The organism is Halalkalibacter sp. HAAS-P014 (assembly GCF_056619965.1).
Window position 1 is genome coordinate 1 of record NZ_JBWQTV010000021.1, and the last position, 57,671, is coordinate 57,671.

The following is a 57,671-nucleotide window of genomic DNA, read 5'->3' on the forward strand; positions in this document are numbered from 1 at the left end:
TCTGGTGGCGATAGCGAAGAGGTCACACCCGTTCCCATGCCGAACACGGTCGTTAAGCTCTTTTGCGCCGATGGTAGTTGGGGGCTTCCCCCTGTGAGAGTAGGACGTTGCCAGGCAGTAAAACACAATCCAATAGGGTTGTGTTTTTTTATGTGCATAAATTTTACGCTCAAAAGGTTGAAGACCTGCAGACTGAAGGAGCAGCATCTTCTTTGAATGAGTGGATGGATAAATCGTGAGAAAGCATCTTGAAATGCGTCAGATCCAAGAAGCAACTGACTCAATACAAATATGTTCGATAAAATGTATAAACAATTACCTAAAGTAAACTCTAACTAAATAATAAACTCAATGTTTACTGGAGGGAAAATGATGCCATATGAACTGAAAAATATGATTATCGATGACGGATTTGATCTAGAAGAAGTGGTGACGGTTGATTTTACTTACGGTAATCAAGATTACAGCATTACTTTTAACAAAGCTGACCTTGAAATTTTAAATATGTGGGTTTTCCAAGGAAGTACGTCGTTGCCGGCAAAAGTACCGGAAGATATCATCGAATCATTAAGAGACGTTATTAAAACAAAGATCTAGTCTTAGTAAAGGACTAGATCTTTTTTACGTTATTAATTCTATACAATGGCAACCTTAATTTGCATTACGAGGAGGCTTGTTCGTAGGATGAATGGCTTTCTCTACATCCTCTGCTGCAATCACACGGTCTACTGTGTTACTAGTTGGCTTTCCCTTTTGACTATACCCTTTTTCGCGTTTTTGGCTCATTTTTACACCCCCTTCAACTTTTCCTTCTTTGTTAAGATGAGTTATTGGGTAGCATGTTATTCAAGCTTAAGATATAGATGATTTCTTGAACCGATAATAGAACCGGAACAAACCCTTTATAACTGTGCATGATTAACCAATAAGTGGTGAACCTAACAGTATATTACTAAGTAAGGTGGGTGCATCTGATGCCTTCAATTATTTCTATTAGTACATATAATCTTCCTTATACACTAAAGCAAGAGGAAACAACAGATTTTGCCAGAGAACTGTTTAATGAAAGTTTTCAAGATATTGAACGCTTATTAAAAGTATTTGCCAATGGTCAAATCGATGAGCGCCAGTTTGCTGTTCCGATGAAATGGTTTGAAACAGACCATTCTCTACAAGAAAAAAATGATTTATACATTGAGCTTGCAACGACTTTTTCAGTTGAGGTTATAAAGAGTTGTCTTACTAATCCATTGTTTATGAAGGATCATGTTGCAGCAAATGAAATTGATGCGATCATTCTTGTATCGAGTTCGGGAATGTCCACGCCGAGTTTAGATGCTAGGATCATGAATGTTCTTCCTTTTTCAGCTCATACAAAAAGAATTCCAATATGGGGGCTTGGATGTGCTGGTGGGGCTGCTGGAGTAAGTCGTGCTTTTGAGTTTTGCAAAGCTTTCCCAAAACAAAATGTATTAGTAGTCTGTGTAGAGCTATGCAGTTTAACGTTTCAGAGAAATGATCATTCAAAAAGTAATCTTGTAGGAACCTCATTATTTGCTGATGGAGTTGCATGTGCACTCGTAGCTGGAGATCAATCCGAGCTTTTAGCCCAAGTTAGCCGGGATCACTGTCCAACGATTATCTCAACACAATCCACATTAATGCCAAACTCTGAAGATGTAATGGGGTGGGATGTGAAAGATTCTGGTCTTCATGTCGTTTTTTCAAGAGATATTCCTTCAATTATTGATGAATGGTTAGGGCCGAACGTCGGTAGTTTCCTTGAGGAAAATGAGCTCCAAATGGATCGAATTTCTTCCTTTATTGCTCACCCCGGTGGAAAAAAGGTGTTAGATGCTTACACTAAGGCGTTAGGGCTTGATGATCAAATGATCAATGTTTCCAAAGAGATATTAAGAAAACATGGGAATATGTCATCACCAACAATCTTATATGTGCTTGAAAACTTCATGCTGCAAAAGCACGATCACGATGACCTTGGTTTAATGGCGGCATTAGGTCCAGGCTTTTGTTCTGAGTTAGTACTACTACAATGGAAGGAGATAAAGTGATGGTATTGGTTTACTTTTTTATTGGAATTGTGATTGTACAGAGACTTGTTGAAGTGTTAATTGCTAATCGCAATGCTAAGTGGATCATCAATCGAGGAGGATATGAAGTTGGGAAGGAACATTATAAGTACATTGTTGGATTGCACGTTTTCTTTTTCATATCATTACTATTTGAAATAGCTATTAGTAATAGAAGTTTTGTTATATGGGCAATTATTCCTTTGTTCATATTTCTAATAGCTCAAGCAGGAAGAATTTGGGCATTGACATCGTTAGGGAAGTTTTGGAATACCAAAATTATGATTCTACCTGGCGCTAAAGTTGTTGCAAAGGGCCCTTACCGCTTTCTTCGTCACCCGAATTATACAATTGTCGTAACTGAAATTGCGTGTCTTCCATTGATCTTTCAAGCATATTGGACAGCGATTATTTTTACAGTAGCCAATGCGATTGTCCTCTCTACAAGAATTCGAATGGAAGAAAGAGCACTAGAAGACGCTACTAATTACCAGGACATATTCGAGAAACGTCGTCGATTCATCCCAACTTACGAAGATTAGTTACTACTCCTTGTGAACTTATCCTTGATTATAGTTAAAATAGAACGATATGATAATAGAACGAATAATTACAAAAATGGAGGGGTAAATTTGTCCAAAAAAAGAAAAGAACGGTTTGAAGTACAAGAATCAGAAACAATCGAAGCTTGTTTGGAGCGTATGAAAAGAGAAGGATATCAACCAATAAGACGTATGGAAAAGCCGATATTTAAAGAAGAAACGGTAAATTCAAATAAGGAATATGTCCCGATTCGACAGAAAATTATCTTTGAAGGAGTTTTAGTAGAAAGCGAACGATAGAAACTAATGGAATTTTATTGTTCGACATTTTGTTGACAGTAGCGTGTGTTACTTGTAAGATATAGCTATAAGATTGAACGAAAAACGAAATAAGCCTCATATAATCTTGGAAATATGGTCCATAAGTTTCTACCCGACTGCCGTAAAAAGTCGGACTATGAGGGAAAGTGGGAGGTACTGAGAAGTTAATCTCAGTATCGATTAACAAGCGTAGAAATGCTTCCTTTCTCTCAAGTAAATGAGTAGATCAAGAAAGTTGTTCTGCGCTTTTTTGTGCAGTTGAATAGAGATAGAGATAAACAGTATGGAGGAGAGAAACAATGAATCCAAAAATTGGTGTAATAATGGGGAGTACTTCTGATTGGGACACGATGAAAGCAGCTTGTGATGTGCTTGATGAATTGGAAATTGCTTATGAAAAGAAAGTAGTTTCTGCTCACCGAACTCCTGATTTAATGTTTCAATATGCCGAAGAGGCTAGAGAAAAAGGGTTAAAAGCTATTATTGCTGGAGCAGGTGGAGCAGCTCATCTTCCAGGGATGGTTGCAGCAAAAACAACTTTACCTGTTATAGGAGTTCCTGTTCAATCAAAGGCATTACAAGGTCTTGATTCTCTCCTTTCTATTGTACAAATGCCAGGAGGAGTTCCAGTAGCAACGGTTGCTATTGGGAAAGCAGGAGCGACAAATGCTGGCTTACTTGCTGCACAAGTACTAGGAGCTTATGAATCTGAAGTGGCTGATAGATTAGAAGCTAGAAGAGAAAAAACGAAACAAGCTGTATTAGAAAGTAGTGATCAACTATGAATCAAGTGCTGAAACCGGGAGCGACAATTGGGATCATTGGTGGTGGACAGCTTGGAAGAATGATGGCAACGGCAGCAAAGCAAATGGGCTATCGAATTGCTGTCCTCGAACCAATGGAAGATTCTCCGTGTGGTCAAGTTGCCGATATTGTTATTGAAGCGAAATACGACGATGAAACAGGTGCTAAAAGGCTCGCTGAAGTATCGGATGTAATCACCTATGAATTTGAAAATATTGATGAAACAACAGCAAAGTGGCTTACGGAACAAGCTGATTTTCCTCAAGGGGCTAAGGTATTAGGAATTACTCAACATCGGTTAAAGGAAAAGAAAGCAATTCAAGCACTTGGTATTCCGGTTGCTCCATTTCATGCGATTCGTTCATTAGATGATATAAATGAGGCTGCCGAACAATTGGGGTTCCCAGCAGTGTTGAAAACGTGTCAAGGTGGCTATGACGGTAAAGGCCAAAAGGTTGTTCATGATCTTGAGCAACTTAAAGAGGGTGCCAAAGACTTACTTGTAAGTGGGGAATGTGTGCTTGAAGCGTGGATTCCTTTTGCTTTAGAACTTTCTGTTATTGTTACAAGATCTAGAAATGGCGAAACAGCAGTGTTTCCTGTGTCAGAGAATGAACATAAAGAAAACATCCTTTTTCGTTCTCATGTCCCAGCAAGAATTAATGAAGAAGTATGTGAACAAGCAAAACAAATTGCGCTCAAAATTGTAACAGGCTTAGATGTTGTTGGAACACTAGCTGTTGAACTTTTCATGCTTGAGGACGGTACGTTATATGCCAATGAGTTGGCTCCGAGACCTCACAATTCAGGGCATTATACAATTGAAGCTTGTAAGACTTCTCAATTTGAACAGCATATTCGAGCTGTGTGTGGTTTGCCACTAGGGTCAACAGAATTGTGGTCACCAGTTGTAATGGAAAATATTTTAGGTGAAGATCTCGAATGTGTTCTAAATACAGTCTCTGAGTTAGCTGATGTGAAACTTCATCTCTATGGGAAAAAAGAGGCAAAGGTGAAAAGGAAGATGGGTCATCTCACGGCAACTGCAAAGACAGTGGAAGAGGCTTGTCAAAAGGTTGAGCGACTAAAACAAGTAAAGGTACTTTAATAGCAGGAAAAGTCAGAGAAACAAGTGGAGGTTGTTTATAGATGATCGAACGTTATACACGCCCTGAAATGGGAGCAATTTGGACAGAAGAAAACAAATATCAGGCATGGTTGGAAGTGGAGATTGTCGCTTGCGAAGCGTGGGCAGAACTTGGAGATATTCCGAAAGAAGATGTTGAAAAGATTCGTGAAAAGGCAAGCTTTGATATTAACCGTATTCTTGAGATTGAACAAGAAACACGCCATGATGTAGTTGCTTTTACACGTGCTGTATCTGAAACACTTGGTGAGGAAAGAAAATGGGTTCATTACGGATTAACGTCTACAGATGTCGTTGACACAGCATTATCTTACTTATTAAAGCAAGCGAATGAAATTTTGCTAGCAGACATTGAGCGCTTTATTAAAATTTTAGAAGAGAAAGCGAAAGAACATAAGAACACAGTAATGATGGGGCGTACACATGGTGTACATGCTGAACCGACTACTTTCGGTTTGAAGTTAGCTTTATGGTATGAAGAAATGAAGCGAAACTTAGAGCGTTTCAAACAAGCAGCTGAAGGAGTGCGAGTTGGAAAACTATCAGGAGCAGTTGGAACGTTTGCAAACATTGATCCTTCTATTGAAAAATATGTGTGTGAGAAGCTAGGACTTGAAGCAGCACCAATCTCAACACAAACGTTGCAACGTGATCGCCATGCAGATTACTTAGCTGCATTAGCATTAATTGCTACGTCAATTGAAAAGTTCGCTGTTGAAATTCGTGGTTTGCAAAAAAGTGAAACAAGAGAAGTGGAAGAGTTCTTTGCAAAAGGTCAAAAAGGATCATCAGCAATGCCTCATAAGCGTAATCCAATTGGGTCTGAAAACATGACAGGTTTAGCACGTGTTGTTCGTGGATATATGATGACAGCCTATGAAAATGTTCCATTATGGCATGAACGCGACATTTCTCATTCATCAGCTGAGCGAATTATCCTGCCTGATGCAACAATTGCATTGAACTATATGTTAAATCGCTTTGGTAACATCGTTAAAAACTTAACGGTCTTCCCAGAAAACATGAAGCGTAATATGACTCGCACATACGGATTAATCTACTCACAACGCGTTCTTCTATCGCTAATTAACAAAGGAATGGTTCGTGAAGAAGCTTATGATCTTGTTCAACCGAAGACAATGGAAGCATGGGAGAAAGGCGTCCAATTCCGTGAGTTAGTTGAAGCAGAAGACAAAATTACAAATGTTCTAACTCCCAATGAGATTGAAGAATGCTTCAACTATGAGCACCATCTTAAGCACGTAGATACAATTTTTACAAGAGTAGGACTTGAAAGATAAAAGAAAAACATAAAAGAGGGTTCATCCCTCCTTTAAATAGAATATTCCAATATTTCAGTATGTGGAGGGCTGTCCATGAAAAAAGGCGTCTTGCTATATGAGGGTAAAGCCAAGCAAATCTATCAAACGATGAATGAAGATGAGCTTTGGGTAAAATATAAAGATGATGCAACGGCATTTAACGGTGAGAAAAAAGAGACTCTTGAAGGGAAAGCAAGATTAAACAATGAGATTACGACGTTAATCTTTTCTTACTTGCAAGAAAATGGAATCGAAAGCCATTTCATTAAGCGGCTTTCGGAAACCGAACAACTTGTAAAAAAAGTTGAGATTGTCCCTCTTGAAGTGGTCGTGCGAAACGTAATAGCCGGTAGTATGGCAAAGCGTCTCGGTATTGAGGAAGGCACAGAACTTGAGCAACCATTTGTTGAATTTTATTACAAAGATGATGCGCTCGGGGATCCTCTTGTTACGGAAGATCATATTGAAGTTCTTCAGGCAGCATCAACTAGTGATATATCAGTTTTAAAAGAGAAAGCATTAGAAGTAAATAAACATCTGATTCACTTATTTGACAATATGAATATTCGTTTAGTTGATTTCAAACTAGAGTTTGGCCGAACAAATGAAGGTGAACTTTTACTAGCAGATGAAATCTCTCCAGATACTTGTCGTCTATGGGATAAGGAAACGAATCAACGTTTTGATAAAGATATATTTAGAAGAAATTTAGGAAACTTACAAGAAGGTTACCAAGAAATTTTATCACGCTTAGGAGGCGCATCATGTACAAAGTAAAAGTTTATGTTACGTTACGAGAAAGTGTATTAGATCCACAAGGAGGAGCTGTAAAACGTGCACTTCATACAATGGACTACAAAGAAGTAGAAGAAGTTCGTATCGGAAAATATATGGAGTTAACGTTGAACAATACAGATAATGTTGAACAACGTATTGATGAGATGTGTTCAAAATTATTAGCTAATACAGTGATTGAAGATTATCGTTATGAAATTGAGGAGGTTGTTCCTTCATGAAGTTTGCGGTAATTGTATTTCCTGGCTCAAACTGTGATTCAGATATGTACTTTGCGATTCAGGATGCCCTACAAGAAGAGGTAGAGTACGTTCGTTATGATGAGACATCTCTAGATGGTTTCGATGGAGTTCTCTTACCTGGAGGCTTCTCATATGGTGACTATCTACGTACCGGTGCGATTGCATGTTTCTCTCCTATCATGGATGCAGTGAAAAAGTTCGCAGAAGAGGGAAAGCCTGTACTTGGAGTTTGTAATGGATTTCAGATGTTACTAGAATTAGGTTTGCTTCCTGGTGCTATGAAGCGAAATGATGGATTGAAGTTCATTTGTCGCCCAGTTGATCTTGTTGTTGCGAACAATGAAACGATGTTTACTGGTGCTTACAGCAAAGGTGAAGTGATTTCAGTCCCGGTTGCTCATGGTGAAGGGAACTATGAATGTGATGAACAAACATTAAAAACGTTAGAAGAAAACAACCAAGTTGTGTTTAGATATGCTGAACCGATCAATGGTTCAAAAGGTGATATTGCTGGGATTATTAATGAAGAAGGAAATGTACTAGGAATGATGCCACATCCTGAACGCGCAGTAGAATCGTTACTAGGCAGTGCAGATGGCTTATGTTTATTTCAATCGATCGTACGAAATTGGAGGGAATCTCATGTCACTACTTCTTGAACCAACAGCTGAGCGTGTGAAAGAGGAGAAGCTTTATAAGGAAATGGGTTTAACTGATGAAGAGTTTGCAATGGTTGAAGACATTCTAGGTCGCACACCAAATTATACGGAAACAGGTCTTTTCTCCGTAATGTGGTCTGAACATTGTAGCTATAAAAATTCAAAAGTTCTTTTGAAAAAGTTCCCTACAGAAGGAGAGCGTGTCTTGCAAGGACCTGGAGAAGGAGCGGGGATTATTGATATCGGTGATGAACAAGCAGTAGTGTTTAAAGTTGAAAGTCATAACCACCCTTCTGCTATCGAGCCGTACCAAGGTGCTGCAACTGGTGTTGGAGGTATTCTCCGTGATGTGTTCTCAATGGGAGCCCGTCCAATTTCGTTACTAAACTCCTTACGTTTTGGGGAGTTAACATCTCCTCGTGTACGTTATTTATTTGAAGAGGTTGTAGCAGGAATTGCTGGGTACGGTAACTGCATGGGAGTTCCAACAGTAGGAGGAGAAATCCAATTTGATCCTTGTTATGAAGGAAATCCACTTGTAAATGCAATGTGTGTTGGCTTAATCGATCATAAAGATATTCAAAAAGGTCAAGCAAAAGGTGTTGGCAACACGGTTATGTATGTTGGAGCAAGTACGGGACGTGACGGAATCCACGGAGCAACATTTGCATCTGAGGAGCTTGGTGAAGATTCGGATGAAAAACGTCCAGCTGTTCAAGTTGGAGATCCTTTTATGGAGAAGCTTTTGCTTGAAGCTTGTTTAGAACTTATTCAAAATGATGCTCTTGTTGGAATTCAAGATATGGGTGCTGCTGGTCTTACATCTTCTTCAGCTGAGATGGCAAGTAAGGCTGGGTCTGGGATTGAAATGAATCTAGATTTAGTTCCACAGCGTGAGCAAGGCATGACGCCGTATGAGATGATGTTGTCTGAATCCCAAGAGCGTATGTTAATCGTCGTGAAAAAAGGTCGTGAACAAGAAATTAAAGAGATTTTTGATCGCTGGGGATTGCTATCTGCTGAGGTTGGTCATGTAACGGATGATAAGCGCTTGCGTCTTCTTCATAAAGGAGAAGTTGTGGCAGACCTTCCAGTTGATGCACTAGCAGAGGAGGCTCCTGTTTATCATAAGCCATCAAGCGTTCCAGCTTATTATGAGAAGTTCCAACAGCTAGAAGAGAAAACTCCAGTTGTTGAAGATTATAAAGAAACACTACTTAAATTATTAGCCCAGCCTACGATTGCTAGTAAGGAATGGGTTTACGATCAATATGATTACATGGTGCAAACTAACACAGTAGTTGAGCCAGGTTCTGATGCAGCTGTTGTCCGAATTCGTGGTACAAGAAAAGCACTTGCAATGACAACGGATTGTAACTCCCGCTACCTATACTTAGACCCAGAAGTCGGTGGTCAAATTGCGATTGCAGAAGCTGCTAGAAACGTTGTTTGTTCTGGTGGGGTTCCACTTGGATTAACAGATGGATTGAACTATGGAAGTCCGGATAAGCCTGAAATCTTCTGGCAACTTGAGAAATCAACTGATGGAATGAGTGAGGCTTGCCGTGTTCTTGAAACTCCAGTTATCGGTGGTAACGTATCGCTTTATAATGAGACAGCAGGAGAAGCAATTTATCCAACTCCGGTCATAGGGATGGTTGGTCTTGTTGAAGACATTGACCATATTACGACTCAAAGCTTTAAGCAAGCAGGAGATGTGATCTACCTTGTTGGCGAGACGAAGCCAGAGTTTGGTGGAAGTGAATTACAGAAGCTAGTCGAGGGCGAAATTTCAGGGAAAGCTCCGACGCTAGATTTAGAATTAGAAAAGAGATTGCAAAAGCAACTCTTAACAGCGATTCGTTCTGGTTTAGTTGCATCAGCACATGATGTTGCAGAAGGTGGCGTTGCAGTCGGATTAGCTGAATGTATGACATCTGGAGAAATTGGCGCGAGTGTTACGCTATCTGGTGATAAGACAGCAGCATTGTTTGCTGAATCTCAAACTCGTTTTATCGTAACAGTTTCTAGTGAAAAAGCAGCGCAATTTGAACAGCTAGTTTCTGCTACAAAAATCGGTGAGGTAACGGACACAAAAGCTCTTCAAATAAAAACAAGTGAAGAAGAGATCATCCTCGAAGTATCTCAGGATGAAATTGTTAAGGCTTGGAAAGGAGCCATTCCATGTTTGCTGAAATCAAAGGCCTAAATGAAGAATGTGGTGTGTTTGCAATCTGGGGACATAAGGATGCTGCTCATCTTACTTATTACGGTCTTCACAGCTTACAACATCGTGGCCAAGAGGGGGCTGGGGTTGTTGTATCCGATGGAGCGCAATTAAAGGTTCATAAAGGATTAGGACTTGTGAATGATGTTTTTAGTCCTGATGATTTTGCCGAGCTATCTGGTCATGCTGCGATTGGCCATGTTCGTTATGCAACGGCAGGTGGAGGGGGATTTGCCAATGTGCAACCCCTTCTCTTCCGTTCGCAGCTAGGGAGCTTAGCTATTGCTCATAATGGTAATTTAGTGAATGCTAATAGTGTAAAGCATCAACTAGAAAGTCAGGGGAGTATATTTCAATCGACTTCTGATACAGAAGTGATCGCTCATCTGATTAAACGTAGTGGATACAATACACTTGAAGGACAGCTAAGGAATGCACTAGAAATGTTAAAAGGTGCCTATGCTTTAGCTGTTTTAAATGAAAAGCAATTATTGGTTGCGCTAGATCCAAATGGATTACGTCCCCTTTCAATTGGTAGACTTGGTGATGCTTATGTCGTTGCCTCGGAAACATGTGCATTTGATTTGATTGGTGCTACGTATGAGCGAGAAGTGGAGCCTGGTGAACTTATCATTATAGATGATAATGGATTACGTTCAACAAGATTTTCTGGTTCTGCAACAAGAGCGATCTGTAGTATGGAATATGTATACTTTGCCCGCCCTGACAGTAATGTCGATGAAATTAATGTTCATACATCTAGAAAGAATTTAGGGAAGCAATTAGCAATTGAATCTCCTGTAGAAGCTGACGTCGTAACTGGTGTACCTGATTCAAGTATTTCTGCAGCAATCGGTTATGCAGAACAAACAGGCATTCCTTATGAGTTAGGGATGATCAAGAATCGTTATGTAGGACGTACATTTATCCAGCCTTCTCAAGAATTACGTGAGCAAGGTGTGAAGATGAAGCTTTCTGCTGTACGTGGGGTCGTTGAAGGAAAGCGTGTTGTCATGATAGATGATTCGATCGTGCGAGGGACAACAAGTAGAAGAATTGTCAAAATGTTACGAGAAGCAGGAGCAAAAGAGGTGCATGTTCGTATTAGCTCACCTCCAATCAAGAATCCTTGTTTTTATGGAATTGATACATCTAATTCAGGAGAACTAATTGCTGCTAACCATTCGTTAGAAGAAATGCGTGAAATTATGGGAGCCGATTCGCTAGCATTTTTATCTGTAGACGGGTTAAAGACAGGGATCGGCAGGTCTGAGGAAACGTCAAACTGCGGTCAATGTTTAGCATGTTTTACTGGTGAATACCCAACAGAAATTTATCCAGATACATTACATCCATACGCAAAGGTTTAGAGGAGAAGGGAGCAAGAAGAATGTCAGAAGCTTATAAAAAAGCAGGAGTCAGTCTTGAAGCAGGGTATGAAGCAGTAGAGCGAATGAAGAGTCATGTAAATAGAACGCAGCGTTCTGGCGTTATGGGGTCTCTCGGTGGCTTTGGTGGAATGTTTGACCTATCTACATTGGGCCTAAAGGAGCCTGTGCTTGTTTCAGGAACTGATGGAGTGGGGACAAAGCTTATGCTTGCCTTTATGCTAGATCGCCATGATACGATTGGTATTGATGCTGTTGCGATGTGTGTCAATGATATTGTGGTACAAGGAGCAGAGCCTTTATACTTTCTAGATTATATCGCTTGTGGAAAGGCAGTGCCTGAACGCTTAGAAGCAATTGTAAAAGGCGTTGCTGATGGTTGTGAGCAAGCTGGTTGTGCCCTTGTCGGTGGAGAAACGGCAGAAATGCCAGGGATGTATAGTGAAGAGGAATACGATTTAGCTGGATTTTCTGTAGGCGCTGTTGAGAAACAAAAAATCATCACCGGGGAGTCGATTCAACCAGGTGATGTTGTTATTGGGCTTTCTTCGAGTGGTCTTCATAGTAACGGGTTTTCGTTAGTTCGAAAAATCTTTCTTCATGACCACTCTTTTTCATTAACAGATGAGATCCAAGAGTTAGGAAAAACGCTTGGGGAAGAGCTTTTAACTCCTACAAAAATTTATGTTAAACCGTTACTTGCCTGCTTAGAAAACCACACAGTTCGAGGTATGGCTCATATTACCGGTGGTGGTTTTTACGAGAACATCCCACGTATGTTACCGGCTGGGGTTAGTGTGAACATTGAAAACGGAGCATGGCCTGTTCCACCAATTTTCAATCTCTTAAAGAAGTACGGTGAACTAACAGATAAAGAGCTGTTCTCAACATTTAATATGGGAATTGGAATGGTGCTTGTTGTTCCTGAAGAAGAACATAGTGAAGTGCTACGTACGTTAGAAGAAAACGGTGAAACTGCCCATATTATCGGTCGAGTAGAAGAGGGAACTGGCGTAACAATTGGAGGCATTGAGTAATGAAAATTGCGATTTTCGCTTCAGGAAGTGGGACGAATGCTGAATCAATCATTCGCGCAACGAAGAACCAACTTCTGGATGCTGAAGTTGCCCTCATCGTTACCGATAAACGAAAAGCGAAAGTGATTGAAAGAGCAGAGAAGTTTAACGTCCCTGTTTTTATAGCTGATCCTAAAGCATTTGAAACGAAGGTAGCTTTTGAACAAGCGATTTTAGAAGAATTGGCTAAAAAAGAAATTGCATTTATCGTTCTAGCTGGTTATATGCGTCTGGTAGGGCCAACTCTGCTAGAGGCTTTTGAAGGAAGGATGGTTAATATTCATCCTTCTTTACTTCCATCTTTTCCAGGGTTGGATGCGATTGGTCAAGCAATTCAAGCAAAGGTGAAAATTACTGGTGTTACAGTTCATTACGTTGATAAAGGAATGGACACGGGGACGATTATTGCTCAAGAACCAGTTAGAGTTGAATCAAATGATACAGCTGATACACTTCAAAAAAAGGTACAAGAAGTCGAACATACATTGTATCCAAAAACATTACAAACAATTTTTAATAGTATCGAGAGGTCGGATAAATGATGAGTAAAAGAAGAGCATTGGTAAGTGTCTCAAATAAAGAAGGGATTGTAGAATTTGTTCAAGCACTTGTAGATCAAGGGTTTGAAGTAGTTTCAACTGGTGGTACAAAGAAAGCTCTTCAAGAGGCGGGTGTTCCGGTTATCGGGATCTCAGAAGTTACAGGTTTCCCTGAAATCCTAGATGGCAGAGTGAAGACTTTGCACCCGAATATACATAGTGGGCTGCTTGCGATGAGAGAGCGTGAGGAACACCAGCAACAATTAGCAGAACACAATATTTCACCGATTGATCTTGTTGTGGTCAATCTTTATCCGTTTAAAGAGACGATTGCTAAGCCTGACTGTACATTTGCTGATGCTATTGAAAATATAGATATTGGTGGCCCAAGCATGCTTCGTGCAGCAGCGAAAAATCACAATCATGTTACCGTTGTTGTGGATCCTGCTGACTATGCAACAGTGATTGAGGAATTTTCAAATGGAGAGGTCTCTGGGGAAACGAAGCGCCGTTTAGCAGCAAAGGTATTCAGACATACAGCTGCGTATGATGCACTTATCGCGGAGTACTTAACGGAAGCAGTTGGAGAAGAAGAACCAGAAACATTTACAGTTACGTATGAACGAAAACAAGGTTTACGTTATGGTGAGAATCCACATCAAAAGGCAACATTTTATGCGAAGCCATTAGCAGATCAAAGTTCGATTGCGAGCGCAACTCAACTGCATGGTAAAGAGCTTTCTTATAATAATATTCATGATGCAGATGCTGCTCTTGCAATTGTAAAAGAGTTTGAAGAGCCAGCTGTAGTTGCAGTGAAGCATATGAACCCTTGTGGTGTAGGGACAGGTGAGTCCATTGAAGAAGCGTATGGTCGGGCATATGAAGCAGACTCGGTTTCAATTTTTGGTGGAATTGTAGCAGCAAATCGTGAAATTGATGAGGCGACAGCTCTAAAAATGAAAGAAATTTTCCTCGAGATCATTATTGCTCCTGGCTTTACTGAAGAAGCACTTAATGTGTTAAAAACGAAGAAGAACTTACGTTTATTAACAGTGCCGATGGACAAAAAGGAACAACCTGAGGCAATGCTAACATCAATTCACGGAGGCCTTCTTGTTCAAGAGGAAGATCATTTTGGACTTGATAACGCGTCCCTTTCGATTCCAACTGATCGCAAGCCGACAGATGTGGAGTGGGAAGCACTGAAGCTTGCTTGGAAAGTTGTGAAGCATGTGAAGTCTAATGCGATTGTCTTAACAAATGGACAAATGACAGTTGGTGTTGGTGCAGGTCAAATGAATCGGGTCGGTGCCGCTGATATTGCGATCAAACAGGCAAGTGAACGAATTGAAGGTTCTGTTATGGGATCAGATGCTTTCTTCCCAATGGGAGATACTGTTGAACTAGCTGGTAAGGCTGGGGTTACAGCTATTATTCAGCCGGGTGGATCAATCCGCGATGAGGAATCAATTGAAATGGCTAATAAATATGGAATTACAATGGTCATGACAGGAGTTAGACACTTTAAGCACTAAGAGAAGGAGAGATCCATTGTGAAAGTTTTAATTATTGGTAGTGGTGGTCGTGAACATGCAATTGCTTGGAAAGTAGCGCAAAGCCCAAAAGTTACGGAAGTCTTCGTGGCACCAGGAAATGATGGCATGGTTGATGTAGCAACACCTATTCAAATCGCTGAAAATAATTTTGATGACCTTGTGGCATTTGCAAAGGAAGAAGAGATTGGTTTAACGATTGTGGGACCTGAAGTACCGTTGCTTGGAGGAGTCGTTAATCGATTCCAAGAAGAAGGGTTACGTATTTTTGGCCCAAGAAAAGAAGCTGCAATGCTTGAAGGAAGTAAGTCCTTTGCGAAGTCAATTATGAAAAAGTACAATATTCCAACTGGGAGTTATGAGACGTTCACGGACTATGATAAGGCAGTTGCTTATGTGAAAAAAGAAGGTGCTCCTATTGTTATTAAGGCAGACGGCTTAGCAGCTGGTAAAGGTGTTACCGTAGCAATGACAGAAGAAGAAGCTATTCAAGCCCTTTCTTCAATGTTAAATGAGAAAGCGTTTGGTCAGGCAAGTGAGCAAGTTGTTATTGAGGAATACCTTGAAGGCGAAGAGCTTTCATTAATGGCCTTTGTTCATGGTGATACGGTAATACCAATGGTTGGTGCCCAAGACCATAAAAGGGCATTTGATGGAGATCAAGGTCCTAATACCGGTGGAATGGGTGCATACTCACCAGTACCACAGTTTTCAAGTGACGATGTAAGTGAAGCAGTAGAAAAAGTGTTGCAACCAACAGCAGATGCATTAATTAAAGAGGGAACTCCTTTCACTGGTATTTTATATGCGGGTTTGATGATGACATCAGCAGGACCGAAAGTTATTGAATTTAATACACGTTTTGGAGACCCTGAAACACAAGTTGTTTTGCCAAGGTTAAATTCTGATTTAGTAGATGTGTATATTTCCTTATTGGAAGGCAAAACACCTACATTAGAATGGACAGCTGAAGAGATAGTAGGTGTCGTAATTGCGAGTGAAGGCTACCCAGGTTCATATGATAAAGGTACGGTTTTTAATGGACTTGAGAAATTAGCAGACGATATCCTTGTTTTCCATGCGGGAACGAAAAAAGAAGAGGGCAAGTGGAAGACCAATGGCGGCCGTGTCTTACTTGTTGCAGCGAAAAAGCCGTCATTATCTGAAGCGCAACAACGGGTTTATGATCAAGTTGGTGTTATAAGTAAGGATGGGTTATTCTATCGTAAGGATATCGCTAACAAGGCTATTTCGCGCGTTTCTTCCTCATGAAAAAGTAGATGATTGCGACAATACTACCAATAACCATAGCATAAATGAATAATGAATCTGTTGCGTATTCTTGTATGTTAAACATAAGGATTCCTCCTGTTTGAATGATATAGAAAAGAGGTTGTCTGATAAGTCTGACCCCATTGATAATCACACAGTATATCTAGGCGTCTATCGTAAGCGCGTATGAGATATTGTTTTATCTAGGGGTCAAAACTTAGAATAGAGACAGCCTCTTTATAATGGTTTAATTAGTTTGTTCTTGATCGTGGCTTTCATGCTGGTTATTAGTTTGATTTTGCATGTTACCCATTTGTTGTTCAACCAAGTAAGTGAGTGGACAGAACCTCGTTATTCCTTCTGCCACCTTCATACCACCACACATGGCTCCGATAACCGAAGCGGCATCATTTGGCCTTTTAGTTAGCTTTGAAGTAGACAAAGCAAGTACGGTGAAACCTATAGTAATACGACATAATGCATCAACTCGGCTAACATTTGGTTTGATATTCATAAAATGATCCACCTTTCACATGTTTGTCAATCTTCAAACTTTTTTGTTAAAAGATTTAACATTGTAGTGAGATAAAGTACAGTTTTGTGTTACCATTAAAGAAATAGGAATGTAGAAATGGGTGATGACAGGATGCAAGAGAGACTTTACCGCTGGACAAAACAACGATTGCGACAGCAGTTAGCTGTTGTGAAAGGAGAAAAAGCTCCTTCACTTGTCCTCAGAAATGCCAAATATTTGAATTTTGCACGCCGTAAATGGCTTACGGCCAATATATGGATTACAGATGATCGAATCGTATACGTAGGAAACGAAATGCCTTCAGCAGTTACTGATACAGAAATTGTTGAATGTGATAACAAATTGGTTGTACCAGGATATATAGAGCACCATGCTCACCCTTTCCACCTTTATAATCCCCATAGCTTCGCTAAGTATGCGTCGAGCAAAGGAACAACAACCTTAATTAATGATAATATGCTGTTTTTTTTACATCTCGAAAAAAAGAAAGCGCTTTCCTTAATTGAAGCTCTGGATGAATTACCTTCATCAATGTATTGGTGGTCCCGTTATGATCCTCAAACCGAGCTTCGTGATGAGGAACCTTTATCTAACTCAAGAATGAAAGAATGGCTGGAACACCCTCTTGTTGTACAAGGAGGAGAATTAACTTCATGGCCAAAAGTACTAGAAGGCGATGATTCAACACTCCACTTAATGCAGGAAACCACAAGGCTCCGTAAACCGATTGAAGGGCATTTACCAGGTGCCTCTGAAAAAACGTTGGCGCAAATGGCTCTTTTAGGGGTGACATGTGATCACGAGGCGATTACTGGAGAAGAAGTAGTAAGAAGACTTGATTTAGGTTATACGACATCATTACGTCATTCGTCTATACGACCAGATTTACCTAGATTGTTTAAAGAGATAAAAGAGCTTGGTGTAGATTATTATGAGAGATGCCTAATGACGACGGATGGTTCGCCACCTTCATTTTATGAAGATGGAGTAATGGATAAGCTTATTAAGATTGCTTTAGATAGTGGAATCGATCCAATCGATGCTTACTCAATGGTGAGTTATAATGTAGCTAAATATTATCATTTAGATCATAAATTAGGTATGATTGCTCCGGGTCGTATCGCACACCTGAACATCCTTGACGATATTAATAACCCTTTGCCAAGTTCAGTTATTGCCAAAGGGAAATGGATTGTCAGAGATGGCGTAGAAATTGATGAATTTGGGGAATTCCCTTGGGAAAATTACGGAATTGAACCATATAAAGTAGATTGGGATTTACATGTTGATGATCTTCACTTTTCCATGCCACTGGGGATTGAATTGGTCAATACAGTTATTTTAAAGCCATATCAAATTCCAATTGAGGGCACAGATAACATGTTGAGTACAAGTCATGATGAAAGCTTTTTTGTCATGATAGATAAATACGGAAAGTGGCATATCGCCACTATGATAAAAGGGTTTGCAACACATGTGAAAGGGTTTGCAAGTTCTTATTCGCATACAGGGGATATTATTCTAATTGGAAAAGATGTTAAGGATATGGTCACAGCGTTTCAAGCATTAAAAGAGCAAGGTGGAGGAATGGCATTAGTTGAAGATGGTGAAGTGATCGGGAAGATGCAGCTGGAGTTATTTGGGGCATTGTCTACAAAAACAATGAATGGTGTCATGGAAGAAGAGAAGAATTTAGTTTCTATGCTACGGGAGCGTGGCTATAAACTAGAAGATCCGATCAATAGCTTATTCTATCTTTCTTCAACCCACCTGCCGTATATTCGAGTAACCCAAAGAGGAATTTACGATGTTAAAAAGAAAACGGTACTCTTTCCTGCGATTATGCGTTAAACTAAGAGAGAATACTTTTATAGTGTAAAGAGGTAAATCGGTAAAAGGTCGTGTAACGTCATGAAGAAGTTGAAAGTAATAGTTCTAACAGTAACTGCATGTTTACTTGCGGTCGGTTGTAGCAATGATCAAACTACTGAAGATACAGAACCAATTGATGAACTTGAAGAAGTTGAGGAAGAAGAGCTTGAAGAAGCTCCTTCCTATACATATCCTCTTAGTGGAGTTGGCACAGAAGAAGAAAGTAACCATCGCATCATTAGTGTATTAATTAACAATGATCCGGCGGCACGCCCACAATCAGGTTTAAGCCAAGCTGATATTGTCTACGAACTGTTAGCGGAAGGAACGGTAACTCGTTTTGTGGCACTTTACCAAAGTCAATTTCCTGAGCAAATTGGCCCAGTGCGAAGTGCTAGAACTTATCATGTGGACCTAGTCCATGGTTTTGATGGGATGCTTGTGGCGCATGGTTATAGTCCTGAAGCTAGAAGGTTGCTTGAAGAAGGAAAAGTCGACAATATAAATGGAATGGCTTATGACGGATCACTTTTTAAGCGCTCGTCTGATCGTAGGGCACCTCATAACTCCTACACTACTTATGAGGATATTGTGGAAGGTTTTACAACTTTAAAAGGCTATGATATAAAAGGTGACGTACCTTCATTGGATTTTTATGATAATGACGATATATACGTCGTTGGAAGTGAAGCAACAGAGTTTGAAGTCAATTACATGGGCAAGAATCGTATTCAATATGTGTATGATGAGTCTAGTGGTTTCTATGAACGCTTCAACGGAGAGCAACAAACGGTTGAATATCAAACTAATGAACCGGTTTTAATTTCCAATGTGCTAGTATTAGAGACAGAGCATCGAGTTTTAGATGAACAAGGGCGTCGCTCAATTGACTTGACATCTGGTGGAGAGGCAATCCTTTTTCAAAATGGCGTTGCTCATTCTGTAGATTGGGCAAATCGTAATGGACAACTTGTTGCTGTGAGAGATGGCGAACCTGTTAAATTGACCCCAGGGCAGACGTGGGTTAATGTAGTACCATCAACTCCAGGCATTGAAGAAGCTGTACTTTATTAACAACTCTTTTGAAGAAAGGTGTGGACAGATGCAAATAGATAAGTTGCGTGGAAAAGAACTTGATCAACTTTTTAAAGCTATTTTATCTCTTAAAGACCTTGAAGAATGTTATGAGTTTTTTGATGATTTATGTACAATCAATGAAATTCAATCATTAGCTCAACGTCTTGAGGTTGCAAGAATGCTTCAAAATGGTTATACCTACCATAAAATAGAAACGGAAACGGGTGCTAGCACAGCAACCATTTCACGTGTAAAGCGTTGCCTTAATTATGGAAATGACGGTTATAAGATGACATTAGACCGTGTGAAAGCAGAAGAAGTTCAAGTAGAAGAATAGAAAACGATTAGAAAAACAAACCATGATGGTTTGTTTTTTATTATCTTTTAATAGTTAATAAGAGAGAGGAGGCCAATAGAGTGGTAGTGATTGATTATTCTGTATAGTTAAACTGTAAGAAAATCTTGCTGAAAATGTGTATTTTAAGGCATTTCGTACTACAATAGATGGAATATTAGGTAGAACGAGGTGTGAGGACATGAGTCTAAAAATGAAAAAAAAGCTAGCTGTAGCAACGAAAAAAGAAAAAGCAGAGATTGTAGTGAAGAATGCAGTTATTGTAGATGTGTTTACTTTAACGACATACAAAGCTGATGTTGCTATAGAAGGTGGGCTTATAGTAGGAATTGGAGACTATGAAGGAAAGAAAGTAATAGATGCAAAAGGGGCTTATATGACTCCAACGTTCATTGATGGTCATGTTCATATTGAATCGGCGATGGTACCTCCAGAAGAATTTACAAAGATTGTTGTTCCCCGTGGAGTAACAACAATTATGGCTGATCCACATGAAATTGCGAATGTTGGAGGGAAAGAAGCTGTTACATATATGATAGCTGCAGCTAAAGATCTTCCTCTCGATATTAAAATTATGGTTCCTTCTTGTGTACCTGCGACTAAGTTTGAGAATAATGGGGCGATTTTAACATCAGAAGATATAAATGATCTCTTTGATAATTCTGGGGCATTTGGGCTCGCTGAAGTGATGGACTACCCAGCCGTTTTTTCAGGTGACGAGGAGATGATGGAAAAATTAACTGCTGCAAAAAAACGTGGCAAGGTGATTGATGGGCATGCTGCAGGGCTAGATAATATTGGACTCAATGCATACCGAGTAGCGGGGATTCGAAACGATCATGAGGCTGTTACCGCAGAAGAGGCACTGGCTAGAATACGTAGTGGAATGTATTTATTAATGCGAGAAGGAACAGCAGCAAAGGATGTAGAGGCGTTGCTTCCAATATTAACGCCACAGAATGCAAGAAGGTGTGTGTTTGCAACGGATGATAAACATTTAGACGATCTTGTAAATGAAGGGTCTATTGATGCAAGTATAAGGAAAGCCATTCAATTAGGAGTCGATCCTCTTCAAGCCATTCAAATGGCTAGTTTAAACGCAGCAGAATGTTTTGGACTTGAAGAAAAAGGGGCAATCGCTCCCGGATATGAAGCAAGTTTTCTATTTATTCGTGACCTAGAGACGTTAGACATTGAAGAAGTATATATAAAAGGAGAACGCGTTGCCCAAAACGGTCAAATGACAATTTCCGTCCGTGATGCGATTCAACCACCAGCTTACCTTTTAAAAAGTGTGAATCTAAAGCCATTTACAAAAGAAAGTTTAGACTTGAAATTATCTACTACAAAGGCACATGTGATTGGTGTAACGCCTGGATCAATTGTAACCGATCATGTAATAGAGGAAGTAGATGTGACTGAGAGTGGCCTATTTTCTCCTTCGGTAAAAAACAATCAATTAAAGTTAGTAGTTGCTGAACGGCACCGTGAACTTGGGCATGTTGGCGTTGGGATTGTAAAAGGAATACCAATTAAAGACGGGGCTATCGTTGCAACCGTAGCCCATGATTCCCATAATATCGTTGCCTGTGGAACAGATGATGAAAGCATTAGAACGGCCGTTGAACAAGTAACAAAGCATGAAGGGGGCATTGCTGTTGTTAGAGGGCAGGAAATCTTAGCTGAGTTGCCACTTCCTTTAGCTGGCTTAATGTCGCTTAAGCCTTATGAGGAGATAAATCAATCATTGCAATTGTTAGAGGAAGCATTAAAGGTTATAGGGTTTGATGAAGAGTGGAATCCATTTTTAACATTATCCTTTCTAGCTTTGCCAGTAATTCCATCACTGAAATTAACTGATACAGGTTTGTTCGATGTAGAGCTTTTTACGCATATTGATGCTTCTGTGAAAGATTGATCTATAATTGATACTGGGGCTAGCTCATAATAAGAGAGAGCTCCAGTTTGCTACGTCTTGAATAATCTAACAATTCGGATAATAAAATATGAAAAGCCTCCATTAAATGATAAGTTCATTTGAATATCCCTAAGACAGGAAAGGGAGTGGTCTGATGACAGAAAAAGAAATTCAGTTTGGTAAACGTCGCCACCTATTCGGAACATTAGCATATCCAGAAACTTCACCAGTAGCATTACCAGCCGTTTTAATTTTAGCTGGTTCCGGTCCGCTGGATCGAAATGGAAATGGTAAGAAAAAGGGGCAATCGCTACATTTATACGATCAATTAGCTGAATTCTTAACCGATAATGGATTTGTAACACTGCGTTATGATAAAAGAGGTGTAGGAAAAAGCGCTGGAGACTTTATGAAAGTAGGGTTTTGGGATCTTATTAGCGATGCGAAAGATGCTCTTCACCTTTTAAAAGAACAGTCAATTGTTAATTCTGAAAAAGTCTTCTTATTGGGTCATAGCGAGGGCTGTTTACTAGCACCAGAAGTTGCAAAAGATCAAGAGTTAGCCGGAATTCTCTTTGTTGCTGGTGCTGCTCAGTCATTGGCTGAAGCCCAAAACTACCAACGAGAACAAATCGCTAAATCATTTCAAGAAATGAAGGGTCTAAAAGGAGGGCTTATTAGCTTACTTAAACTCTCCGATAAGGTGAAAAAACAAGGTCCGAAGTTTGATCAGAAGGTCACAGCATCCACAAAAGATGTGATTCGCCATCAAGGAGCTAAAATTAATGCAAAATGGTTTCGAGAACATTACCAACATAATGTCTATAAGGCATTAGCTGAGATTGGTTGTCCGGTCCTTGCAGTAACAGGCTCAAAAGATGTTCAGGCGACTCCAAACAGAGTTTTTGAAGTGGCAAATTACACAAATGTAGAGGTTGAAACTCAGATTATTGAAGGGATGAACCACATGCTTAGACATCAGGAGGAAGCTGCGAATATTCTCAAATTGAAAAAGGCTTATAAGAACATCGGAGAAAAGCCTCTTTCACCAAAGTTACTGGCTGTAGTCAAGCAATGGCTGGATCGCCATGTCTGAGGCTTTTAGAGTGTAGAAAAGAGAAAAGGAGGGAATTGATTATGATGATTGTGACTACTGAACAAGTTCCAGGGTATGACGTAACGGATGTAAAAGGCTATGTAAAAGGAAGTACGATTCAAACAAAACATATAGGCCGAGAAGATAAAAGGGTATAACGAAATGATGACAGATGCCCGTAAATTGGCGATACAACGTATGGTAAAAGAAGCAGAAGAAAAAGGAGCCAATGCTATTATTGGCATGAGAATGCAAACATCGACGGTTATGGCGAATGCGGCTGAAATTATTTCATATGGTACTGCTGTTGTCATTGAAAAGAAATAACATCATAGATAAAGGAAAGGTGTTTGACAAGGTATAAAGCCTTAGTTAGACATCTTTTTTTTATGCGAATTTGGTGGGAAATGTAGAAAAATGTCCCATTCACCCGTAATCTTGCCCATTTTATAGGCTGACAATTGATCAACTTAAGATATAAAGAAAGATTGCTGAAAATACGAGTAAATCGCTTTTAAGATTTTTTTATAATTGTGATTTAATAAATATGTACTAATTTTAAGCCCAAAAACTAAAAAGGAAGTGTTGATTATTTCTGATAAAGGTGAAAGTGATAGGTCTATTTTCAAAGTTTCGGTAGGGATTGCAGTGATTTTTGTGTTGATTGGTGTTCTTATACCAAATCAATTGGGAGCAGCGATGGAGATTGCGCAAGGGTTTGTACTCCAATCATTTGGTTGGTTTTATCAATTGGTTGCAACATTTTTCCTCTTTTTTGCTATTTTTATGATTTTTAGTAAATACGGTAAAATTAAACTTGGGAAGCCAGATTCGAAGCCTGAATATAGCAGACCGGCTTGGATTGCAATGTTATTTTCAGCAGGGATGGGAATTGGACTTTTGTATTATGGAGTGTCAGAACCGACGGCTCACTTTGCAGCTCCACCATCCGGAGAAGGAAGTACGGAACAGTCTGCGATTGTAGGCATGCGTTATACATGGCTTCATTGGGGACTACATGCCTGGGCTATTTATGCAATTGTTGCATTAGCTCTTGCTTATCAAAAATTTAGAAAAGATGCACCGGGTTTAATGAGTGCGACTCTTTATCCTGTACTTGGTGAAAAGGTGAAAGGCCCTATTGGACAAGCAATTGATGTTGTTGCTGTTTTTGCGACGTTATTCGGGGTTGCTGCAAGTTTAGGGTTAGGTTCACAGCAAATAAACGCAGGCCTGGAGTATTTGGTCGGAATTCCAAATAACTTTATGATTCAAATGGTAATTATGGGTATTATAACTGTTCTTTTCATCATTTCAGCGAATACAGGAATTTCAAAAGGGATTAAGTATTTGAGTTTAGCGAATATGTCAATTGCGACGGTTTTATTTTTTGCGATGTTGATTCTTGGCCCTACATTGTTTTTACTGAATATGTTTACGACGAGTTTAGGAAGTTATTTGCAAAATTTAATTCCCATGGGCTTACGTTTGGCACCTTTTGATGCAGATGAAGCAGCATGGACTCAGAACTGGACTGTTTTCTATTGGGCATGGTGGGTCTCTTGGACACCATTTGTGGGGATGTTTATCGCGCGTGTATCAAAAGGTCGAACGATCCGTGAGTTTACTGTAGCCGTTCTTCTTGTTCCGGCAATGGTTTGTGCGGTTTGGTTTACTGTATTTGGTGGTACAGGAATATTTTTAGAGTTTACCCAAGGTTTAAATGTTTCTGGGCAATCACTTGAGACGGCGCTTTTTTATGTTTACCAGCAGTTGCCTCTTGGTGCTATTTTATCGATCCTGACGGTGGCGTTAATTACAACGTTCTTCGTAACATCTGCTGATTCAGCAACCTTTATTTTAGGGATGCAAACAACAGGGGGAAATCTAAACCCATCAAACCGGGTGAAAGTGACATGGGGGTTAATTTTAGTCGCTTCTACGGTAGTTTTAATGGCTTCAGGAGGACTAACGGGATTACAAGCTGCAATTATTGTTAGTGCCTTGCCACTTTCGTTTATTGTTTTGTTGATGTGCTATGGGCTTGTAAAAGAGTTAAATCAAGAATTGAAAGAACAGAGTAATCCGGTAAAGGTGAAAGAAATTAAAAGGAAAAAAGCAAGCTAATAGTTATGAATCTAGTAGGTCTATCGGTTACTTATAATAAGGCATCGATAGATCTATTTTTCTTTTTGAAGAAGAAGAAGGAAGGTTTTCCTTGCAATAGGGTAAATCTTCCTTTAACATATACAATATATCGTATTTAAAAGGTTTGAATACAACTATATATTGATTTTGTGGAATGAACGGTGTCAAATAGACTTAATAGGGAATCTGGTAGAAAGCCAGAACTGCCCCCGCAACTGTAAGTGCCGATGAAATGAGAGGTCCACTGTGCTTTTAAGCTAGCATGAAAAACTAGCTTGCATGGGAAGGCTCAAAGTAGGGTGAAGCACGAGTCAGGAGACCTGCCGTCATTTTTTAGTCAGCTATCTTCGGGGTGTGAGAAGTGAGACGGCAATGAAGCAGGCCAAAGTGCATTTTGGGGGCCATAGTCTTATTTCTTACGCCGTTTTACGCTCTTTCTCATACTAGGAGAAGGGGCGTTTTTTCGTTTACTTTTAAAGGAGGAGAAAGAAATGACACAAGCTAAGGTAAGAAAATCATCAATTGAACAAGTACATAATCAGATTGAGGCATTAATGAGCTTATTTCCTAAGCTGGACTTTGGTGCATATAAGGAGAAAGTTGAACAAACAATTGCAGCCAAAGGGGATATGTCAGCTGATGAGCTAACCAATTTGCTAGTATTGTCTGCGGTGGAGAGAATTTCAGCCGAAGAACCAGATTGGACTTATGCAGCAGCTAATCTTTTTTTAAAACAGCTCTATAAAAAAGCCACGATCTCGAGAAGGTATGATGCTAATTTTCAATATGGATCCTTCTATCAATTAATTCAAGAGTTAACAAACATGGGGATCTATTCGAAGGACATCTTGCAGGAGTATTCGAGAGAGGAATTAGAGGAATTAGAAAAGATAATTGTTCCTGAACGTGACTCGTTGTTTACATACATCGGAATAGTAACACTAGCAGATCGATACTTAGCGAAATCTCATCGTGCGAACGTATATGAACTTCCTCAAGAGCGGTTTTTAATCATTGCCGCTACGTTAATGATGAAAGAACCTAAAGAAAAACGTTTGGATCTTATTAAAGAAGCCTACTGGGCCATCTCGAATTTATATATGACGGTTGCAACTCCGACATTAGCGAATGCCGGCAAAAGCTATGGTCAGCTCTCAAGCTGCTTTATTGATACGGTAGACGATAGTTTACGAGGTATATATGACAGCAATACTGATATTGCCACACTAAGTAAAAGTGGGGGAGGAATCGGTGCATACTTAGGTAAACTGCGCAGCCGTGGGAGTGATATTAGAGGGTTTAAAGGGGTTTCTTCCGGTGTCATTCCTTGGATGAAACAGCTAAATAACACGGCAGTCAGTGTTGATCAACTAGGACAGAGACAGGGTGCAATCAGTGTTTATTTGGATGTTTGGCATCGCGATATATACAGTTTCTTAGCAGTGAAATTAAATAATGGCGATGAAAGACAGCGTACTCATGATTTGTTTACAGGGGTTTGTATACCAGATTTATTTATGGAAAAAGTAGAGACGCGTGAAGAGTGGTATCTATTTGACCCTCATACCATTCGTCAAACGTTAGGGTTTAGTCTAGAAGATTATTATGATGAGGAAAAAGGATCAGGGAGTTTTCGTAAAAAGTATGAGCAATGTATGGAAGCAGCAAACAATGGATTATTAGGTGAAAAAGGACAAGTATGGGATGTTGTTCCAGCCATTGATATTTTCAAAGAAATTATGAAAAGTCAGCTTGAGACAGGGACGCCGTATATGTTCTATCGAGACACCGTGAACCGGGCTAATGCCAATCGCCACCAAGGTATGGTTTATGGCAGCAATCTGTGCACAGAAATCACCCAAAACATGAAAGCGACTACGGTTAGCGAAGAAAGAACGGAAGATGGAAAAATTATCGTTGAGAAAGAACCCGGAGATTTTGTTGTTTGTAACTTATCTTCAATCAATCTAGCAAAAGCAGTAACAGAAGATGTATTAGAGAGATTGATTCCGATTCAAGTGCGAATGCTTGATAACGTTATTGATTTAAATAATATTCCTGTTCCTCAAGCACAAATAACGAATCAAAAGTACAGGTCAATTGGGTTAGGTACATTTGGATGGCATCACTTACTTGCGTTAAAAGGGGTAAAGTGGGAGTCAGAGGAAGCGATAGAATACGCGAATACGTTATACGAAGAAATTGCTTTTTTAACGATAGGGGCGAGCTGCGAATTAGCAAAGGAAAAAGGGTCATACCCACTTTTTAATGGATCTGATTGGTCAACAGGTGAATATTTTGATAGACGCCAATATAGGAGTCCAAAATGGAATGAACTACGTCAAACTGTGGAGGAAAACGGGATTCGAAATGGGTACTTAATGGCCGTCGCACCGAACTCGACAACAGCAATTATTGCTGGGACGACCGCTTCAATTGACCCGATCTTTAAAAAAGAGTACTCAGAGGAAAAGAAAAATTATAAGATTCCCGTCACAGCACCAGACTTGTCACCGGAAACAACTTGGTATTACAAGTCTGCCTATGAGATCGATCAACTATGGAGCATTAAGCAAAATGAAGCTCGTCAACGCCATGTCGACCAAGCGATTTCCTTTAATGTATATGTGAAAAACACAATAAAAGCGAAAGAATTACTTCATATTCACTTAGAAGCTTGGAGATCAAACTTGAAAACAACTTACTATACTAGATCAACCTCTATGGTTGAAATTGAAGAGTGTGAGAGTTGCTCTTCCTAATAAATTTTTTCTTGATTAAAGGAGGAAAATAAATGACAACATTACAATCACGTAAATTATACGATCCAACAGCGCCAAACGCTTCAACAGGAATTATTAATGGCAGAAGTTCAAATATTTTAAATTGGGATGATGTTCGCTTTAAGTGGGCATATCCAATGTACAAAAATATGCTGGCTAATTTTTGGACTCCGTTTGAGATCAATATGTCTAGTGATATTAAGCAATGGCTTCAGCTTTCGGACGACGAGCGTTATGCATTCAAAAAAATTATTGGATTGCTTGCATTTCTAGATAGTGTGCAAACAGATTATTCCGGAAAGGTTTCTGGGTATGTAACAGATTCTAGCTTAAGTGCCCTTATGCAGGTGCTATCGTTCCAAGAGGTTGTCCACAATCAATCTTATTCTTATGTGTTGTCAAGCCTTGTACCGAAAAAAGAACAGGATGAAATCTTTGAATATTGGAAGCACGATCCTATTTTACGTGAGCGAAACGATTTTATCGCAGAAGGTTACCAAAGGTTTGTGGATGAACCGACACCACAAACCTTTATGGAATCGATCGTCTTTGATGTAATACTAGAAGGGCTCAACTTTTACTCTGGCTTTGCTTTCTTTTACAATTTGGCTCGCAATCAAAAAATGGTCTCAACAAGCACGATGATTAATTATATCAATCGTGATGAACAGTTACATGTCAATTTATTTGCCAACATTTTCAAAGAATTGCTAAATGAAAACCCTGAACTGAATACCCCAGGAACGCACCAGTTTGTGCAAGAAACATTTAAAAAGGGAGCAGAGCTGGAAATTAAGTGGGGGAGATCCATCATTGGTGACAAATTAGAAGGAATTAATATGAATGAACTTGAAAGTTATATAAAATTTATCGCTAATAAACGTGTGAATCAATTAGGGATTGATCGTCCTTTTGAAGGGTATCGTCAAAACCCGATGAAGTGGATTAAAGCTTACGAAGACGTTGACAGTGGAAAGAGTGACTTTTTTGAGCAAAAGTCGAGGCAGTACGTAAAGGTATCTGATGTAAATGGGTTTGATGAACTGTAAGGAACAGCCGTTGTCAGATTAAATAAACGTTTGTTTAAGAAGAGGTTTGGAGGATTATTGCGAGTATAACGGTAACAGCGCACTGGGATTTTGAGTTCCAGTGCGCTTATTTTATTTCACTTGATTCTGGGGATGGTAGCAATTAGGGATTACATGAGACCGTGGAAGGGGCGCAAGAGGAAATAGAGTATCTAAAAGAGAGAGAATGAGACCATGAAACTAGGAAAATCAAAAATAGAGTATCTCAAATAATAAAGCCCCTCCCCCGGCAACTTAAAAACAAAACCACTGTTCAACAAAAGCATACAAAGAACAACGAATTTATTGGAAAAAGGTATTACCGACCTTTTTCCGTAGCCTCGGAGACAACCTCAGTTTTCTTTGATATAATGTCTCTTCAGATAGGTACTTATAATGGAATTATGAATAAGCAGGAGTGATAATGATGCGAGAATATGAAGAGTGGCGACATGTATTTAAACTCGACCCAAACAAAGAGATTTCAGATGAAGATCTAGAAGCGATATGTGAATCCGGAACAGATGGGTTGATTATTGGTGGGACAGATGGTGTGACCCTGGATAATACGCTGCAGCTACTTGCTCGCATCAGGCGCTACACAGTGTCCTGTGCATTAGAGGTATCAAATGTGGAAGCTATCACTCCGGGGTTTGACTATTTCTTCATTCCTTCTGTGTTAAACAGTTCGAAAGTGGAGTGGGTTTCTGGTCATCATCATCAAGCCATTAAAGAATATGGTGCGATTATGAACTGGGATGAAATCGCTGTTGAAGGCTATTGCATTTTAAATCCAGAAGCGAAGGCAGCAATGCTTACTGAAGCAGATACGGACCTTGAAGTAGAAGATATTATTGCTTATGCAAGAATGGCAGAAAAGCTCTATCACTTTCCGATTTTTTATTTAGAATATAGTGGGACATATGGAAGTGCTGATATAGTGAAAAATGTTTCAGCTGTTCTTGAGGATACGAAGTTATTTTATGGAGGCGGAATCCGTGCGGCCAGTGAAGCAAAAGAAATGGCTCATTATGCAGATACCGTTGTTGTTGGCAATATTATATATGAAGATTTGCAAGCAGCTTTAAAAACCGTTGCGGCAGTGAAAGAAATATTGAAATAATCTACAAAGCAAGCTATTATAAAAACAAGAACAAGTGTTTGGTGGTGAGGGTGTGCAAGCGAAAATAATAGAAAAAATGTTGTCAGGTTTAAATCCAGAACAAAGAAAAGCAGTCACTCATACAGAAGGCCCCCTTTTATTAATGGCCGGTGCAGGAAGTGGGAAGACACGCGTGCTTACGCATCGGATTGCTTACTTATTACGAGAAAAAGAAGTGGCTCCATGGAGTGTTCTGGCGATTACATTTACAAACAAAGCTGCACGTGAAATGAAGGATCGTGTCGCAGGGCTTGTTGGACCAGTCGCGGAAGATATTTGGATCTCAACATTTCACTCCATGTGTGTACGTGTTCTTAGAAGAGATATTGACAGAATTGGATACAATCGCAACTTCACGATTTTAGATTCTGGGGATCAACTAACTGTTATTAAGCAGATCCTGAAAAATAAAAATATTGATCCGAAGAAGTTTGAAGCTCGCAGTATCTTAGGAACGATAAGTAGTGCGAAAAATGAGCTAAAAAAACCGGATGTGTTTGCTAAAAGTGCAACAGGGCCTTATGAACAAACGGCTGCTGAAGTATACGTGGAATATCAAAAGCAATTAAAAAAGAATCATGCGCTCGATTTTGATGACCTCATTATGAAGACGATTGAGTTGTTTAAACTTGTTCCAGAAGTATTAGAATTCTATCAACGTAAGTTTCAGTATATTCTTGTAGATGAGTATCAAGATACAAACCGAGCTCAATACATGCTTGTAAATATGTTAGCTGATCGCTTCAAGAACATTTGCGTAGTTGGGGATTCAGACCAGTCAATTTACCGTTGGCGTGGAGCGGATATCGCAAATATCCTTTCGTTTGAGGAAGACTACCCGAATGCAAAAGTGATTCTGCTTGAGCAAAACTACCGTTCAACGAAGACGATTTTACAAGCAGCAAACCGAGTAATTGAAAACAATTCGAACCGAAAACCGAAAAATCTCTGGACTGAAAATGACGCTGGCTGTGGGATTGGTTATTATGCTGCAGATACAGAGCATTCAGAGGCGCAATTTGTCGTTGAGAAAATTAGAGAAGCGATGCAAAAAGATAACTATTCCTACTCTGACATTGCGGTTTTATATCGAACCAATGCTCAGTCCCGTGTGATTGAGGAATTTTTTGTTAAGTCTAATATTGACTATAACATTGTCGGAGGGACAAAGTTCTATGATCGCAAAGAGATTAAAGATGTACTAGCTTATTTACGTCTAATTGCAAACCCCGATGATGATATAAGCCTGCAGCGTATTATCAATGTTCCAAAGCGTGGAATCGGAGCGACAACAGTTGATAAAGTCGGTGCCTATGCGATTGAGCAAGGTCTTTCATTGTTTGCTGCGCTTCAAGAAGTAGAACAAATGGGCATAGCTAGTCGTACAACTACAAAATTAAAAGATTTCTCTGACCAACTTGGTCACTGGGTTCAAATGCAGGAATATTTATCTGTGACTGAGTTAGTAGAAGAATTACTAGATCGGACTGGCTATCGTGAAATGTTGAAAAATGAAAAGTCCATTGAAGCACAAAGCCGTCTTGAGAACATTGATGAATTCCTTACAGTAACAAATGAATTTGAGAAACAGAACGAAGACAAATCGTTAATAGCCTTTTTAACAGATTTAGCGTTAGTTGCTGATATTGATAAGTTAGATGAAGAAAATGAAGGAAAGCCTAAAGATGCAATTACGCTTATGACACTCCACTCGGCAAAAGGCCTTGAGTTTCCACTTGTGTTCTTAATTGGGATGGAAGAAGGAATTTTCCCACACAGTCGCTCTTTATTTGAGGCAGAAGAGATGGAAGAAGAGAGAAGACTTGCTTATGTGGGAATAACTCGAGCAGAAAAGCAACTGTATATAACGAATGCTAGAATGAGAACGTTATATGGACGTACAAATTCAAATCCTCCATCACGTTTCATTGCAGAAATTCCTGAAGAATGCCTAGAGTCGTTAAATGAGGAGAAAAAGACTCCAGACTGGATGAAAACATCACGAGGCACAACAAAAACACCACAACGAACAAGGACAATCGATCGACCAACAGTGACTCAAACTGGGGGAGATAACTATTCTTGGAGCGTTGGTGATAAAGCCGAACACAAGAAATGGGGAGTCGGTACGGTTGTAAGTTTGAAGGGAGAGGGAGAGTCGCTAGAATTAGACATTGCCTTTCCGAATCCAACTGGTGTGAAGAGATTATTTGCGAAATTCGCACCGATTACGAAGCAGCAATAATTGTTTAAAAGTGACTGAATCTGTATACTGAATTCAGTCACTTTTTGAACATGAAAACAAACTTAGTGCTTACTTATAGACCCTAGGATACAAATAGAACTTACAGATTTTGTACAATACAAAATTAGACTAAGGTGGGGAGCGCAGTAGCTATTTTTGAATAGACTTCTTCGCAAGTTTCATCCCCCTTTTCCATAGAAGAAGAAAGGACGAAAGCCATGGATGAGCAGCAGGCAAGGAAACGAATTGAGGAACTTAAAGAGCAGCTAGAAGAATATGGTTACCATTATTATGTACTTGATAAGCCGCTCGTTTCAGATACAGAGTATGATACTCTTATGCAAGAGTTATTAAAGCTTGAAGGTGAATATCCCCAGTTTTTAAGTGATGATTCTCCGTCTGTTCGCGTCGGTGGGGAGCCTTTGCCTTTTTTTGAAAAGGTGGAACATCGCACTCCGATGCTAAGTTTAGGAAATGCGTTTTCAGACGCTGACTTACGTGATTTTGACCGTCGTGTAAAACAAATAGTAGGTGATGAAATTAGCTATACTTGTGAGTTGAAAATTGACGGGTTAGCTGTCTCACTCACATATGAGAATGGGAAGTTCACCCAAGGTGCTACTCGTGGTGATGGGGCTATTGGTGAAGATATCACAGCGAACCTGAAGACGATTCCAGCCATTCCGCTTCGCTTAAAAGATAATGTAAGTGTTGAAGTACGTGGAGAAGCATATATGCCAAAGGGTTCGTTTGAGGCACTAAATGAATTAAAAGAAAAAGCAGGGGAAGAAAAGTTTGCCAACCCACGTAATGCAGCTGCCGGTTCATTGCGTCAATTAAACCCCAAGCTTGCTGCCAAACGTAACTTATCCATTTTTATCTATGCGATTGGTCATTTGGAAGGTCATGAAATTAATTCACACCATGAAGGACTTGCCTATTTAAAGGAGCTGGGCTTTCGGGTTAATAACGAAGTAAGGCATTGTTCTACTATAGAAGAAGTCATCGCTTACACAGAAGAGTGGAGCGAAAAACGAGCTACCTTACCTTATGAAATTGATGGAATCGTCATTAAAGTAGATCGACTTGAACAACAAAGAGAGTTAGGATTTACAGCGAAAAGTCCTAGGTGGGCAACGGCTTTCAAATTTCCAGCCGAAGAAGTTGTTACGAAATTAGAAGATATTGAATTAAGCATTGGACGAACGGGAGTTGTGACTCCGACTGCCATCTTATCTCCGGTGACAGTTGCGGGTACAACTGTTAAGCGTGCTTCACTTCATAATGAAGATTTAATTCGTGAAAAAGACCTGAAGCTCGGGGACACGGTTGTTATTAAAAAAGCCGGAGATATCATCCCGGAAGTTGTGAACGTACTACTAGAGCGACGCGACGGAAATGAGCGTGACTTTATCATGCCAACATATTGTCCTGCGTGTGAAAGTAAACTTGTTCGTTTAGAAGGGGAAGTTGCATTACGTTGTATCAATCCACAATGTCCAGCACAAATTCGAGAAGGCCTGATTTATTTTGTCTCTAGAAATGCAATGAATATTGATGGGCTAGGGGAAAAGGTTATTAGTCAATTGTTTGAACATGACCTTGTAAAAGATGTTGCTGATATTTATAAGTTAAATCGCGATGAACTTCTGCAATTAGAGCGCATGGGTGAAAAATCGGTTGATAATTTACTTGAAGCGATTGAGAAAACAAAAGAGAATTCACTTGAACGCCTTTTGTTTGGTTTAGGTATTCGTTTTGTCGGAGCGAAAGCAGCGAAAACATTAGCGATGGAATTTGAAACAATTGATAAGATCATAGAAGCATCAGAGGAAGACTTAATCGCTGTTAATGAAATTGGAGAAAAGATGGCAGCCTCTATAAAACGGTATTTCTCAACACCGGAAGTATTGAAGTTACTAAAAGAGTTAGAAGCTCTAGGTGTTAATGTAAATTATAAAGGACCAAAAGCACCTGTGGAGTCCGATACTATTGCTAGTCCATTTTCAGGAAAAACAGTAGTGTTAACTGGAAAGTTGGAGCAACTCACACGTACTGAAGCGAAGGAGAAAATTGAAGCGCTTGGTGGGAAAGTTACTGGGAGTGTAAGTAAGAAAACCGACCTTGTTATTGCAGGTGCTGAAGCTGGTTCGAAGCGAACGAAAGCAGAAGAACTAAATATTGAAATTTGGGATGAAACTCAGCTTGTCCAGGCAGTGAAGTAGAAAAAGAGAGAGGGGAGGAGGGAAGATTATGCTAAAAAAATGGGGATTAATAGGGCTGTTTCTCCTTTTTTTAACAGGGTGTTTATCAAATACCCCACAAGAAGAACAAATTGTGGAAGAAACTGATGAAAACAATCAAGAGCAGGTAGTTGAAGTTGTGCCTCAGATTATTACCCCTGATAATTATTACCAAAGTGTATTATATGATGGATCTTACCTTCACGGGGAGTCTAGAGGTTTTGGTAATGCCGTTGTACACAATCGCCTTGATTTAGACCAACTCGAAATAGGGTTAACTCGTATTGCGCAAGAGTACTTTGATCCTGAAAACTACTTTTTCAGGGAAGGTCAGTTTATTAAAAGAAATACCTTGAACAGCTGGTTAATGCGCTACGATGATGATGATAATCCACAAGGTTTAAATCCACCACTTGGTGAATCGGGTTCAATGCGTGAACGAGAAGAGAATCAACCTCGTTATTTGTCTCATATTTTGGAACATAATTATCTCATTGAAAATAGTGAAGGTAATTTAAATCTTGGTGGTATTGTGATTGGAATTTCCATGAATAGTGTTTATCACTTCAGAGTTGAAGATGACCAGGGGCGCTATAATTTCTATCAATTGCCAATTGCAGATGACGTAATTGAGCAAGAGGGACAGAAAGTTGCAGAAGAAATTTTAACTAGACTTCGTTCTGACCAGATTGAAGAAGGTGCCTTGCAAGATGTACCGATTGTTTTTGCTCTTTTTCAGGAGCAACAACGAGAGTCTGTTATACCAGGTAATTTTATTTCAAGAACAAAAGCGAGCCCAGGCAATAACATGGAACGCTGGCAACGAATAAATGAACGTTATTATTTGTTCCCTTCAAGTGAGGCAAATCAAGAAGCTCGAAATGAGGCCGATCAATTCCAGCGTTTTAAAGATGATGTACAAGACTTTTTTGACACTTATATTGGTGTAGTTGGAAAAGCTCGTTATTTAGACAATCAAATACAAGAACTCCAAATTGAAATACCAATTAGATTCCAAGGTAAAGCTGAAATCGTTGCTTTATCACAATATGTAGCAAGTCAACTGCAACAGAGGTTACAAGGGAATTATAAAGTTAGTGTGACAATAACCTCTGTATCAGGAAATGCAGAAAGTGTCATTGTTCAAAATCCAGATGAAGAGCCGTTTATTCATGTGTTTGATTAATTAGATATTGAAGATATTTTAAAAACGCGAGTGAATAGTTTTGGGCAATCGTGACAAATAGTGTGATACGGTTAAAGGCTACTGAAGAATGTCATTTCAGTAGCCATTTTACATAATTATAAGATGTTTTTAGAATAAGTTAATTTGTCTTGAATGGCATCGTGTATGAATATACACATTTATACATCTGGTGGCATTATGACTGTGATTATATAATAGTGTAATTAACCTGGTTGATTAATTAAACAAACGTTTGTTTAATTAATACTTAAAGAATCCTGTGCATAGATATTGTATATAAAATAAAAAGGAGGTGGGAGAATGGAGTATAGCCTCACTGCAGCAACATGGATGTTGCTATATATTCCGATGCCACTATTGATCATCTTGTCGTTGCTGTCATTATTTAAGAAAAGGAGTGAGTGAATTTGGAATCAGCCACGATTATTACGTTTAGTATTTATTTAGTAGGGATGCTTGCTGTCGGGTTAGTGGCGTACCGATTAACAAATAACCTATCAGATTATGTGCTTGGTGGAAGAAGACTAGGAGGAAGTGTTGCAGCGTTAAGTGCTGGTGCTTCTGATATGAGTAGTTGGTTACTCCTTGGTTTGCCTGGTGCTATGTATATTGGTGGGATGGGTGAAATTTGGATTGCCGTTGGTTTAGCAATTGGTGCGTATTTAAATTGGCAGTTCGTTGCAGCTAGACTTCGCACATATACACAAGTAGCGAAAGATTCAATTACATTGCCTGAGTTTTTAGAGAATCGTTTCCATGATAAGTCGAAGATGTTACGAATTATTTCTGCACTCGTTATTCTTGTATTTTTTGCTTTTTATACGTCTTCAGGACTTGTTGGTGGTGCGTTACTTTTTGAAGCTTCATTTGGCATGACGTACACACAAGCACTGTGGATTGGTGCACTGGTTATTATTTCGTATACATTCTTAGGTGGTTTTCTTGCTGTAAGTTGGACGGACTTTTTCCAAGGGATTCTTATGTTCTTAGCATTAATTATCGTTCCACTTGTAGCTATCTCAAAAATGGGTGGTTGGAATGAAACTATAAATGCTGTTGGGGCGATTGACGCTGCCTATTTAGATGCGTTCCAAGGAGCAACGTTTATTGGTGTTATCTCGTTGCTTGCATGGGGGTTAGGTTACTTTGGCCAACCTCATATTATTACTCGATTTATGGCAGTCAAATCTGTTCGTGAAATTCCCAAAGCGCGTGCTGTCGGTATGACTTGGATGGTGTTAGCACTTTTTGGTGCGATCTTCACAGGTTTTGTCGGGATTGCTTATTTTTCAGTAAATGGGCCAGGTGGGCAAGCGTTAGCTGATGGTTCACATGAAACAGTTTTTATTATGTTTACGCAAGTTCTTTTTGATCCTTGGGTAGCTGGATTCTTACTTGCTGCGATTCTATCAGCGATTATGAGTACCATTGATTCACAGCTCCTCGTTTCGTCGAGTGCCTTGGCTGAAGATGTCTACAAAGGCTTTATTCGTAAAACGGCAAGTGACAAGGAACTTGTTTGGGTTGGTCGTATTGGTGTAGTTGTGATTGCATTGATTGCAATCTCTCTTGCTTATAACCCGGATCGATCAGTGCTAGACCTAGTTGGGTACGCTTGGGCTGGATTTGGTGCAGCTTTTGGTCCTGTCTTGATATTGGCGTTATTCTGGAAACGAATGACAAGGAATGGAGCGCTAGCTGGGATGATTGTTGGTGGGGTTACCGTCATTCTTTGGGCTGAGCTTGAAAGTTGGTTCGGTTTATCACCTGAACAGTTTCCGATACTTGGGCTCTATGAAATTATTCCAGGCTTTGTACTTGCATGGATTGTAGCGATGGTCGTAAGTGTATTAGACAAAGAACCGTCAGAAGAGATTCAAGTGGAGTTTAAACAATCGAAAGCAAGCAGCTTATAGTATAAGTGAACCTCTCTTTTAGCCTAGGTTAGAAAGAGAGGTTTTTTTATTTTATAAGTACTATATTCAGTAGGGTTTGTTGCCTATAGTAGTGTATTTTGGTATTATTAATCATATTGTCAAAATGATCGAATATTTTCGGAGGTGAGGGATTATGTCACGAATCCAAGTAGAACAAGTTAAGCACGTAGCTAACTTAGCAAGGCTTGCGATTACGGAAGAAGAGGCAAACATGTTTACTGAGCAACTTGATGCTATTATTACATTTGCTGAACAGTTAAATGAACTCGATACAACTGGTGTTAAACCAACTACGCATGTCCTTGATATGAAAAACGTATTAAGAGAAGATAAGGCAGATAAAGGGTTACCAATTGAAGATGTCTTGAAAAATGCACCAGATCACGAAGATGGTCAGATACGCGTACCATCAATTATAGAATAGTAGGGAGGACAAGCTTCATGTCGTTATTTGACCATAAGATGTCAGAGCTTCACACAATGCTCCAAAAGAAAGAAGTGAAAGTTTCTGAACTTGTTGATGAATCATACAAGCGCATTGCTGAAGTTGATGATAAAGTTAAGGCGTTTGTAACACTTGATGAAGAAAAGGCGCGTGCTTATGCCAAAGAGCTAGACGAAGCACTTAGCTCAAGCAGTGAGCGTGGGCTTTTATTTGGTATGCCAATAGGCGTAAAAGATAATATTGTCACAAAAGGACTTCGTACAACGTGTTCAAGTCGCATTTTAGATAACTTTGATCCAATTTACGATGCTACTGTTGTTGAAAAACTTAGAACAGCTCAATCGATTACAATTGGTAAATTGAACATGGATGAATTTGCAATGGGGTCTTCCACAGAAAACTCTGCATTCCAAGAAACAAAAAACCCTTGGAATTTAGAAACGGTACCTGGTGGTTCTAGTGGTGGGTCAGCAGCTGCTGTTGCAGCAGGAGAAGTTCCTTTCTCTTTAGGGTCTGATACAGGTGGTTCGATTCGCCAACCAGCAGCCTTTTGTGGAGTTGTTGGTCTAAAACCTACATATGGAAGAGTTTCACGCTTTGGATTAGTCGCATTTGCTTCATCACTTGATCAGATTGGACCAATCTCTCGTAATGTAGAAGATAATGCTTATCTCCTTCAAACCATCACAGGAGCTGACCCTATGGATTCAACTTCTGCAAATGTAGAAGTACCTGACTTTTTGTCAGCGTTAACTGGCGATGTTAAAGGATTAAAGATTGCCGTGCCGAAGGAGTACTTAGGTGAAGGAGTTCAAGAAGAAGTTAAACAATCTGTACTAGACGCATTAAAAGTTCTTGAGGCTCAAGGAGCAACATGGGAAGAAGTATCTCTTCCTCACTCGAAATACGCACTTGCAACATACTATTTAATTTCTTCTTCAGAGGCTTCAGCTAATCTAGCGCGCTTTGATGGAGTTCGCTACGGTTACCGTACAGATAATGCTGAGAACCTTCTTGAGATGTACAAACAAACTCGTGCAGAAGGATTTGGGGATGAAGTGAAACGTCGTATTATGCTTGGAACGTTTGCGCTAAGTTCAGGTTACTATGACGCGTATTATAAGAAGGCACAACAGGTGCGTACATTAATAAAACAAGACTTTGAAAATGTCTTTGAAAAATATGATGTTATTATTGGACCAACAACACCAACACCGGCATTTAAAATTGGTGAAAACACAAAAGACCCATTAACAATGTATGCAAATGATATTTTAACGATTCCAGTTAACCTTGCTGGTGTTCCTGGAATTTCAGTTCCTTGTGGATTTAAGGATGGCTTACCACTAGGACTACAAATTATTGGTAAACACTTTGATGAAAGCACCGTTTATCGTGTGGCTCATGCATTTGAGCAAGCAACAGATTACCACACGAAAAAACCAACGTTGTAAGGGGGGAGACTGCGATGAGTTTCGAAACAATTATTGGACTTGAGGTCCACGTCGAGTTAAAAACGGAATCGAAAATTTTCTCAGCTAGTCCGAACCACTTCGGATCTGAGCCAAATTCAAATACAAGCGTAATTGATCTTGGTTATCCGGGGGTTTTGCCTGTATTGAATAAGTCGGTTGTTGAATTTGCTATGAAAGCTGCGATGGCATTAAATTGTGAAGTGGCGACAGATACAAAGTTTGACCGTAAAAACTACTTTTACCCAGATAACCCGAAAGCTTATCAAATTTCACAGTTTGATAAGCCGATTGGTGAGAATGGGTGGATTGAAATTGAAGTAGATGGACAAAAGAAGCGAATTGGGATCACACGCATTCATATGGAAGAAGATGCAGGGAAGCTAACGCACTCTGGAAACGGCTATTCACTTGTTGACTATAACCGTCAAGGAACTCCGTTAGTTGAGATTGTCTCTGAGCCGGATATCCGTACTCCTGAAGAAGCTTATGCATACTTGGAGAAGTTAAAAGCGATTATCCAATATACGGGAGTTTCTGATTGTAAAATGGAAGAAGGCTCGCTTCGTTGTGATGCGAATATTTCCCTTCGTCCAGTTGGACAAGAGAAGTTCGGAACAAAGACAGAACTTAAAAACTTAAATTCATTTAACTTTGTTCGTAAAGGTCTTGAATATGAAGAGAAGCGTCAAGAGCAAGTTCTTCTATCTGGTGGCATCATCGAACAAGAAACACGCCGTTATGATGAAGCAGCAAACAAGACGGTCTTAATGCGTGTAAAAGAAGGGTCTGATGATTACCGTTACTTCCCAGAACCTGATCTTGTTGACTTGTACATTGATGAAGACTGGAAAGCGCGCATCCGTGCTGAAATCCCTGAACTTCCAGACGCACGTAAGAAGCGTTATGTAGAAGAGCTTGGTCTCCCGGCGTATGATGCAACCGTACTTACTCTTACAAAAGAAATGTCAGATTTCTTTGAAGAGACGATTGAAAATGGGGCAGGTGCAAAGCAGGCATCAAACTGGTTAATGGGTGAAGTGTCTGGGTATTTAAATGCAGAACAAAAAGAACTTCATGATGTAGCCCTTACACCAGAAGGACTTGCCAAAATGATTCAGCTCATTGAAAAAGGGACGATTTCGTCGAAAATCGCGAAGAAAGTTTTCAAAGAGCTTATTGAGTCTGGTGGAGAACCTGAGAAGATTGTTCAAGAGAAGGGCCTTGTTCAAATTTCTGATGAAGGCGAACTTCTCAAGATGGTGACAGAGGTTCTTGATAACAACCCACAATCGGTTGAAGATTATAAAGGTGGAAAAGAAAAAGCAATTGGTTTTCTTGTAGGACAAATTATGAAAGCTTCAAAAGGAAAAGCAAATCCTCCAATGGTGAACAAGTTGTTACTTGAGGAAATTGCGAAGCGCTAAACGCTATTAAAAATCTGTCTCACTGAGACAGATTTTTTTATCAAATAATGACATTTGCTGAACATACGTTAAGTAATGTACAATACAAGCAGTATATCTTTGTCAAGAGTGGAATTTATTATGAGAGATAAAGTAGGGGATCTGTATGAAAAGGGCTCGACTTATTTATAATCCGACAGCTGGGAGAGAACAAGTTCGAAAAAGTTTGGCTTATATTTTAGAACGACTTGAGCAGGCTGGGTATGAAACATCCACTCATGCCACAACAGGAGAAGGCTGTGCGAAACGAGCGGCACGTAAAGCGGGTGAAAACAACTATGACTTAGTCGTTGCAGCAGGTGGAGATGGAACGATCTTTGAAGTAGTTAATGGACTGGCCGATTTAGAGATGAGACCGAAAATTGGTATTATCCCAGCAGGTACAACGAATGACCTTGCGCGGGCATTACGAATTCCACGTGACATCGAAAAGGCTTGTGATGTGTTATGTGGAGATCATTTTGAGCCAATTGATATTGGGCGTGTCAACGATCGTTATTTTATCAATATTGCAGCAGGTGGTTCATTAACAGAATTAACTTATGAAGTACCTAGTAAAATGAAAACAGCCGTAGGTCAACTAGCATATTACATTAAAGGGTTGGAAAAGCTCCCACAAATATCTCCAAAAATGGTTCGGATTGAATATGATGGAAAAGTATTTGAAGGCGAGATTATGATGTTTCTTGTCTCAAACACCAATTCAGTCGGTGGATTTGAAAAACTGGCTCCGGATGCCTCCATTCAGGATGGGATGTTTGACTTTATTATTGTCAAAAAGACGACTTTTCCTGAGTTTCTCCATGTTGCAACGCTAGCACTTCGTGGTGAACATATCAACCATCCGAAAGTAATCTATGTCCATGCAAACCGGATCAAGGTCCAAGTAGAAGGTGATGATATGCAATTGAACTTGGATGGTGAACATGGCGGAGCTCTGCCAGCTGAGTTTGTGAACATGTATCAGCACTTTCAAATGTTAACACCGAAGAATCGATTACAAAGAGGAAGATAAATGTATTAAAAAAACAACCGTTGGGAGTTTCCAACGGTTGTTTGCGTATTATTGCTGCTGGTTTTGTTGTTGTTGTAATTGTTGAAGTTGTTGAGTCGCTTGTTGGATTTCTTGTTGAACTTGTTGGAATTGTTGTTGCTGAGCTGGTTGAGCGCTACCTTGAGCTTGTTGTAATTGCTGAGTAGCTTGCTGCAATTGTTGTTGAGCTTGTTGAATAGCTTGAGGGTTCGCTTGTTGCTGAGCTTGTTGCACAGCTTGAGTCGCTTGTTGAACCGCTTGCTGAGCTTGTTGAGTGATTTGCTGAGCTTGTTGAACCGCTTGCTGAGCTTGTTGACCTTGTTGTTGACCTTGTTGGTTTTGTTGCATTGTAAATTCCTCCTAAGTAAATAATATCATCGCAATCTCTTGCACTCATAGCTTGCCTAAATGGACCTCACATAATACCAATATTTTTAAAAAAGTTTTATTACATTACCTCATTAAAGTTTATCAAGTGATCATGATTTCGACTAATTCCCTCTATGTGGTACAATGACTCCATGAATAGAAACAAAGGACGGAAGCAGATGACTAAACATTCATTACCAGTGAAAAAAAATGAGGAACTTCAAGTAACAATAGAAGATTTAACCCATGAAGGAGCCGGAGTCGCGAAAGTAGAAGGCTACACATTATTTGTACCGAACACGTTACCAGGCGAAACCGTTGATATTAAAGTTGTTAAAACAAACAAAGGTTATGGATTTGCGCGTTTGTTAGAAATTAAAGAAGCAAGTGAAGATAGAACGGAACCACCATGCCCGATCTATCATCAGTGTGGAGGATGCCAAATTCAACACTTGAGCTACGAAGCGCAACTTCAAACAAAACAAAAACAAGTAAACGATGTACTAGAAAGAATTGGTGGACTTAGAGACGTCAAGGTACATCCAACCTTGGGCATGGACAACCCGTGGCGTTATCGTAATAAAGCGCAAGTACCAGTTGGAGAAGAAGGAGGACTTGTGGTCGCGGGCTTTTATCAAAAACGAAGTCATCGCATCATCAATATGGATGAGTGCCTCATTCAACATGAAGAAAATGACCAAGTCATCAGTGTTGTGAAGCAAATCGCCAACAAGTATGGCGTTCGGGCATATAACGAGGAAAAGCACCGTGGAACTCTCCGTCATGCTGTAGCTAGAAAAGGGAAGGTTACCAATGAATTAATGGTTGTTCTTGTGACAAGAGGAAAAGAACTTCCAAATAAGAACAACATCATTGAAGAGATTCAAGCTAAAATTCCGAATGTAAAATCAATTGTCCAAAACATAAATCCGAAAAGGACGAATGTGATCTTTGGTGATGAAACTAAGGTATTATGGGGTGAAGAATACATCCATGATTATATCGGCGACATCAAATTTGCGATCTCAGCCCGTTCATTCTACCAAGTAAACCCAGAGCAAACAAAGGTCCTTTACGATAAAGCGCTAGAATATGCGAATTTAACTGGTGAAGAGACGGTGATCGATGCGTATTGTGGCATTGGTACAATTTCTTTGTTCCTTGCTCAACGCGCCAAACATGTATACGGAGTTGAGATTGTGCCCGATGCCATTGCAGATGCAAAGCGCAATGCTGAATTAAATGGGATGACGAATGTCGATTTTGCTGTAGGTGAAGCAGAGAAAATTATGCCATGGTGGTACAATCAAGGCATTCGCGCAGACGTTATTGTTGTTGACCCTCCAAGAAAGGGCTGTGAGGAGCAGCTGCTCGAAACGATCCTTTCGATGAAGCCAAAGCGCGTCGTGTATGTATCATGTAATCCAGCGACTCTTGCTAGAGATTTAAAAGTGTTAGAATCGGGAGGATACAAGACGCAGGAAGTGCAACCGGTGGATATGTTTCCACATTCGACGCACGTGGAGTGTGTAGCTCAACTTATTTTAAAAGTGTAAACTCCAATAAACATTTACTATTGAAAAAATATATCGTCTTGCCTGACCCTGAGTGTAGCAAAGATTGTGTTTGTGAGAGAAACTCCATCAAGAAAGGATGGAGTTTTTTCTATGAATTCAGTTTGTGGAACATTAATGTGAAACAAGAAAAACCGGGTCGTGCCATACGCCGCTAGATAAGTCTCCAACGTAATGAGGGTTAGTTTAATCGTGGAATCATTCCACTTATCACCGGTAATCAAGTGGTTATTTATAGGGGCTTTCCAGAAGTTTCGCGACTTTTTGGAGCCTTTATTTGATAACTATTACAAAGGATTGTAGAAGATAAAACTTAATTTTACCTCAAGGTAAAATATGTTGTCAATAATAAATTTGTAATATTTTCTAGAAAATGGTATAATAGTCTTACAATTGTTTTTTAGTCGTATTCCGAATTCCACTGTGTTTTTGCAGATAGAATTATGGATACGTTTTTTTAATATCCTTTTTAAAATCGAAGGAAAATTAAAACAGTTGTGTGAGCTTTAAAGGTAAGTTAGTTGAATGAAATTATCAATTTACTATCTAATAGTAACTGAGTTTTTATTCTACAAGGAGGAATAGAATAATGAATCTAATCAATAAGAAAGTTACACACAAGCGTTTTGGCATGGGTAGCATAGTTAAACATAATGATTCTACTATTGAAATACATTTCGCATCGGAAAATAAAAAGTTTGTTTACCCAGATGTATTTGGAAAGCACCTAAAACTACATGATAAAAGTGTTGCTAATTCACTTGAAAAAATTATACAAAAAAAGGAAATCGAACGAAAGGAGGAAGAATGGAAGAAAGAAGAGGAAAAAAAACTACAACGAAAAAACCATGAACTTCGTTTGGAACATGAAAAACTTATGAAAAATCATAAACTCCATTCAGAATCACAAATGGTTTTTTGGTGTGACAAGGAAGAACAGAGTAGCTCTTTTTCAAAGTGGAAGGTTTTTTCAGGTGTAATAAAAAGTGGTAATAACAAAGGGAAGCCAAACAAACCCACCCGTTTGCACCAAAATAGCGCTATCCTGTTAACAGCAATAGATTCCGGCATGCCTGAAAAAGACAGACGTATCTTAGGTGTCTATATGGTGAATGAAGATTTTATCGGTAAGCTTTGTGAAGATGGATATATTCCTGCTCATTCAAAATACAGACTCGAACTTACAGAACATGAATCTGATCAGATGCTTTTCTGGGAATATTATGTAAATGGGAAATCCCCTCAGAAAATGACATGGAATACAGGTAAATACCGTTATTTTGATAATTCATGGATGGCTCAAGTTTTGCTTGATATAGTTTCGTTGAAAAGTGATCCAAAGGAAAAAGAGCTGGCACAACAATTTTTTGAACATTTTTGTAAAATGAATCAGATAACAGGTCAAGAGTTGCCAAAGCCTAATGGTGCATTAATGCGTATTTAGGATTAGGGTATCAATAAAAGTGGCTTAATTTAAGAATGAATCAGTATAAACTATTAGACAAACACTGCTGCATCAATAAGTCTTTAAACTAATTTAAAGGAAGTGTACAATATGCAACTAACGAATCTAAAGGAATATACTGAATTTAGTAAAGAGAGATTTACAAAAAGAGTGATCTTTAAAGAAGGAGAAAGTACCGTTTTTGTGCTGAATTTTTCATCTCAGCAACAACTTCCATCGCATAAGCACCCAGGCACGAATGTCTATATTTTAGTTCAAGAAGGGGAAGGGATCTTTACAATTGATGGAAAGGAAACAAAGGCCAAGAAAGACGATGTTCTTCTGATTACAGGGGAAGAAGAATTAGCATTCCAAAATGGACAAGTAAATACAAGTTTATATGTAATGTTAAATAAAATTCCTGATGAGAAATATGTTCAAAACATTTAGCCAATGGCTAGCAGTAGCTGAACTAGGAGTTGTCGATGACAGCTCCTAGTGTGTTAAAGGCAGTATAATTCAACATATATAGAGTAGTTTTGGTCAACTTTTATATGTATAGACTTATTATTTTTGGCTAAAGGCAATTTTTAAACCTATAAATGCAAATAGAGACCCTTGAATAATGTTAACCTTTTTAGATAATGTTGGGTTTTTGCGTAGGAAATAGCCCACCTTTCCAGCAAACATACTTATTAAGGTGAATATGACTAACGTTTGGAGTAGAAATAAGATTCCATAGACAAACATTTGAATGGGAACATTACCATTTTCATAGTTAATGAACTGTGGGAAAAATGCCAAGAAAAACAAAGAAACTTTTGGATTTAATAGATTCATTATTATCCCCTTTTTGTATAAAGATTTATAGTCCAAAGAGCCCTCGGTTTCTAGGTTTAAACTTGAAGTTTTATCTGTAAATGACTTATATGCTAAGAATAATAAGTATGCTGCTCCTGCATATTTTACTGCAGTAAATGCAAAGGCTGAATGATAAATTATTGCTGATATTCCGATTGTTGCAGCAGTAATATGAACTAGTAATCCCGTACAAAGTCCTAGGGTAGTAAAGATTCCTGCATTTTTTCCTTTTCCAATACTCTGTGCCAAAGTAAACAAGTTATCTGGACCAGGCATAATGGTAAGGACTATTGCTGCACCCAAAAAGGATATTATAGATAGAAAGTCCACATTTATCCCCCCACATAAATTTGATACTAATTCTACCGCAAACATAAGAAGCAAGGACTATCATCATATTCTTTTATTATAGTAAAGCGATGCACTGAAGGTGTCATAATGGCAGTTCCTCCTTCACGGTTGGGAAGCACGGGGACGGATCTCTTGTATGTTTTGTTTCATTAACCGAAGGAAGCGTAAGAACCGTCCGAGACTGGTGAAAAAGGACCACGAAGAAGCGCAATTGCTCCACACGTTACCATTGAAAAAAATACTTAAGTGCGAATGTGATGGATGTGTAAGTGACGATAGCAAGGGCAAATGTTGGAAAGTGAGTATCTCTTTTTTCGGCAATTCGTTTTGTAATACATTTAAGATCATAGCACCTGAAATAAAAGCCAAAATCATAGAATGGGTTATGGAAGATAATGTAGTTGATATGCCTATTACCCAACCAATGCAGATTCCAGAAGCAAGGACATACCTACCTATTTGGTTATAGCGCTTTGGACTTTTTCTCCATAAATCATGCGCAACCGCAATGAAGTGTAGGCCGATTGCAATTCCGTAAAACAAAGCTTGAAATCCTTCTACTAATGAAGCAACAACAGTATATGCAATGAGCATATTGTAAATGGCGAAAAAAGTCGTTTGTAGCCAAAAGTATGCGAGATGATCTCCTTTGCCTTTTTCATTTGTGCTAGATACAGCTTTTTCAACTCCATAAAATAATAGTAAACCAAGAAGGCCAATGAAGTATAACTCTGATTCCATGGTGAGAGTCTCTGAATAGTCCTGCAGTTGCTGTTGTTCTCGGTGTAGAGAAGGTAACACATAAATAAAAACATACGAAACAGCTAAGCCTCCAGATAAGGATAACCAACGTAATCTTTTTATACGATCAGCAGGTAGTAGTTCGTTTGCTAGTAAGTGAATAGTAATAAAGAATATGCCGATTGCCATGATTTCAAGAGACATTAAATTCTCTCCTTTTTACTTATCTACTCTACTTATCCCCTTCCTAAAAAATTTAAAACTACTAGGCGATGCCTCGCCAACAAAACCTTGCACCAGAGGGTTTTAATCTATCGAATAGAACATTTAGCCACCTTGTTTGGTTATGCAAACAAGGTGGTTTTTTTTATTATCAAATCATTATGAAGATTAGACGAAATAATTTCATAATATTAAAATCATTCACATAATTATGGTAAAGTCTGGTAGATGATGATATATTGTTAATATCTTATTAGATCTGTTTTAGAAATCTAAAAAGATTTAAATAGCTAGAAAATCATTACATTTGTCCTTACTGTTATTATCTTGTTAAACGTATGGGGGGATTAGAATGGAAGCCAAAGCGTATGTAGCAGAAAACTCAGAAGTTGTATTAAAAGATATTCAATTAAGAGAGTTAGACGCAGATGAGATTTTAATTAAGGTAGTAGGAACAGGGCTTTGTCATACAGATTTAAACGTATTACATAATATCACCCCAACTCCACTGCCAATTGTTTTAGGGCATGAAGGCGCTGGGATTATTGAAAAAGTGGGACCTGCTGTAACGGGATTTGAAGTGGGCGATCATGTCGTTGTCTCTTTTAATTACTGTGGTAAATGTACGAACTGTTTACATGGTGTGCCAAGTGCTTGTGAAAATTTCTTTCAAGATAATTTTGGTATATCGATGGAATCATCTAATTCAAAAATCATAGATGGAGACCAGAAAGTTGCCAATCTCTTTGGTCAATCCTCTCTAGCAACTCACTGCATTTCTAATATTCGGAACACTGTGAAAATAGAGGGTGAGGAAATTGATTTGGCCATTCTTGGACCTCTAGCATGTGGGGTTCAAACGGGTGCTGGGACAGTATTAAATAAATTAAAACCTAACATCAATGAAGCAATCGTGATATTTGGGTGTGGATCGGTCGGTTTAAGTGCTGTAATGGCAGCAAAACTTGCTAACTGTAAAACGATAATTGCAGTAGACATAAATGAAGAGCGACTAAATATAGCAAAAGATTTAGGAGCTACTCATCTTGTGAACGGACGTGCGACGGAGGTAGTTGAAGAAATCCAACAGATTTCAAAAGGGGGTGTACACTACGCAATAGAAACTTCAGGTGTATCTTCAGTTGTTCTGCAAGCAATTCGTTCAGTAAGAGCATTAGGTATAATAGCTGTAGTTGGTGTAGCTGGAAATTTAGAATTTCATATTCATGATGAATTAATCCCGATGAATAAAACACTCGTTGGCGTAGTTGAAGGACAATCCGTTCCAAAATTATTTATCCCTGAGTTAATTAGTTACTACAAAGAAGGAAAATTTCCGTTTGATAAATTAATCAAAACATATGAAATGACTGAGCTAGATAAAGCCATTCATGATATGGAGTCTGGAAAAACAATAAAACCAGTAATTTTGTTTAGTTAATGGAAGATAACTAAAATCATAGAAGAGGGGTATTGTTAAATGGAGAATGCTACACAAAAAAACAGAGTCGAACAGTTCTTACAGTTAAATAAAAGTTATATTAATGGTCAATGGGTAGATGGGCAAGGAAGTGAAGTTATCACTATTTCGAACCCTTATAATAATGAACCTTTAACAGATGTAAAGATAGCTTCGAAAGAACAAGTAGAAGAAGCATATAAACATGCAGAAAATACACATCTAGAATGGGGAAAGAATGCAGAATTACGGAAAGAAGTATTCCAAAAAGCTGCAAAGTTCTTTGAAAATCATAAAGAAGAGATTCTGCATTTATTAGCGATCGAAACAGGTAGTGCGCCATTTAAAGCGCAGTTAGAATATAATATTACATTAGGGGCTTTTAAAGCTTACGGTAGCATTATTGACAAAGCTTATGAAAAGTGGAATCCAGATCATGAGTTTATGCCAGGTAAAGTAAATGAAATACATCGCATACCTTTAGGTGTAACCTCATCAATTGCGCCATTTAACTTCCCACTTTACCTATCATTAAGGGGAATCCTACCAGCACTTGCTTTAGGAAATGCAGTAGTCCACAAAGCAGATATTCAAGTTGGGATTGTTTCAGGGTCATTAATTGCCAAAGCTTTTGAAGAGGCTGGTATGCCAGCAGGTGTGTTTTCTTCACTGTTAACTACGCCACAAGAAATCGGAGATGCAATGTTGGAAGATCCACGGGTGAAACTTATTTCTTTTACAGGTTCAACACCAGTGGGACGTCACATTTCAACAGTTGCTGGGAAACATTTTAAACGTGTCGCATTAGAACTTGGTGGCAACGCACCGTTCGTTGTGTTAGAAGATGCCGATGTCGACCAAGCTGTTGATGCTGCCATTTTTGGAAAGTACCTACACCAAGGGCAGATCTGCATGATCATTAATCGTTTTATAGTACATGAGAAGCATTATGATGAATTTACAACAAAGTTTGTAGAACGTGCAAAAAATCTGCCATATGGTGATCCATTAAATCCTAATACAGTTGTAGGACCACTTATCAATCAAACGCAATTATCGAAAGCGCTTAAAAACGTAGAAAAGACGAAAAGTGCTGGTGTAGATGTTTTGCTAGAAGGGAAAGTGGAAGGCAATATCATGACACCGTATGTATTAGGAAATGTTGATAACGCCAGCGAGATTGCTCAAACAGAATTGTTTGGTCCAATCGCATTAGTTGTGAAAGCGACGAGTGATGAAGAAGCCATTGCATTTGCAGGCGATACAGAGTTTGGTTTAAGCTCTGCTATATTTACGAGCGATATTGAAAAAGGACGTGAATATGCAGTAGGTCTGGAATTCGGTATGACTCATATCAATGACCAAACAGTAAACGACTTTCCGAATATCCCATTCGGTGGCATGCGTAACTCAGGTGTAGGACGCTTTGGGGTTCCATTTGTTATTGATGAATTTACACAGTATAAATGGGTATCGATTCAGGAAGAAAAGAGACAGTATCCGTTTTAAATAAAAAAACTGTAAATCGCTTTATAAAAAATAACTAATTTTTTGATTGGCCCCTTCTCTGTTATATAGAAGGGGCTTTTTGGTATATTTAGGTTATACATACACATGTTAAACTTAATGGTTTAACATGGAGGGTTTTAATGAAAACATTCAATTATAGTATTATTAAGGTTTTGGTCATTTCAATTTTTATTACGATGGCTTTTAACACTATTGATGTACAAGGGAAATCCCATGAGGAAAATCAACTAGAGGATTTTATACAAGGTAATAACTATATTCCAGCAGAAGAAGCAATTTCACAATTTGAGCAAAAGAATAAGAAAAAGGTCAGTCTCCCTAAAATACTGCCTTTTGAACCATCACATCAGTTTGGAAAAATCGATGAAGAAGGTCGACTGAATTTGCATTATATGAGGCTTGGAAAAATTAACGAATACCCAACTCTTGATTTTGTATTTTATGTAATGAAAGAAGTGGATCTACAAGTATTTATTGAAGAGAAAGATAAACTTTACACCCTTAAAAGTGGAGAAAAAGCTTATTATAGACAGCACCACGAATACTTTCATTCTTTAGCATTTACAAAGAACAGTTTAGGGTATCATTTCGGTGGAAATCCAAAAAAGGTTAGTTTAGATACCTTTATAAATATTGCAGAGTCTATTAAATAACACAATGAAGTGATGTTGTTAGATCTTCATATTCTCATTCAAATAACGAATAGCTTTAGCAGAACAACCTAAAAAAGTCGGTTCTTGAGCGCACAGGAATTCAACTTTTTTAGGCTGTATTTGTTTAATGTATTCTCCAACTGTAATGAATGTAATATTCCTCCACATATTGGGGATAACTATCATGAAACTCATGCGGTAAATCTTCTACTTATGTACTCCGGAAAAGGAATAGGTGAAAACATATGGAGGTTTTAAAAGAGTCAGCTATTATATTAGCGAGAATTTTTACGATTTTCCCGTTATTTTTATTAATTACACATTATATGGGCAAACGTTCCATTGGAGAAATGCCTATTTTCGACTTTCTCATCATTATGACCTTGGCCAATGTTGTAGGAGCTGACATTGCTGATCCAAAAGTAGATAATATTTATACTTATTTAGCTATTATAGTAATTCCAATGATACAAAGATTAACTGCCTACTTATCAATTACGCATCGAAAAATAGGGAAAAAAATAACGTTCGAACCTACGCTAGTCATTCAAGATGGGAAATTCTTAGTGGAAAACTTAAAAAGGATTAGGTATAGCATCGATAACGTGTTGCAAATGTTACGGCAAAAAAATATTTTTGATATTAGTGATGTTAAAATTGCCATTATCGAAGCGAATGGGCAAATAAGTGTGTTGAAAAAAGAAAATAAATTGGGGATAACCATCGAGGATATAAATGTAAAAAAGAAAAGTAAAAGTTTGTCTTATCCATTGATCGTAGAAGGGAAAATTTACGAAGATATACTAAATTATTTAGGTTTAAGTCGACAATGGTTAGTGGCTGAATTACAAAGAAGACAGATTGCACAAGTAAACCGCGTCTTCTTCGCTTCCATTAATGATGACCATGAACTTCACGTTTCCTTAAAAAATGAACATCAACAAATGCCACCTATTTATAACTAACGGGTGCTTTACGAAAACATTATTTCCTATTTGAAGTAGGGTAATGAAAAAGGGTGTTTTTCCCTTTTTTACTACCCTATTCGAGGTCCTTTTTTCACCAGTCTTGAACCGTCCCCTTGCTCCTTTTGACTTTTTTTTATTTTGTGTTAATATGAACACGTTCATGAAATAAACTTGTTCATAAAAAGAATGTGTTCAACAATTGTTTCTAGAGCTTACTATTTACGTATACGAAAAACGCAAGGGAGGGCTGCACTAGTAATTGGGGCAAGAAATGTCCTTGTTCCTATAGAAAAAGAAAAACTATGAAACTATTATGGAAAATAACTGGAGGTATGTGAACAGCATGAATAATTCTAGAGTTGAGAAATCTATTTTTTGGCCATCATTAATTTTAATTGTTATTGCAACATTATTATTAGTAATCTTTCGAGAAACTGCAGGACCAGTCGTATCGGATATGATGACAGGTATTACGTACCGTTTGGATTGGGCATTTGAATTTTTGACCATTGGATTATTTATTATTTTGATTTGGTTAATGGTAGGGAAGTACGGTCGTGTAAAACTTGGGGATCAACATGATGTACCTGAGTTTTCTAGGTTCAGCTGGGGAGGCATGTTGTTTACAGCAAGTATGGGGACAAGTATTATGTTTTGGTCGATTGTCGAACCACTTTACTACTATACTTGGCCGCCATTTGGCTTTGAAGCAGAGTCTAGTACTGCTGCAGAATACGCTGTAAGTTACGGTTTATTTCACTGGGGCATTTCCGCATGGGCATTATATGCGCTACCTGCGGTCGTCATGGCGTATAGCTTTTATGTGAAGAAGAATGCGTCATTAAAAATCAGTGCTGCCTGCCGAGGTGTGCTTGGAAAACATGCAGATGGATTTTTAGGAAAGGCCATTGATGTATTGGTGATTTGGAGTATGATTGGTGGGCTTGGAACGTCACTTGGCCTTGGAGTACCAATGGTTGCTGCTGTCCTAGGAAACTTAATAGGCGTCGAGCAGTCATTATGGCTTAATATTTTCATTATCGTGATTTGGACATTTATTTTTAGTTTTAGTGCGTATTTTGGTTTATATAAGGGTATTCGTAAGTTAAGTGACTACAATGTGTATATGGCATTAGGTCTTGCTTTATTTGTGATCATTGTAGGGCCGACTCTATTTCTACTTTCATATTTTACGAACAGCTTAGGTATCATGCTCGATAATTTCTGGATGATGAGTTTATACACGGATCCGATTCATCAAAGTGGCTTCCCACAAGCATGGACAGTATTCTACTGGGCTTGGTTTGCAGCTACGGCTCCATTTATTGGGATCTTCGTAGCGCGTATTTCAAAAGGAAGAAGTATTCGAGAGTTAGTGTTTAACGTATTATTATGGGGATCGGTCGGAAGTTGGTTATACTTCGGTGTCTTCGGTGGCTACGCTATGGACTTACAGTTAACAGGACAAATTAATTTAGCGGCGATTCAAGCAGAGCAAGGCGATACATCCGTTATTGTAGCTGTACTCAATTCCTTACCAATGCCGGTTGTCGTTTCAACTTTCTTCCTTATATTAGGGTTTATTTTCTTAGCAACGTCTTTAGATTCTGCAAGTTATGTAATAGCAAGTGTTGCCACGAAAAATTTAACAGAAAACGGGGAACCAGCTCGTTGGCACCGTCTAATGTGGGGGATATTGCTTTCTGCACTAGCTATTAGTCTCACAATTGCAGGGGGACTTTCTGTAGTACAAACCTCCTCTGTATTGGTTGCCGTTCCTGTTTTAATCATGTATGTTCTCATGGCAGGATCGTTAATAAAATGGTTAAAGCAAGATGAATCTATCCATGTTTATGTAAAAACAAAGTAGACCCTTGTGCTTATGAATAATAACATTATGGTTAAGTGAATGAGTGTATGCTCGTGATAAGCGAGCGAGTTGTAGGGAGCGATAACATTGTTATTTCCAGAGTTGAAGAAAGGAAGTAAATAAATGAATGCAGGACGAAAAGATATTCAACGTGCGAGAATGTGGAAATATTTTTTAGATGCTGCAACGGAAGTGATTGAAGAAGAGGGAACGAAGAATGTTACGATTCGTAAAATTGCTGACCGTGCAGGTTTCACCAGTTCTACGGCCTACAATTATTTTAAAGATTTATCTCATTTAAAATTTTTTGCGGCCATGCGTTTTACAGCGCAATATGTTAATGAATTGCCGTCCTATATGGAAAAGGGAAATAACATAATTGAGAAATGGTTATATTCGTGGGAGTGTTTTTGTAAGCACTCCTTCGAGCAACCGGAAATTTATTCAATTATTTTTATGGATAATCTAGGAACGCATCCACAAACACTTTTAGATGATTATTACAAAATATATAAAGACGAAATCATTGGGTTACCGGAACAAATTCAATCGATTATTATGGAGCACAGTTTTTCAAAGCGAAGCGCACTATATATCCAAAGTGCCGTGAGTGAAGGATTCATAAAAGAGGAGAACATCGACTTTATTGCAGATATGACCCTTATGATTTGGAAAGGCATGATGAATACATTTATGAATCAAAGGCGTGATTATTCGAAAGAGGAAGCGATTCGCCGTACATTATTTTTTATTGAAGACTGTGTCATGAATGTCGTTGAAGAGGAGAAAAGGGAAGAAATTTCTTTTTCGCCTGTAATATAATAAAGAATTTTTTAGGAGAGGATGACCATCATTGGTTTTTAACATCAAGGATTCAAAAGAACGGAGAATTATAACGGACTTTCCCCATACGGTAAAGAAAATAGAAAATGTATGGATCCCAATGTCCGATGGCAAGAAGCTAGCAGCAACCATTTGGTTACCAGAGGATGCCGATGAAAATCCCGTTCCCGCGATTCTAGAGTATATTCCATATCGAAAGAATGATTTCACCGCTATTCGTGATTCTATTAGACATCCATACTTTGCAGGCCATGGCTATGCAAGTATCCGTGTGGACATTAGAGGTTCTGGTGATTCTGATGGGATATTGCTCGATGAATATTTAAAACAGGAGCAAGATGATGCATTAGAGATATTAGATTGGTTAACGGCACAACCGTGGTGTACAGGCCATGTTGGTATGATAGGAAAATCATGGGGTGGTTTTAATAGTTTGCAAGTAGCAGCCCACAAGCACCCTGCTCTAAAAACAATTATTACGCTATGCTCTACGGATGATCGCTATGCAGATGATGTTCATTATCGAGGTGGAAACGTGCTAGCCTCAGACATGCTTTGGTGGGCTTCTACCATGTTTGCTTATAATGCCCGTCCACAAGATCCGAATGTGGTTGGGGAGAGCTGGCGCGATAACTGGTTGGAGAGACTTGAACATACACCGCCGTTTGTGGAGGAGTGGTTACGTCACCAACGACGGGATGATTACTGGAAACATGGATCCGTTTGTGAAGACTTCTCTGCAATTCAAATCCCTGTTTTTGCAGTGAGTGGTTGGCAGGATGGCTATACGGATGCAGTATTCCGTTTACTTAAAAATTTGCCTGTTAGTAAAGGCCTTATTGGACCATGGGCACATGAATATCCAGAAGTAGCTACTCCAGAACCGGCCATTGGATTTTTACAAGAATGTTTGCGTTGGTGGGATCACTGGCTAAAAGGAAAAGATACGGGGATCATGGAAGAGCCGAAGCTAACATCATGGATTCAGGAAAGTGAGCTTCCACAAGTGACATATGATGAGCGACCAGGGAAGTGGGTTGCTGACGATGCTTGGCCAGCTAACTCCGTAACGGACACAGCATTTTGGTTGAGTGAGGGGAAGTTAACTAGGGAAAAGGAACTCCTTGCTGATGAAAAAATAAACGTTCCAAGTGTGCAGCAACATGGTTTATATGCAGGAGTATTCTGTCCCTTTGGCCAACCAGGTGACCTCCCAGATGATCAGCGCTTAGAAAATGGCAAATCCGTTGTCTTTACTTCTGAACCAATGGAGAAGACAATCGATTTATTAGGGCACCCTGTATTTCATGGCGTGATTTCTGCTGATCAGGAAGATGCTTTACTTGCTGTACGCCTAAGTGTGAAGGCACCAACTGGGGAATCTACATTAATTAGCTATGGCATGTTGAACCTGACTCATCGCAATTCTCATGAGTATCCAGGGAAATTAGTTCCTGGGAGAAAATATAATGTTACCGTTCAGCTAGATTCACTGGGACAACAGGTACCGAAAGGACATAGTCTAGAAGTGGCTATTTCACCAACGTACTGGCCACAAGCATGGCCTTCTCCTAAACCTGTTACATTGACTTTGCATGCAGGTGAAGAAACACGTATGATTCTGCCTGTTCGCACACCACAACCAAAGGATAAGGATTGTGGCAAGTTTGGCCCACCAGAAACAGCCAAGGTAATGGAACGAGAAATTATTCGCAAAGAGGAGAGAACTCGTAACGTTATTCATAATTTGATTGATGGAATATGGAAGTTAGAGGACTACTCTGATGAAGGGGAGCGTCGTCTTCCCGATAATGGAATGCAGTATGGGAGCATTAATAAAAATACGTATACAATTAAAGAGAATGACCCCCTTTCTGCTAAAGTTCAGTGCGAATGGGAATTAAAAGTAGGTCGGGATGATTGGCAAACAAAATTGGTCACGTATAGTGAAATGACGAGTGATGAAACCAATTTTTATCTCACGAATACAATGACAGCCTACGAAAAGGATAAAGAAGTATTTAATAAAACATGGACGAAAAAAATAGCGAGAGACCATGTATAAATAAAAAATGAGAGCACCATTAAGGTGTTCTCATTTTTTTATTGATAGGGTTATAGAAGTTTATTTTTTAAATTGTTATAGAATGACCATTTGGTTATACCTTTATGTAATCGTTGCTATGATCTTTTTTATAAAAATAAACTCCCCTTGCTTACTATTTCTTTATTCGACCGTACAACATTGGACTGCTTTTTCTTTAACAAACAACTCATTCACGTTAATTCCTAAACCAGGAGCCTTACCAAGCTTTAGCCGATCGCCATTATAGTGAATTTCAGCAACATCCTCAGCAAAGATAAGTGGACTGGCCATATCATTGTAACGAATAATCGCTTGCGAGATCGCTAAATGAGATCCTGCCATCGTACCAATAGCAGACTCGATCATCGATCCAACTTGACATTCTATACCAGCCGTTTCTGCCAGTTTGGCAAGTGCTAAGGCAGGAAATATTCCTCCAGTCTTCATTAGCTTAATGTTCACTAAGTCGATGCCACCTTTTTCAATTAGTCTTAGCAAGGATTCTGCTGTATGAATGCTCTCATCAGCCATAATTTTCACATGAGCAGCTTCTCTAATTTGTGCTAAGGAATGAAAGTCAGAAGCTTTTACAGGTTGTTCGATCCATTCAATCATGTAGTCTTTTGTATGTTCGATAAATTTAAGCGTGTCGCTTCGTG

The 57,671-nt window shown here is 39.0% G+C and carries 50 protein-coding genes, 1 rRNA gene, 1 pseudogene and 2 riboswitches (1 of these 54 running past the window's edge); of the genes and pseudogenes, 45 read left to right on the forward strand and 7 right to left on the reverse strand.

Annotated features, from left to right (window positions below; genetic code table 11):
* Window positions 1–116, forward strand: a 5S ribosomal RNA gene (gene rrf / locus AC1FXZ_RS16635).
* 256 nt (window positions 117–372) lie between these two features.
* Window positions 373–597, forward strand: coding sequence for a hypothetical protein (locus AC1FXZ_RS16640; RefSeq protein WP_480055681.1), 225 nt, complete (start codon window positions 373–375; stop codon window positions 595–597).
* Window positions 598–651: 54 nt separating this feature from the next.
* Here AC1FXZ_RS16640 and AC1FXZ_RS16645 read toward each other — a convergent pair whose 3' ends face one another.
* Entirely contained in the window at window positions 652–786 is a 135-nt protein-coding gene (locus AC1FXZ_RS16645) for a hypothetical protein (RefSeq protein ID WP_480055683.1), read from the reverse strand.
* 188 nt (window positions 787–974) lie between these two features.
* Here AC1FXZ_RS16645 and AC1FXZ_RS16650 point away from each other — a divergent pair, with 188 nt between their 5' ends.
* The 15 genes from AC1FXZ_RS16650 to purD all read left to right on the forward strand — a co-directional run bounded on the left by AC1FXZ_RS16650 (window position 975) and on the right by purD (window position 15,980).
* Window positions 975–2,072 (forward strand): type III polyketide synthase, encoded by a 1,098-nt coding sequence (locus AC1FXZ_RS16650; RefSeq protein ID WP_480055685.1) that lies wholly within the window; start codon window positions 975–977, stop codon window positions 2,070–2,072.
* Window positions 2,072–2,632 carry an isoprenylcysteine carboxyl methyltransferase family protein gene (locus AC1FXZ_RS16655; RefSeq protein ID WP_480055687.1) on the forward strand — a complete coding sequence of 187 codons (561 nt, stop codon included), beginning with the start codon at window positions 2,072–2,074 and terminating at the stop codon, window positions 2,630–2,632. The genes AC1FXZ_RS16650 and AC1FXZ_RS16655 overlap by 1 nt, the downstream gene beginning before the upstream one ends.
* A 90-nt stretch (window positions 2,633–2,722) precedes the next feature.
* Entirely contained in the window at window positions 2,723–2,932 is a 210-nt protein-coding gene (locus AC1FXZ_RS16660) for an NETI motif-containing protein (protein WP_480055689.1), read from the forward strand.
* A gap of 76 nt (window positions 2,933–3,008) precedes the next feature.
* A riboswitch (purine riboswitch) is annotated at window positions 3,009–3,110 on the forward strand.
* 142 nt (window positions 3,111–3,252) lie between these two features.
* Entirely contained in the window at window positions 3,253–3,738 is a 486-nt protein-coding gene (gene purE, locus AC1FXZ_RS16665) for a 5-(carboxyamino)imidazole ribonucleotide mutase (protein ID WP_480055691.1), read from the forward strand.
* Window positions 3,735–4,865 carry a 5-(carboxyamino)imidazole ribonucleotide synthase gene (purK, locus tag AC1FXZ_RS16670; protein ID WP_480055693.1) on the forward strand — a complete coding sequence of 377 codons (1,131 nt, stop codon included), beginning with the start codon at window positions 3,735–3,737 and terminating at the stop codon, window positions 4,863–4,865. The genes purE and purK overlap by 4 nt, the downstream gene beginning before the upstream one ends.
* A gap of 41 nt (window positions 4,866–4,906) precedes the next feature.
* Entirely contained in the window at window positions 4,907–6,205 is a 1,299-nt protein-coding gene (purB, locus tag AC1FXZ_RS16675) for an adenylosuccinate lyase (protein WP_480055695.1), read from the forward strand.
* 75 nt (window positions 6,206–6,280) lie between these two features.
* Window positions 6,281–7,003 (forward strand): phosphoribosylaminoimidazolesuccinocarboxamide synthase, encoded by a 723-nt coding sequence (gene purC / locus AC1FXZ_RS16680; RefSeq protein ID WP_480055697.1) that lies wholly within the window; start codon window positions 6,281–6,283, stop codon window positions 7,001–7,003.
* Window positions 6,991–7,242 carry a phosphoribosylformylglycinamidine synthase subunit PurS gene (purS, locus tag AC1FXZ_RS16685; RefSeq protein WP_480055699.1) on the forward strand — a complete coding sequence of 84 codons (252 nt, stop codon included), beginning with the start codon at window positions 6,991–6,993 and terminating at the stop codon, window positions 7,240–7,242. Before purC ends, purS begins: the two co-directional genes overlap by 13 nt.
* On the forward strand, window positions 7,239–7,922 hold the full coding sequence (gene purQ / locus AC1FXZ_RS16690; RefSeq protein ID WP_480055701.1) for a phosphoribosylformylglycinamidine synthase subunit PurQ: 684 nt from the start codon (window positions 7,239–7,241) through the stop codon (window positions 7,920–7,922). Before purS ends, purQ begins: the two co-directional genes overlap by 4 nt.
* Window positions 7,906–10,131, forward strand: coding sequence for a phosphoribosylformylglycinamidine synthase subunit PurL (gene purL, locus AC1FXZ_RS16695; RefSeq protein ID WP_480055703.1), 2,226 nt, complete (start codon window positions 7,906–7,908; stop codon window positions 10,129–10,131). Before purQ ends, purL begins: the two co-directional genes overlap by 17 nt.
* Complete coding sequence (gene purF, locus AC1FXZ_RS16700) at window positions 10,107–11,519, forward strand: amidophosphoribosyltransferase (protein ID WP_480055705.1); 1,413 nt, start codon at window positions 10,107–10,109, stop codon at window positions 11,517–11,519. Before purL ends, purF begins: the two co-directional genes overlap by 25 nt.
* Before the next feature lie 20 nt (window positions 11,520–11,539).
* On the forward strand, window positions 11,540–12,574 hold the full coding sequence (purM, locus tag AC1FXZ_RS16705; RefSeq protein WP_480055707.1) for a phosphoribosylformylglycinamidine cyclo-ligase: 1,035 nt from the start codon (window positions 11,540–11,542) through the stop codon (window positions 12,572–12,574).
* A complete protein-coding gene (purN, locus tag AC1FXZ_RS16710; RefSeq protein ID WP_480055709.1) occupies window positions 12,574–13,155 on the forward strand; it encodes a phosphoribosylglycinamide formyltransferase in 582 nt (193 codons plus the stop codon). Before purM ends, purN begins: the two co-directional genes overlap by 1 nt.
* Window positions 13,155–14,690: a bifunctional phosphoribosylaminoimidazolecarboxamide formyltransferase/IMP cyclohydrolase gene (gene purH / locus AC1FXZ_RS16715; protein ID WP_480056062.1), complete on the forward strand. Its 1,536-nt coding sequence runs from the start codon at window positions 13,155–13,157 to the stop codon at window positions 14,688–14,690. The genes purN and purH overlap by 1 nt, the downstream gene beginning before the upstream one ends.
* Window positions 14,691–14,708: 18 nt before the next feature.
* Window positions 14,709–15,980 carry a phosphoribosylamine--glycine ligase gene (gene purD, locus AC1FXZ_RS16720; RefSeq protein WP_480055711.1) on the forward strand — a complete coding sequence of 424 codons (1,272 nt, stop codon included), beginning with the start codon at window positions 14,709–14,711 and terminating at the stop codon, window positions 15,978–15,980.
* Here purD and AC1FXZ_RS16725 read toward each other — a convergent pair.
* Window positions 15,955–16,065 (reverse strand): EYxxD motif small membrane protein, encoded by a 111-nt coding sequence (locus AC1FXZ_RS16725; protein ID WP_480055713.1) that lies wholly within the window; start codon window positions 16,063–16,065, stop codon window positions 15,955–15,957. The two genes, purD and AC1FXZ_RS16725, sit on opposite strands and share 26 nt — an antisense overlap.
* A 162-nt stretch (window positions 16,066–16,227) precedes the next feature.
* Window positions 16,228–16,494: a YgaP family membrane protein gene (locus AC1FXZ_RS16730; RefSeq protein ID WP_480055715.1), complete on the reverse strand. Its 267-nt coding sequence runs from the start codon at window positions 16,492–16,494 to the stop codon at window positions 16,228–16,230.
* A 132-nt stretch (window positions 16,495–16,626) separates the two neighbouring features.
* On the opposite strand from AC1FXZ_RS16730, the gene AC1FXZ_RS16735 reads away from it, so the two are divergent.
* The 18 genes and pseudogenes from AC1FXZ_RS16735 (at window position 16,627) to AC1FXZ_RS16820 (ending at window position 42,023) form a co-directional block, all read left to right on the forward strand.
* A complete protein-coding gene (locus AC1FXZ_RS16735) occupies window positions 16,627–18,366 on the forward strand; it encodes an adenine deaminase C-terminal domain-containing protein (RefSeq protein WP_480055717.1) in 1,740 nt (579 codons plus the stop codon).
* A 60-nt stretch (window positions 18,367–18,426) separates the two neighbouring features.
* Window positions 18,427–19,461, forward strand: a complete 1,035-nt coding sequence (locus AC1FXZ_RS16740; protein ID WP_480055719.1) for a DUF3048 domain-containing protein — start codon at window positions 18,427–18,429, stop codon at window positions 19,459–19,461.
* Window positions 19,462–19,489: 28 nt separating this feature from the next.
* On the forward strand, window positions 19,490–19,801 hold the full coding sequence (locus AC1FXZ_RS16745; RefSeq protein WP_480055721.1) for a YerC/YecD family TrpR-related protein: 312 nt from the start codon (window positions 19,490–19,492) through the stop codon (window positions 19,799–19,801).
* A 199-nt stretch (window positions 19,802–20,000) separates the two neighbouring features.
* Window positions 20,001–21,737: an adenine deaminase gene (gene ade / locus AC1FXZ_RS16750; RefSeq protein WP_480055723.1), complete on the forward strand. Its 1,737-nt coding sequence runs from the start codon at window positions 20,001–20,003 to the stop codon at window positions 21,735–21,737.
* A gap of 154 nt (window positions 21,738–21,891) precedes the next feature.
* Window positions 21,892–22,833: an alpha/beta hydrolase gene (locus AC1FXZ_RS16755; RefSeq protein WP_480055725.1), complete on the forward strand. Its 942-nt coding sequence runs from the start codon at window positions 21,892–21,894 to the stop codon at window positions 22,831–22,833.
* A 41-nt stretch (window positions 22,834–22,874) separates the two neighbouring features.
* A pseudogene (locus tag AC1FXZ_RS16760) lies at window positions 22,875–23,160 on the forward strand (YbjQ family protein).
* A 258-nt stretch (window positions 23,161–23,418) separates the two neighbouring features.
* Entirely contained in the window at window positions 23,419–24,960 is a 1,542-nt protein-coding gene (locus AC1FXZ_RS16765; protein ID WP_480055727.1) for a glycine betaine uptake BCCT transporter, read from the forward strand.
* A 163-nt stretch (window positions 24,961–25,123) separates the two neighbouring features.
* Window positions 25,124–25,323: riboswitch (cobalamin riboswitch) on the forward strand.
* A 149-nt stretch (window positions 25,324–25,472) separates the two neighbouring features.
* Window positions 25,473–27,743 carry a ribonucleoside-diphosphate reductase subunit alpha gene (locus AC1FXZ_RS16770; protein WP_480055729.1) on the forward strand — a complete coding sequence of 757 codons (2,271 nt, stop codon included), beginning with the start codon at window positions 25,473–25,475 and terminating at the stop codon, window positions 27,741–27,743.
* A gap of 32 nt (window positions 27,744–27,775) precedes the next feature.
* Window positions 27,776–28,813, forward strand: a complete 1,038-nt coding sequence (locus AC1FXZ_RS16775; protein WP_480055731.1) for a ribonucleotide-diphosphate reductase subunit beta — start codon at window positions 27,776–27,778, stop codon at window positions 28,811–28,813.
* A 445-nt stretch (window positions 28,814–29,258) separates the two neighbouring features.
* Window positions 29,259–29,954, forward strand: coding sequence for a heptaprenylglyceryl phosphate synthase (gene pcrB / locus AC1FXZ_RS16780; RefSeq protein ID WP_480055733.1), 696 nt, complete (start codon window positions 29,259–29,261; stop codon window positions 29,952–29,954).
* A 76-nt stretch (window positions 29,955–30,030) separates the two neighbouring features.
* Window positions 30,031–32,238 (forward strand): DNA helicase PcrA, encoded by a 2,208-nt coding sequence (gene pcrA, locus AC1FXZ_RS16785; protein ID WP_480056064.1) that lies wholly within the window; start codon window positions 30,031–30,033, stop codon window positions 32,236–32,238.
* Window positions 32,239–32,456: 218 nt separating this feature from the next.
* Window positions 32,457–34,463, forward strand: a complete 2,007-nt coding sequence (gene ligA, locus AC1FXZ_RS16790; RefSeq protein ID WP_480055735.1) for an NAD-dependent DNA ligase LigA — start codon at window positions 32,457–32,459, stop codon at window positions 34,461–34,463.
* A gap of 28 nt (window positions 34,464–34,491) precedes the next feature.
* Window positions 34,492–35,667: a CamS family sex pheromone protein gene (locus AC1FXZ_RS16795; RefSeq protein WP_480055737.1), complete on the forward strand. Its 1,176-nt coding sequence runs from the start codon at window positions 34,492–34,494 to the stop codon at window positions 35,665–35,667.
* A gap of 428 nt (window positions 35,668–36,095) precedes the next feature.
* Window positions 36,096–37,604 (forward strand): sodium/proline symporter PutP, encoded by a 1,509-nt coding sequence (putP, locus tag AC1FXZ_RS16800; RefSeq protein WP_480055739.1) that lies wholly within the window; start codon window positions 36,096–36,098, stop codon window positions 37,602–37,604.
* A 154-nt stretch (window positions 37,605–37,758) separates the two neighbouring features.
* Window positions 37,759–38,049 carry an Asp-tRNA(Asn)/Glu-tRNA(Gln) amidotransferase subunit GatC gene (gatC, locus tag AC1FXZ_RS16805; RefSeq protein ID WP_480055741.1) on the forward strand — a complete coding sequence of 97 codons (291 nt, stop codon included), beginning with the start codon at window positions 37,759–37,761 and terminating at the stop codon, window positions 38,047–38,049.
* Between the two features lie 17 nt (window positions 38,050–38,066).
* Window positions 38,067–39,524 (forward strand): Asp-tRNA(Asn)/Glu-tRNA(Gln) amidotransferase subunit GatA, encoded by a 1,458-nt coding sequence (gene gatA / locus AC1FXZ_RS16810; RefSeq protein ID WP_480055743.1) that lies wholly within the window; start codon window positions 38,067–38,069, stop codon window positions 39,522–39,524.
* A 14-nt stretch (window positions 39,525–39,538) separates the two neighbouring features.
* Window positions 39,539–40,969, forward strand: coding sequence for an Asp-tRNA(Asn)/Glu-tRNA(Gln) amidotransferase subunit GatB (gene gatB, locus AC1FXZ_RS16815; protein ID WP_480055745.1), 1,431 nt, complete (start codon window positions 39,539–39,541; stop codon window positions 40,967–40,969).
* Between the two features lie 145 nt (window positions 40,970–41,114).
* Window positions 41,115–42,023 carry a diacylglycerol kinase gene (locus AC1FXZ_RS16820; RefSeq protein WP_480055747.1) on the forward strand — a complete coding sequence of 303 codons (909 nt, stop codon included), beginning with the start codon at window positions 41,115–41,117 and terminating at the stop codon, window positions 42,021–42,023.
* Between the two features lie 48 nt (window positions 42,024–42,071).
* On the opposite strand, the gene AC1FXZ_RS16825 is transcribed toward AC1FXZ_RS16820, so the two are convergent.
* Window positions 42,072–42,389 carry a hypothetical protein gene (locus tag AC1FXZ_RS16825; RefSeq protein ID WP_480055749.1) on the reverse strand — a complete coding sequence of 106 codons (318 nt, stop codon included), beginning with the start codon at window positions 42,387–42,389 and terminating at the stop codon, window positions 42,072–42,074.
* 200 nt (window positions 42,390–42,589) lie between these two features.
* Here AC1FXZ_RS16825 and rlmD point away from each other — a divergent pair, with 200 nt between their 5' ends.
* The 3 genes from rlmD (at window position 42,590) to AC1FXZ_RS16840 (ending at window position 45,878) form a co-directional block, all read left to right on the forward strand.
* Window positions 42,590–43,966, forward strand: coding sequence for a 23S rRNA (uracil(1939)-C(5))-methyltransferase RlmD (rlmD, locus tag AC1FXZ_RS16830; RefSeq protein ID WP_480055751.1), 1,377 nt, complete (start codon window positions 42,590–42,592; stop codon window positions 43,964–43,966).
* A 607-nt stretch (window positions 43,967–44,573) separates the two neighbouring features.
* The gene (locus AC1FXZ_RS16835) at window positions 44,574–45,428 is read left to right on the forward strand and encodes a malate synthase (protein ID WP_480055753.1); all 855 of its coding nucleotides are present in this window, start codon (window positions 44,574–44,576) and stop codon (window positions 45,426–45,428) included.
* A 111-nt stretch (window positions 45,429–45,539) separates the two neighbouring features.
* On the forward strand, window positions 45,540–45,878 hold the full coding sequence (locus AC1FXZ_RS16840; protein ID WP_480055755.1) for a cupin domain-containing protein: 339 nt from the start codon (window positions 45,540–45,542) through the stop codon (window positions 45,876–45,878).
* A gap of 117 nt (window positions 45,879–45,995) precedes the next feature.
* Here the strand turns inward: AC1FXZ_RS16840 and AC1FXZ_RS16845 are convergent, their stop codons facing one another.
* Window positions 45,996–46,619, reverse strand: coding sequence for a LysE family translocator (locus AC1FXZ_RS16845; protein ID WP_480055757.1), 624 nt, complete (start codon window positions 46,617–46,619; stop codon window positions 45,996–45,998).
* A 123-nt stretch (window positions 46,620–46,742) separates the two neighbouring features.
* Window positions 46,743–47,585 (reverse strand): hypothetical protein, encoded by an 843-nt coding sequence (locus AC1FXZ_RS16850; RefSeq protein ID WP_480055759.1) that lies wholly within the window; start codon window positions 47,583–47,585, stop codon window positions 46,743–46,745.
* Between the two features lie 370 nt (window positions 47,586–47,955).
* On the opposite strand from AC1FXZ_RS16850, the gene AC1FXZ_RS16855 reads away from it, so the two are divergent.
* From AC1FXZ_RS16855 to AC1FXZ_RS16885, 7 genes are all read left to right on the forward strand, one after another.
* Entirely contained in the window at window positions 47,956–49,044 is a 1,089-nt protein-coding gene (locus AC1FXZ_RS16855; RefSeq protein ID WP_480055761.1) for an NAD(P)-dependent alcohol dehydrogenase, read from the forward strand.
* Window positions 49,045–49,083: 39 nt separating this feature from the next.
* Window positions 49,084–50,571, forward strand: coding sequence for an aldehyde dehydrogenase family protein (locus tag AC1FXZ_RS16860; protein ID WP_480055763.1), 1,488 nt, complete (start codon window positions 49,084–49,086; stop codon window positions 50,569–50,571).
* Window positions 50,572–50,711: 140 nt separating this feature from the next.
* Complete coding sequence (locus AC1FXZ_RS16865; protein ID WP_480055765.1) at window positions 50,712–51,245, forward strand: autoinducer; 534 nt, start codon at window positions 50,712–50,714, stop codon at window positions 51,243–51,245.
* 245 nt (window positions 51,246–51,490) lie between these two features.
* Window positions 51,491–52,210: a DUF421 domain-containing protein gene (locus AC1FXZ_RS16870; RefSeq protein ID WP_480055767.1), complete on the forward strand. Its 720-nt coding sequence runs from the start codon at window positions 51,491–51,493 to the stop codon at window positions 52,208–52,210.
* A 346-nt stretch (window positions 52,211–52,556) separates the two neighbouring features.
* The gene (locus AC1FXZ_RS16875; protein WP_480055769.1) at window positions 52,557–54,083 is read left to right on the forward strand and encodes a BCCT family transporter; all 1,527 of its coding nucleotides are present in this window, start codon (window positions 52,557–52,559) and stop codon (window positions 54,081–54,083) included.
* 123 nt (window positions 54,084–54,206) lie between these two features.
* Window positions 54,207–54,905, forward strand: a complete 699-nt coding sequence (locus AC1FXZ_RS16880; RefSeq protein ID WP_480055771.1) for a TetR/AcrR family transcriptional regulator — start codon at window positions 54,207–54,209, stop codon at window positions 54,903–54,905.
* Between the two features lie 31 nt (window positions 54,906–54,936).
* Complete coding sequence (locus tag AC1FXZ_RS16885; RefSeq protein ID WP_480055773.1) at window positions 54,937–56,991, forward strand: CocE/NonD family hydrolase; 2,055 nt, start codon at window positions 54,937–54,939, stop codon at window positions 56,989–56,991.
* A gap of 162 nt (window positions 56,992–57,153) precedes the next feature.
* On the opposite strand, the gene AC1FXZ_RS16890 is transcribed toward AC1FXZ_RS16885, so the two are convergent.
* Window positions 57,154–57,671, reverse strand: the end of a protein-coding gene (locus AC1FXZ_RS16890) for a mandelate racemase/muconate lactonizing enzyme family protein (RefSeq protein WP_480055775.1). Its footprint extends 589 nt past the window's final position; 518 of the gene's 1,107 nt are visible here — the last part of the coding sequence; its start codon lies beyond the right edge, outside the window; it ends in the stop codon at window positions 57,154–57,156.

What these genes read in the sequence shown, in the direction of transcription:
- AC1FXZ_RS16795 (WP_480055737.1), top strand. Translation starts at nt 34,492, where the DNA reads ATGCTAAAAAAATGGGGATTAATAGGGCTGTTTCTCCTTTTTTTAACA.
- AC1FXZ_RS16755 (WP_480055725.1), top strand. Translation starts at nt 21,892, where the DNA reads ATGACAGAAAAAGAAATTCAGTTTGGTAAACGTCGCCACCTATTCGGA.
- AC1FXZ_RS16855 (WP_480055761.1), top strand. Translation starts at nt 47,956, where the DNA reads ATGGAAGCCAAAGCGTATGTAGCAGAAAACTCAGAAGTTGTATTAAAA.
- purC (WP_480055697.1), top strand. Translation starts at nt 6,281, where the DNA reads ATGAAAAAAGGCGTCTTGCTATATGAGGGTAAAGCCAAGCAAATCTAT.
- gatB (WP_480055745.1), top strand. Translation starts at nt 39,539, where the DNA reads ATGAGTTTCGAAACAATTATTGGACTTGAGGTCCACGTCGAGTTAAAA.
- purE (WP_480055691.1), top strand. Translation starts at nt 3,253, where the DNA reads ATGAATCCAAAAATTGGTGTAATAATGGGGAGTACTTCTGATTGGGAC.
- AC1FXZ_RS16880 (WP_480055771.1), top strand. Translation starts at nt 54,207, where the DNA reads ATGAATGCAGGACGAAAAGATATTCAACGTGCGAGAATGTGGAAATAT.
- gatA (WP_480055743.1), top strand. Translation starts at nt 38,067, where the DNA reads ATGTCGTTATTTGACCATAAGATGTCAGAGCTTCACACAATGCTCCAA.
- purH (WP_480056062.1), top strand. Translation starts at nt 13,155, where the DNA reads ATGAGTAAAAGAAGAGCATTGGTAAGTGTCTCAAATAAAGAAGGGATT.
- AC1FXZ_RS16870 (WP_480055767.1), top strand. Translation starts at nt 51,491, where the DNA reads ATGGAGGTTTTAAAAGAGTCAGCTATTATATTAGCGAGAATTTTTACG.
- AC1FXZ_RS16640 (WP_480055681.1), top strand. Translation starts at nt 373, where the DNA reads ATGCCATATGAACTGAAAAATATGATTATCGATGACGGATTTGATCTA.
- AC1FXZ_RS16730 (WP_480055715.1), bottom strand. Translation starts at nt 16,494, where the DNA reads ATGAATATCAAACCAAATGTTAGCCGAGTTGATGCATTATGTCGTATT.
- purM (WP_480055707.1), top strand. Translation starts at nt 11,540, where the DNA reads ATGTCAGAAGCTTATAAAAAAGCAGGAGTCAGTCTTGAAGCAGGGTAT.
- purB (WP_480055695.1), top strand. Translation starts at nt 4,907, where the DNA reads ATGATCGAACGTTATACACGCCCTGAAATGGGAGCAATTTGGACAGAA.
- AC1FXZ_RS16835 (WP_480055753.1), top strand. Translation starts at nt 44,574, where the DNA reads ATGAATCTAATCAATAAGAAAGTTACACACAAGCGTTTTGGCATGGGT.
- AC1FXZ_RS16865 (WP_480055765.1), top strand. Translation starts at nt 50,712, where the DNA reads ATGAAAACATTCAATTATAGTATTATTAAGGTTTTGGTCATTTCAATT.
- AC1FXZ_RS16775 (WP_480055731.1), top strand. Translation starts at nt 27,776, where the DNA reads ATGACAACATTACAATCACGTAAATTATACGATCCAACAGCGCCAAAC.
- AC1FXZ_RS16820 (WP_480055747.1), top strand. Translation starts at nt 41,115, where the DNA reads ATGAAAAGGGCTCGACTTATTTATAATCCGACAGCTGGGAGAGAACAA.
- ligA (WP_480055735.1), top strand. Translation starts at nt 32,457, where the DNA reads ATGGATGAGCAGCAGGCAAGGAAACGAATTGAGGAACTTAAAGAGCAG.
- pcrA (WP_480056064.1), top strand. Translation starts at nt 30,031, where the DNA reads ATGTTGTCAGGTTTAAATCCAGAACAAAGAAAAGCAGTCACTCATACA.
- AC1FXZ_RS16850 (WP_480055759.1), bottom strand. Translation starts at nt 47,585, where the DNA reads ATGTCTCTTGAAATCATGGCAATCGGCATATTCTTTATTACTATTCAC.
- purL (WP_480055703.1), top strand. Translation starts at nt 7,906, where the DNA reads ATGTCACTACTTCTTGAACCAACAGCTGAGCGTGTGAAAGAGGAGAAG.
- rlmD (WP_480055751.1), top strand. Translation starts at nt 42,590, where the DNA reads ATGACTAAACATTCATTACCAGTGAAAAAAAATGAGGAACTTCAAGTA.
- AC1FXZ_RS16860 (WP_480055763.1), top strand. Translation starts at nt 49,084, where the DNA reads ATGGAGAATGCTACACAAAAAAACAGAGTCGAACAGTTCTTACAGTTA.
- AC1FXZ_RS16735 (WP_480055717.1), top strand. Translation starts at nt 16,627, where the DNA reads ATGCAAGAGAGACTTTACCGCTGGACAAAACAACGATTGCGACAGCAG.
- purN (WP_480055709.1), top strand. Translation starts at nt 12,574, where the DNA reads ATGAAAATTGCGATTTTCGCTTCAGGAAGTGGGACGAATGCTGAATCA.
- purQ (WP_480055701.1), top strand. Translation starts at nt 7,239, where the DNA reads ATGAAGTTTGCGGTAATTGTATTTCCTGGCTCAAACTGTGATTCAGAT.
- AC1FXZ_RS16825 (WP_480055749.1), bottom strand. Translation starts at nt 42,389, where the DNA reads ATGCAACAAAACCAACAAGGTCAACAACAAGGTCAACAAGCTCAGCAA.
- pcrB (WP_480055733.1), top strand. Translation starts at nt 29,259, where the DNA reads ATGCGAGAATATGAAGAGTGGCGACATGTATTTAAACTCGACCCAAAC.
- purF (WP_480055705.1), top strand. Translation starts at nt 10,107, where the DNA reads ATGTTTGCTGAAATCAAAGGCCTAAATGAAGAATGTGGTGTGTTTGCA.
- AC1FXZ_RS16645 (WP_480055683.1), bottom strand. Translation starts at nt 786, where the DNA reads ATGAGCCAAAAACGCGAAAAAGGGTATAGTCAAAAGGGAAAGCCAACT.
- AC1FXZ_RS16745 (WP_480055721.1), top strand. Translation starts at nt 19,490, where the DNA reads ATGCAAATAGATAAGTTGCGTGGAAAAGAACTTGATCAACTTTTTAAA.
- AC1FXZ_RS16740 (WP_480055719.1), top strand. Translation starts at nt 18,427, where the DNA reads ATGAAGAAGTTGAAAGTAATAGTTCTAACAGTAACTGCATGTTTACTT.
- AC1FXZ_RS16650 (WP_480055685.1), top strand. Translation starts at nt 975, where the DNA reads ATGCCTTCAATTATTTCTATTAGTACATATAATCTTCCTTATACACTA.
- AC1FXZ_RS16875 (WP_480055769.1), top strand. Translation starts at nt 52,557, where the DNA reads ATGAATAATTCTAGAGTTGAGAAATCTATTTTTTGGCCATCATTAATT.
- AC1FXZ_RS16655 (WP_480055687.1), top strand. Translation starts at nt 2,072, where the DNA reads ATGGTATTGGTTTACTTTTTTATTGGAATTGTGATTGTACAGAGACTT.
- purK (WP_480055693.1), top strand. Translation starts at nt 3,735, where the DNA reads ATGAATCAAGTGCTGAAACCGGGAGCGACAATTGGGATCATTGGTGGT.
- ade (WP_480055723.1), top strand. Translation starts at nt 20,001, where the DNA reads ATGAGTCTAAAAATGAAAAAAAAGCTAGCTGTAGCAACGAAAAAAGAA.
- AC1FXZ_RS16770 (WP_480055729.1), top strand. Translation starts at nt 25,473, where the DNA reads ATGACACAAGCTAAGGTAAGAAAATCATCAATTGAACAAGTACATAAT.
- AC1FXZ_RS16725 (WP_480055713.1), bottom strand. Translation starts at nt 16,065, where the DNA reads ATGTTTAACATACAAGAATACGCAACAGATTCATTATTCATTTATGCT.
- purS (WP_480055699.1), top strand. Translation starts at nt 6,991, where the DNA reads ATGTACAAAGTAAAAGTTTATGTTACGTTACGAGAAAGTGTATTAGAT.
- AC1FXZ_RS16840 (WP_480055755.1), top strand. Translation starts at nt 45,540, where the DNA reads ATGCAACTAACGAATCTAAAGGAATATACTGAATTTAGTAAAGAGAGA.
- gatC (WP_480055741.1), top strand. Translation starts at nt 37,759, where the DNA reads ATGTCACGAATCCAAGTAGAACAAGTTAAGCACGTAGCTAACTTAGCA.